The sequence below is a fragment of the Streptomyces sp. NPDC050121 genome (assembly GCF_044460385.1).
Classification (GTDB): domain Bacteria; phylum Actinomycetota; class Actinomycetes; order Streptomycetales; family Streptomycetaceae; genus Streptomyces; species Streptomyces soliscabiei.
Window position 1 is genome coordinate 57672 of record NZ_JBITJV010000016.1, and the last position, 56020, is coordinate 113691.

Genomic DNA, 56020 nt, shown 5'->3' on the forward strand with positions numbered 1-56020 from the left:
GGTGGTGCCTGTCTGCTCGTTTGCGCTGTTGTCTTTCTGGCGGGCGAAGTCATTCGCGATCAGCACGCGCTGCCATTCGCGTCCTTTGGCCTTGTGGACGGTGGAGATGGTGACCTGGGCCTGCGATTCGGGGACGAGTTGGGCGACGGCGGTGAGGATGGCGTCGGTGCCGTGGGCGTCGACGAGGTTGACCAGGGGCTGCAGGTCGCGTCCGGCGGGGTCGTTGGCGGCGTAGTCCTGCAGGTCGCCCCAGCAGGGGAAGAGCATCAGTTCGGGGTGGCGAGTGCGGCGGCCTTCTTTCAGGTCGCGGGCGGCCAGGGCCAGAGCGTGCAGGCTGTCTCCTCCACCGGTCAGAGCGACCTGCTGTCCGGCGGCCATGAGGGTCATGACCTGGGCCATGGCGCCGACGTTGGTGCGGCACAGTACGGCGTCCGGGTGGGTGACGAGGCCGAGTTCGGTGGGCACGGCGGGGGTTCCGGTGAGGCGGATGGGGGCGTCGGCCAGGTGCAGCCATCGGTTGGCTTCTGCCGCAAGGTCGGGGCCGAAGCGGAAGGACTGCGACAGGGCCAGCTGGGTGCCGTCAAAGCCGGTCATGATGTCTTTGGCGCCGCGCCAGTGGTAGATGGCCTGGGCGGAGTCGCCGACCATGACCAGCTGGGCGTGTTCGCGTTGGGCGAGGAAGATCTGTTCGACGACGGGGTTGGTGTCCTGAGCCTCGTCCAGGAGCAGGAAGTCGGCGTCGATGCGCGGCTGGGTGAGGGACCAGATCTTCAGGTAGTGGTCGTGGTCGAAGCGGACGGCGCCGTCGTCGGGGTGCTGCAGGTCCGCCCAGGCCTTGCGGGCGAAGGGCACGATGTGGGCGGCGAGTTGGGCGTGGAGGTCGGCGTCTTCCAGGCCGCGCAGGTAGGGCACGTGGTGGCGGGTGACCGCCTCGTCGGCGGTGTGGCAGAAGCGGGCCACGGTGCGCAGGGTGGCGTTGGAGAGAGCTCGTTGCGTCACCTCGCGGTCGCCGACGCGGACGGCTTTGGTGATGCCGAGGGCTTGTCCGGTCTGCCAGGCGGGGCGGCGTGGGGCGTTCAGGCGGCGGGTGTAGCGGTGGCCGACGGCGGCGTAGGCCAGGGCGTGGGCGGTCTTGCACTGGACGCTGCTGGGGAAGCGGGCGGTGGCGTCTTGGGCGATGGCGCGGTTGTAGGCGAGGTAGCGGCCGCGACGTGGGGTGCCGCGGGCGAGGAGCGCGAGCGTGGTGGTCTTCCCCGTGCCGGCGCCGGCTTGCAGAGCAAGGTGATTGCCGGCGTGGAAAGCGTCGGCTGCCGCACTTTGTTCGTCCGTCGGGTTCATGGTGTGGGCCTCTCGGGGAGCCGGGTGAGTGCGTGCCCGACAGCGGACAGCAGGTAGGCGGGGGTGGTGTGGGCCAGCAGTTGGCGCACCGCCCGGTCGACACGGTCGGTTTCCTGGTCGGCATGCTCGGCCAGGGCCCGGTGCAGGGCCAGTTCCAGGAAGCGCTCGGGGGTCTGCTGGGCGCGGCGGGCATCGGCTGCGAGGGCGGCGTGCGCCGAGGGCGGGAAGGCGACGTTGAACAGCACCTTGTGGTCGACGTCCGGGTAGTGCGTGGTGATCACGTCGATGGCAGCCGTGTGCCGAGCCGGTGGCGCAGTCGGCGGAGGGCGCGACGGGGGGTCTTGGCGGGCACGAGGGCGATGAGGCGGGTGGCGTCGTGGTTGGCGGCGAGCGGGAGGACGCGGGCGGCATGGTGCAGGGCTGCCGGGGAGAGGGGTTGGGTGAGGGTGATTTCCAGGGCGTGGTGCGGCATGGTCATCCCTACCGGCGTCGGCTGGCCGTGGGGTGCGGCAGGCGGGTGTGGACGTGGGTTGCGTGCCGGAGCGGGTCGAAGATCTGCCAGGTGGTCACGGCGAGGTCGGCGGCTGCGGTGAGGACGGCGTGGGCGGGGCAGCGCTGGATGCGCCAGCGGCGCTGTTCGGTGTGAGGCAGGAAGCTGAGGTCGTAGACGGCCATCAGGGTGTCGGTGAGGCGGATTGGGCGGCGGACTGTTCCGGTGGGCAGCAGTCTCCAGGTTCCGGCCGGACTGTCGGGGTGCAGGACGGGGTGGGGGCATCGCTGGCGGTGGCGGATCTGGGCGACGCAGCGGATGCATTCGAGGGGGCCTTCGGCGAGGTAGCGGCCCAGCAGCATGTTCACGACCGGGCGGGCCGGGTGGCCGGTGGCGGCGGGCTGCGTGCCGGGGGCGGGGGTGAGGCGGCCGGTGTCGATCAGGCGGCGGGTGCAGACGGCGAGTTGGCGGCGCAGCGCGTTGATGTGGGGGCTGGTCTGGCAGCTGGGGGTGAGGGCTGGGCAGAGCGCGGCGTGAGGGATTCGGCACCAGTCGCTGCCGTCGTCGTGGGGGTAGGCGATGCCGCTGCTCAGGTGCCAGCGGCAGGTCACTGGGACGCTCTGGACAGTGAGTTCGGTGGGGTGGAGGGCGATGGGTGGCTGGTTGGGGCGCGGGTAGAGGTCGAGGCGGTGGCCGCATCTGCGGCAGATGCGGCTTGGGCCGTGGCGCAGCAGGCGGGTGGGGCTGTGTGCGGCCACTTGGAGGCGACGGCGTGGGTGCAGGGGTCGTGGGCTGCCGTCCCAGTGACGGCCGGCGGGCGTGTGCTTGGGGTACATGGCGGCGACCGTGCCAGGTGGCACTGATGCTCGGGCCACGTGTCGGCTGTCTGTCCCCCCACTGGCCTCATGACGCCGAACACGTGAGCTGGCTAGTGGCCATGTGTTCTATAGCGGCTCACCGTTCGGGTGATTTTGCGGTGCCGTAATCGGTGGGAACAGCCGCAGCCTCAGGCGTCCTGCGCACCTGGCGGGGTGTGGTTGCCGCAGAGGGCGCCGAGCAGTTCCCCGATGGGGACGTCGAAGGCGTGCGCCAGGGCGTGCCAGGTCGTGACATTGCCGGCGCCGCGGCCGTGTTCGAGGTCGATGACGGTACGCCGGGCCAGGCCGCTGCGTTCGGCCAGTTCGTCGAAGGTCCAGCCGCGGTCGTTCCTCAAACGCGCCAGCGTTACTCGCAGGGCGATGAGGTCGGGATCGGGCTGCAAGATCGGCACCCCACCATCCGACGGTCCGACTCCCCGCCCTGTCAGTGCGAATTTCTGCACTTTCCGTTTGTGCGAGAGGGTGCCGTTTACGGTTCGAGGATCCGCACGACCGTGCCTCCGTCCCAGGTGCCTGCGAAGGAGTGCACCGGTCATGGCCGCACTCAACGACAGGAGGGCAACCAGCCGATGAGGCTTGCCGGTGGACACGTCGCGCTGCGGCGTATCTGGACGGTGGAACTGCGTTCACGGGCGGGCGGACCGAGCCTTGCCTGCACTCGCTGCACCGCGCACACTCCTCCCCTCCAGGCCGCGTCCGCGCGCTCTGCCGCCCTGGCACATCTGGCCTGCCATGCCAGCACCGACGTGCTGCCAGGGCATCTGCGGATCTGCCAGTGCCGGGAGGGAGGGTGCACGTGGCATCCGCGTCACCGCGGCTGCGCCGGCCCCGTCCTGCTCGCTCTCACCCGCGATCACAGCGGTCGCACCTGGCGGCTGGCCGATGCCTGCGCCGCCTGCGCAGCAGCGACCAGCCACACCGCCATCGTGCCGGACACGGTCCTTGGACCTCGCCGGCCAGCGCCTTCCGGCTGCTCGTCGGCCCCCGCACCTATCAGGCAGCAGCCGTCGGCATCCGATGATCGGCTGCGCGTACGGGAGATGCTCACCTACCTGGCCGCCGCACTCCCCCGGTTCACCTCTCCCGGCGCCCGGCTGCTCGCCCTGCAATGCGCGTTGCGCGCTGACGCCAGTGGGCGCCTGCGGGTGCCTCGCGGTCTGCTGCGGGGCATGCGGATGTACGGGCGCACGGAGCTGTGGCAGGAGTTGGCCCGAGCCCGCTGGCTCCACCTGCCCGACCTCAAGTCGGCGCCGGTGGAGGTGCAACTGCGTGATGTCACACTGGACCACGCACCCGGCCGCCGTACACGCTGCCACGCCGCCCACTGGGCCCTGCACCCTGCGCCATCGGCTTTGCTGGCCACCGCGCCGCCGGCGGTGCGACTGACCGCACTCGTGCTGGCCGCTCACACCTCCGCTCATGAGCAACACGGCGTCGACATGGACATCCTGGCCCGCCTGTGTGGACACTCCCCCCAGCAGACCGCGGACCTGCTCGACCAACTCGTGAGCGCCCGTGCCCTAAACGCCTGGCACCACAACCGGGAATCAGACGAAGTCTTCTGGAAACTGCCCCAACAGCAGGCACAGACCCGCCTGGTGGTCAGTCCGGGACGGCGCCAGGCGCCGCAGCCCTGGAACCCCGCTTGAACCAAAGACATCACTCAAAGCGACAGCAGACTCCGCTCGCCCGTACCATCGCTGCACCGGGCCTCTCGCAGCATTGCCTCTGGCGTCCTTTCAACACCAGTTCCAGGGGCATGTGACTTGGCTCTCTATGCTCGTTCAGATCCTGCACTTGCCTACAAAGTCAGAAGATAGGAATAGGCGCCCATGTCCGAGACCTCCACTGTCACCACTGAGCTGACATCGCAGTACGCCGCGCAGCTGACCAACGACATCGAGCGCAACAGCAAAGAGCAGGAACGCATCGGCGCGGAACTCGCCGAATTGCAGCAGCAGTTGACCTCCCTGCAGCATGACCACACGGTGCTGGTGAACATGCAGCAGGCTCTCGGTATTCAGCCAGCACCGGCTGAGCCCGCGGCCACGCCCGACAGCTCCGCAGTACCCGCCCCCAGGAAGAAGGCCACTGCCCGACGCGCCACAAAGAAGCAGCCAGGCGCCGAGAGCGCCACCACGCGGGGCCGCGCCACGGCCAAGAAGACCACGGGCACGCCCGCAAAGAAGGCGACGGACAAGCCGGTCGCCGAGAAGGCTGGTAAGGCGCACCAGCCCACACTGGTGGAACTCGTCCGCCGCCACCTCACCGGCCTCACCGAACCGCGATCCGCAGCGGAGATCGCCACGTCGCTCGGCCAGGCCCACCCCGAGCGTGGCATCAAGGCCACCGTCGTGCGCACCACCCTCGAAGGCCTCGTAGCCAAGAACCACGCCCAGCGCACCAAGCAGGGCGCCTCCGTCTTCTACACCGCCCGCGAGACGGCCGAGCAGACCTCCACGACACCGCAGGACAAGGCCCCGTCCGAGAAAGCCGAATAATGCCCGATGAGAAGCTCCACACCGCTGCAGTTGACTTGGCGTTCTCATCGCTGTGCGAATCGTGATGCCCTTAGGAACACCTGGGCTTGGACCACGGACGTCCAAGCCCAGGGGAAGTCTGTCGGGGCACATGTGACGCTGCTGGCGTCATACCGGGGCTGTGGCGGAAATTCCCTTCAGTCCGGCACTCGGCGAAGATGTGCTGCCCTGCGCACCATGCGCGCTGCAGACGCCTGCCGCGACTGGACGTTCCTCGATGCCACGCAGACGTAGAGCCGTTGTATCGCTACCGTGGGGTGATGTCTTCGTCTCCGCCCAGTGTGCCGGACGACACCATGAGGGAAGAATTGCGCGACCTGATCAGATCGGTGGCATTCCTGAACAGGACGCACCACTGGCTGGTGACGCGCGCATCGGTTTGGTTGGCGGCTCTCTGCGCCCTTTACGTCCTGGGCGGCCTGCTATTGGGCTGACCAGCAGCGTATGAGGTCCTGGTGGGCGTGGCAGCACCGGCCAACTGCCCTCGGCCCTGGTTGGGGTACGCGCTGTCACTGACAGGCTGGTTGCTGGTTCCCGGGCTGACGGGGGCGGCGGCGGGCTACATCATTATGCGGCAGATAGAGCGACGCCGTTCGACTGCCCTTGGGGAGCTGCTGCGCCAGATGCGGGCGCAGTCCGGGGGGCCGGGGCCCCCGTCCGGGGACGGTACGTGAGGTCCCTGGACGAATTGCATGCAGAGGGCGGAGCTGCGCGGGAGTTCGTGAACGACTTCATCAACAACCCTCATCGCGGCAACATCCGGCTGGCAAAGGACCACTGGACTCGCACCGTGCGGCATGTTGCCGATCACGCACAAGAGCTCGAGGCCCTCAAACCCGCAGAAGCAGAACGGCGTGCCGAGGATATCGCCCGTATGCTCGCTCATGGGCTGGCACTCGTACACAGGTGCTGGGCCTGTGGTGCGCGTCCCTCAACATCTTGGTGGCGACGGCGGCATGACTGACAAGGCACCCACGGAGCAAGTCATCCGGCAGATGCTTGCCAGCGTGTTCGAGGACGCTGCGTCCGAATCCTTGCAGGCGGCAGAGCAAGACATCACCCGGGTGGGACTTCACCGTGCCCCGGCCGCCGAAGATGTTGAGGCCTTCGTCCGGCAACACGCACCCCTGCTGGGTTCGCCGCGTCGCCGCCAGCGGCTCACCGGCGCCCTGGCCGCACGGCTGCGAAAGGTCCACAGCCTGGTGCAGGAAGAGGCAGCAGCCGCCGTCGATCGCATCCAGGCGTCCCGGTCACGTGCTGCGGAGGCGTCGCGAGCCAGGAGAACCCGCGAGTCCGAGCGGCGTATCGCAGAGCCTCTTCACCGTGACGGCGGCATCACAGCGTCGTACCGCATGCGCCTGGAGCTCTTGATGAAGGCCATCGATGATCCCGAGCTCGCGGCGACCCTCGACACCTACGACGTGCACGTGTCTGCCTCTCGGCTCCGGCAGTATCTCTTCAGTGACGCTCTCTACCTGCAGCTGCTGCTGGCCTATCGAACCGGAACGCTGAGTCGGGAGGAGCTTTTCGGGAAAGCTCGGCTGCTCCTACGAAACGGCATCTTCCGTGAGTACTGGGACGCCAGTCGGCACCAGCGCGCCAGCTTGTCCGATTGCTCCGAGGAGGCCGGCATCGGCAGGATGATGGACGATCTTGCGCAGGACATGGCCGAGACGGATCCCGAGCTGTGGTGAGCAGTCGACTCTCCTCCTGAGGAGCACAGCTGAACGGAGCCTGGCCGACTCGGTCTTGGTCAGCGGGGGCGCCAGGTGCGGATTTCGAGGTGCAGAATCTGGGCGTCCGGCTGGATGCGTCCGCTCTCCACGAGCCATTGGTGCACGGCCGCGGTCACGTCGCCGCCGGCGGCGTCGACGCGGCGGGCGAAGTCGGCTGCGTCGAAGCCGCCGGTCTGGGCGGAGCCGTAGGAGCGTTCCTCGGTGTGGTCGGCGCGCTGGATGACGTCGCGGCGGATGCCGGGTGAGTCGGTACGGCTGCCCGAGGGGTGGACGTAGCCGGTTTTGGCCAGGCGCACGGTGAAGGCCAGGCGCAGGCCCAGGTGGCCGGCCTCGGCGATCAGGGGGCGTAGGCGGGCGGAGCCGGAGGCGATGGCCTGGGCGCCGACCCGGCCGGTGCCGGATCCGGTGGGGGTAATCAGGACAGCCTTGGTGCGCACCCGGGCGCGGGTGCCGGAGGCAGTGGTGCGCCGTCGGGTGTGGCGGGCGGCGATGGAGGCGAGTTCGGGCAGGTCGGTGATGCCGCCGGTCTCGACAGCGGCCAGGACCTGCTGGAGGGCAGGGACGAAGGCTGCTCCCTTGTTCTTGGTGTAGAACTGCGAGACCAGCGAAGGGTCACGGCCGAGGATGCGGGCGATGTCGCGTTTGGTGTAGCCGGCCTGTTGGAGCCGGTCGGCGAGGCGGGCGGCTTCGTTCAGTTCGCGGCGGGGTGGAGGCTGGCGGCGGGAGCGGCGCGGCATCAGGCCTCCCGCTCAGCGGTGAGGGCGGCGCGTCCGGCATCCCTCAGGGTGAGGAGTTCCTCTTCGGTCGTGGGGGCGGTGAGCGGGCCGGTGAGGTGGCCTTTGAGGAGGTAGTCGCCGGGCTGGTGGTGGTGGGGCCAGTTCTGGGGCTGGGTGAGGTAGAGGGCGTCGGTGCGGAAGGCGATCACGGTGCCGGGCGGGGTGTGCAGGGCTCCGGCGTGAGTGTCGTCGTCTCGGTGGCGTTGGGTGAGCAGGGCGGCGCGCGCTGCAGACCAGATCGCGGCGGCCCATTCGGGGTGGGCGTTGGGGTCGCGGGCGAAGCCGGTGGGCTTCTGCCAGGTGATCTGTGTGTCGTCGAAGCCGATGATTTCGGCGTCCGGCGGGACGTCGCGCTCCAGGTTGCGGGGGGTGGTGCCGGTGACCAGGCGGGGGCGCTGGGCGAAGGAGCCGATGCCGTAGAGCAGGATGGAGCGCACCGCGCGGGAGGCGAGGTGGGCGGCGCGGGCCTGTTGGGCGTTGCCGTGGAAGTGGGATTGGGCGGAGAGGTTGGTCCAGGTTTCTTTGAGTTTCTTGGCCCAGTCGTCCAGTGGTTTGCCGTCGTCCCATAGGAGGCCGTCGAGGATTTCGACCTTCCACGGCTGGATGGGGTTGGTCAGGGCGGTGTGGACTTCGGGGCCGCCGGCCCAGGTGGTGAAGGTGGTGCCGGGGGTGGCCGGGTAGTGCCAGGCGCGGTCACCGGGGGCGGGGGCGGGCAGGAGGCCGACGTGGTTCCAGGTGTCGGGGACGCTCACGCGGATGTGCCAGTGCCCGCATCCGTACAGGGCGCGCATCTGTTCCTTCTGGGACCAGGCGGCGAAGGCGCGGGCGGTGATGCGGCGGGGGGTGCCGACGGGGGATTTCCAGGTGTGCTTGGCGTAGGCGAAGGTGCGGTCGAATTCGACGAGTTGGGGCAGCTGCTGGGGCACGCGGGGCGGGGTGATGAGTTCGTTGCGGCCCTGTCCTGCGGTGGCGTGCAGCAGGCCGCGCAGTTCCTCCGACAGCACGGGGAAGCCCTCGGCGTGCTGGCCGCGGGTGGGAATGGTGCGGGTCCACAGGTCGCGGCCGGTCTGGGACGGGGAGCCCATGAGGACGGCGTCGTCCCAGTGGCGGCGCAGGGCTTGCCACAGCAGCACGAACGCGTCGCGGACGGTGGCCGGGTCGTCGCCGTCGAGGTCGAACCACTCCCCCACCGAGCGGATCTCTACATGGTGGTCGCTGTTGGTGCGCTGGTAGCGGCCGACGGGGTTGCGGGCGTGGACGAAGTGCCCGGCCATGCGGTCGCGGCCGCGGCCGGTGTCCGTGCGCCAGCCCGGGATGGGAGCGTTCAGCCAGGCGGCGACGGCGTCGCGCAGGTAGGGGTAGCGGTCGGTGTCGCGGTGCCAGGGGTCGCCTGCGGTGACGTAGATCCGCTCCACGCCCTCGGGGATGGTTTGGAAGACGGCGGTGAGGATGTCCGCGGCCGAGGCGGCGCCGAGGTCGAGGTGGTGGGTCTGGTGACGGTGGACCAGGATGCCGGTGCTGGTGTCGAGGAAGACGGTGGAGCGGGCCTGCTGGGTGAAGTTCGGCCGGGTGGAGACCAGGCCGGGGGTGTGGGTGAACCAGGCATCACCTGCGGCGCCTTCGGCGATGGCGGGCAGGTTGTGTGGCGCCTGGGGTTCCGCTGGCGGAGCCGGGGCCGGGGCTGGTGAGACGGCGGGGCGGAGGGATTCGGTGCTCTTCGCGGGCGCCGCGGTTTCCGGCTGCGGGACCGGCGTGGGGTCGGTCGCATCGGTGGCCTGCTTTGTGATCTCCTCGGGAGCCGGGCGTCGCGGCGCGGTGTCACTGTGCGCGGCCAGGCGGTCGGGGGCCAGCGCGGGGGCCAGGGTGACGACGTCGGCGACGCTCAGCCCGGATGCCGGGGCGATCCGCTCCGCCTTCGCCTTCTCGTAGGCAGCCAACTGGACGACCCGCCTGTCCCGGTCGCTCTCCAGCCTCGTCAGTTCCGCCCGGGCCTTTTTGATCGCATCCCGCACGGTCCGCAGCTCGGCGAGCGCGGCGCTGTAGCTCTGGGCGTCCATCGGGGGCTTCCTTGTCCGGCCGGCTTCAGTCGGCGGTGTGCGTGGTGACGTAGGCGATGGCCCCGCCTGATTGAGAGGCGAGCCGGGTACCCAGGAGAAGTCCGGCGAGCCGACGGTCGCCGTCCAGGCCAGAGGTGATCACTGTATGCGGGGCGACAAGGTCGGTGACGTATCCGGCCAGGCGCGCATCGGGGAAGGCGTGGCGGCCCTCGGTATTCCTCTCCCACCGTTCGAGCCCGGTCAGCACGGCTACCACGTAGCCCGACAAGGTGACCGGGAGCACTCCCCCGGCTGCGACGCTCGCCGCGTCACACCGCCACCAGCCCCGCAGCGCCTTGGTGAGGGCATCGGGAGTGAGGCTGGCTGCGAAGCCGATCCAGTCACGGTCGGGATCGTCGCAGGGCTGGGCAGTGTCCACGCGCAGGACGGCGATCTCCCCGGTGTCCAGTTGCCGCAGCGGAGCGGTGCGGCGAGCGCTGAGGGCCTGGATCGCGCTGAGGGGAATCATGACTCGCACTCCGCGGCGGGAGAGCCCGGGGAGCAGCCCGGCCCGCACGAGACGTCTGAAGGTGGTGATGGCGCAGCCGAGTTCTTCGGCTGCCTGCCCGGTCGTCAGCAGCAACCTCCCCGACCTCCAACCCTCATCTGATATCTGATTCGGCATGTAACCTACTCGGCGAGTGAAAGGGTGTCAAACCACTGACGGAGGCACCGCAGGACACGCACCCGACCGCCGGCCCGGCCTGGTCGCTCCAGCAGCGCTCGTCATAGCCCGCAGGCCCTGCAGGCCGGCGGCCGCACCGTGGCGGCGGCGTCGCCCTGCCTGCTCCGAGGGCGCGATCCCCGCCTCTCCAGAGCAGTCAGCCGGCGTCCGTCACCCCGGCAGCAGAGGCCGTTACTGCGGCGGCGGGCAGAGACGTCAGGGCGTGGGGCCGCCGGAGCGGGCGGCCTCTGCGTGCGGGCCGGCCTTGCTGCGGCCGGCCCGCACGGCGCATCGAACAGATCTCCACCCCCCGGCCCTGGGCGGGCGGTGGGACGGTGCCAACGGGGCGGGCGCGCGCCCGCGGGCGCGCCGGTGCATTCCCTATCTGATTTTTCACGCGCCGGCAGACGGTGTATCAGAAACCTTGCAGGCAGAAGCGATCAATTTCGATCGCATATGGCTGTCTTTTGGTTTCGGGCAGGCCTATTCGAGCAGATCCTTGCTCTTCAGGGTTGTTTCGCACATCGATACGGCTGGATGTTCCGTTACGGCCTCACTCTATTGGCCGTGCGATCCATGAGCACGCTAAGGTCGCGGCGAGATGGGGGCCCTGGCCCAAAGGATGGCACCAACAGACCAGGACCCCTCCGCATTTTGACCAGCCGTCAATTCTGCAAAGGGAGAACGATGACTGACCCCAATGTCGTCCAGGGCACCGTGGTGTCCGGGACGCGTCTGGACGGTAGCAATGCCGACCGGCATTACGCACGCTTGCGTGCCCTGGCTGTCACGGTTGGCTTGGGCCCCGTCGTGGTGCTGGCTCTGTCCTTTGTGCTGCCGTCCGCTGGGCAATGGCCCGCTGCCGCATGCGTGGCGTTCGCCGCGGTTGCGGCGGGGGCGGCGCGCACCTCGCGGGTCGAATTCCTCTGGGCGCGACGGGACTGATCGCCCCGTCCGAGTGGCCGGCTCGCGAAAGCCGCCGCCGGCCACCCGAAGCCCGGTGTTCAGGGGCGTCGGCGGGTGCGGCCCGCCCGCGCGGGATACAGGAGAGGGATTTCGAAGGTGCCTACTGATCCGTCGCAGCCGGAGCGGTGTCCGGTTTGTGAGGGCCCGATGGTGCAGAACACCGGGGCCGGGCGGCGCCGCCGCTATTGCAGCACCGCCTGCCGTCGGCGAGCCCAGCGCAACCGGCAGGCGCGTAAGGCCCCGGTCGTCGCCTTGCAGGGGCCTGTCGGTTCAGCGGTGGCGGCCGAGGTCCGCAGGCTGGCACAGCAGTTGCTGGACAGCGAGATGCGCCAGGAGGAGCTCGGCACGCTTTTGGAGAGAGCCGAAGCAATCCGCCGGGAGCTGGATATCTATACCGCGGCTGCGGTGCAGGACGCCCGCCACCGGGGTGAGAAATGGGAGTCGGTAGCCAAGGCCGCGCACGTAGCTCCGGAGACAGCGCGGGCGCGGTGGGGAGCCGAGCGGGTGGCCCGGATGATGGATCTCCACGCGAACGAAAAACGCGCCGCGCCTGCCCGCTGGCGTGGTGTGCAGACTGCCCGGCCCGCCGAGGGGCCCGAGGACACGGCCGGCGAGGCTGGCGGCGAAGGGGTCTCCCCTGCGAGCCAGCTGGCGTCGGCCCTGACGCAACTGCAGGTGGCCAGCGGTCTGGCCATCCGGGAAGTGGCCGACTTCACGATGCTCTCGCCGTCGTTCATCTCCCGCGTGCTGTCAGGAGACCGGCTGCCCACCTGGGACCTGACGTGCTCACTGGCGACCCTCTTCGACGCTGACCCGGCCGAACTGCGCGTGCTGTTCGAAGCGGCCCACGGCATGACGGCGCACGGGCGCCAGCCCGTTGCTGCCGCCATCGCCCAGTTGCACGCCGCGGTACGCGGGCTCTACCTGGCGGCCAAGTCCCCACCTGCGGAACGCATTGAGCGCCTCAGTGCGAAAAAGGTGAGTGCGCTGCAGGCTCGCCGCGTCCTGGCGGGCATCGACGTGCCGGAATGGGAGGTGCTGTCCTCCCTCGTGTGCGCGCTGGGGGGCCGCCCGCTCGATTTCAAGCCGTTGTGGGAAGCAGTGCACTACACGTTTCTGATGTGCGACGACCCCCGACTGCCGGAAGGCAGAGCGCACATCATCGTGCCGGAAGAGGAGCCGTGAACGGGCCCCGCCCTGTCGACCGCTGCCCGGAGACGGCAGCGGTCAGCGCAGGGCCGCACGCCCGCCTTCACCCGTCACAGGACCGGGCCCGGCGCACCGCGCTGACGGCCTATACAGCCTTCCGTGAACGTCACTACGAGCCGTACCTGCAGTACGCGGCGCTGCGCATAGGCCGCAACGCCGCGGCCGAGACGGCCGTCGTCGCGGCATTCACCGAGCTGGCGGTGTCCTGGACGGCGATCCTGGGCGGCGCCGGCCCTGCCGCCGTGGCCTGGCGCATTCTGCACGACCACGTCGACCGCGCCCTGGGGCGCGGCCCAACCGCCGTCCCGGCCGGCCAGGTTGTCCAGACCCTGCAGCATGATGCGCACTTTCTGCACGAGCAGATGCAGCTGAGCCCCGAGCGCATCGCCGAGGTGCTGGGGGTACGCCCGGGCGACCTTCCCACTCTGCCGCCACGCTCCCCGCAGGAGTGAGTTTCCGGCCGTTGCCGAGCGTGCCCCCGCGATCTATCCCTACACTCCGTCGTTAAGGGAGCACGCCCGGAGGGCGTGTGGGGGCAGGAGGGGAATACGCGTGAGCTTGCCGTACGGGGTGGATGTCACGATTCCGAGCGTGGCCCGCATGTACGACAGCCTCCTGGGAGGGCAGGACAACTACCCTGCGGACCGCGCGGCCTGCGAAGAGCTGCTCCAGCACGTGCCCAGCATGCGGGAACTGGCCCTGAACAACCGGGAGTTCCTGCGCCGCGTGGTGCAGGTCCTCGCGGCGGAGTACGGCATCCGGCAGTTCATCGACCACGGGTCGGGGCTGCCCACGCAGGACAACGTCCACGAGATCGCCCAGCGCGTGGACCCTGCCAGCCGGGTGGTCTACATCGACAGCGATCCCATCGTCCGCACGATCGGCGGCGTGCTGCTGGCCAGCAACGAGAACACCGCGGTGCTCCAGGCGGACATGCGGGAGACCGAGGAGATCTTCTCCAGCGCACCGGTGCGCCGGCTCATCGACCCCACCCAGCCGGTGGCGGCGCTGTTCGTGTCGGTGCTGCACTGCATCCCGGACCGCGACGGGCCGGCGGAGCTCATCGCCCGGGTCGCCGACCGGCTGCCGGCCGGCAGCATGATGGTGGTCTGCCAGCTGGTCAGCGAATCGGCCCAGGTCCGTGACTTTGTCAGCCGTTTCATGGACGAGCAGACCCAGGGCCACTGGGGCCGGGTGCGGGAGAAGAAGGACGTGGCCGACTTCTGCGCGCCTCTGGATCTGGTCAAACCGGGTCTGGTGGAGGTCTCCACATGGCGCTCCCGGCCGGACGACGTGCCCGCCCAGCTGAGCTGGGAGTGGGAGGAGTACGGCGGGGTGGGCTTCGTCAGGCGCTGAGCCCGGCGGACTCGGGGCCGGTCCGCTGCGCGTGGGGTGTCAGCGCCAGAAAGCCAGTGCCTGCTCCAGCAGCGCCGGTGTCTGCTCGGCTGGGTTGGCCACGCCGCACAGGTTGTTCAGGATGGCCTGGTAGCGCTCGGACTCCGAGGGCTTCTCCCGGTAGACGGCTGTTTCGTACTGCTCGAGGTAGACCAGGTCGGGCAGGTATTCCGGGGTGAAGAACCGCAGGTGCACGACTGGGTGCCCGATGGCCCCGGCGGCGCCCACGCTCAGGGGTGCGATCTGGAGATGGAGCTGGTAGGGCAGTTCCTCCACAAGTGCGAGCAGATGCTTGATCTGCCGGTACATCACCCCTGGTGTGCCGACCGGGCGGCGGAACACCTCAGAGTCCATCACGGCCAGCAGGACCGGCGGTGACTCGGCGCGGCGCAGCATTTCGATGCGCTGGAGCCGCAGGGCCGCACGTTCGGCGATTTCCCTGGCCGGCTTTGTGGGATGGGCGGCCCGGATCACCGTCTCGGCGTACTCCTCGGTCTGCAGCCAGCCGGGCACCAGTTGGGGTTCGTAGGAGATGATGCGGCGGGCGGCCGGTTCCATGGCCAGCAACGGGCGCAGGTCCGGGGGTGCCGCATTGGCATAGGGCTGCCACACCTCCGGTTTGGCCGCTTCCTGGACCAGGTCGGCGATTCTGGCGTGCTCGAGCGGATCGCTCACCCGGTAGGTGTCCAGGAGCCGTTCGACCTCAGCGAGTTTGAAGGCGGTCCGGCCGTTTTCCATGCGGCTGATCGTCGCTGCGGAGGTGTGGATGCACCGGGCGGCCTGTCGGGGCGCGATCCCGGCGTGGTCTCGGCAGCGGCGCAGGTGCCCGGCGAGGGCCTTGCGATGTGCTGCCGGCCCCCACTCCGGGCGGTGCGGGAATCCGAGGATCGACGGCGCCTGTCGGTCGGCTGCCATACGGGCACTCCTACGGGACTGTTGAGGGGCCTGAGTATGGCAGCCGGAGTCCGACTCTGTCAGTGAGTGGCCATATCTCTACTGTCGGTCACGAGAGGGTGAAGTCGAACTCGCCGTCCTTGACTCCACCGAGGAAGGCTTCGATCTCCTCGCGCGTATAGACGAGGGCAGGACCGTCGGGGAACCGGGAATTGCGCATCGCCACCTGGCCGCCGGAAAGACGGGCTACTTCCACGCAGTTGCCGTTCCCTCCGCTGCGACGGCTCTTACGCCAGCGCGCCCCTTCGATCGCACCTGCACTGACGCCGTTTTCCGCTCGCTGCATATCTCACCATGCCCGTCCGAGTCGTACCCGACGCCAGCCGGCGCACTTCCGTCGCGGCCGACAGCCGGGCCGACTGTCTGTACGAATATCCGGGCTGTGCAATTGCAGAGCCGCGCTTGCAGGAACGAGGAGCGGGCCGGAATAGTGACGGGTACGACGGCACGTCGTGCCATCAAGCACGGCTCCAGTTCCGGGGGACGGACGATGACTCCACCACACGAGGGCACATTCCAGCCACAGTCCACATCTGCCTCACGCAACAGCCGAAGACGGCAACTGCTGTTCCTCGGCGAACCGCTGGCCTCCACGCCCAACCTCGCCGTCCGTTCGGGCCTGGGCAGCACGCCCTTCACCGCCCGCCGCATTCCCGTCGCCTCCCACCACTGCTGCTACATTGCGCGGCAGTTCACCCGGCAGACCGTGCGCCGCTGGAACCTGCACAGCATCTGCGATGACGCAGTCCAGATCGCCTCCGAACTCGTCGCCAACGCCGTCCGCCACGGCCAGCCCGATGCAGCCACGGCCGATGGTGAACAAGCGGGGGTATGGCTCGCTTTCACTCTGCGTCCGCGCACCCTGCTGTGCGTCGTACGTGACCCCAGCCAACTCAGCCCCAGGCTCACCGCTCCTCAGCCCCTGGCCGAACGCCACCGCGGACTGCCCATCGTGAACGCCCTCGCCAACACCTGGGGCTGGACCACAGCCCCACAGGCCCAGGGAAAATCCGTCTGGGCGCGCGTGGCGCTGCCTGCGGCATAACGGACTTCCTGGTCCCCCGGAAGCAGGACTACCAGCACCACCCGATGGCCCGGCGGGTGCACAGCGCCATCGTCGCCAAGCGGGGCGACCTGATGGGGTGGTACGGCGGCCCGGTACTGGCGCCGTGGCCGACCCGGGAGATCGTGGGTGATCTCGCCGATGGTCTCCACGGCCGGGTAACCGTGATCTGTGTCCTGCCATGGGGCGACGATCCCCTCGCTGACGCATGGCTGTGCGCTCGCCGCGCTGTGAACGTGATCGACGGTTCCGTCCATGCGAAAGCGGACGAAGCGCTGCTGGACCCGGTGGTCGAGGCGGCCATGGGCGAGGTGGCTGGGCGTGTGAATCACGCCAACGGCCTCGCCAGCGCCTACGACAAGGCGTTCGCCGTGCACGCACTGCTGAAACTCCACGCCGCCGGCTACCAGTGGGACGTCGATCAGTTGTGCGGGTGGGCGCTGGGCCACGGCTTCACCGGCGCGGAGGAACAGCGCCTACGGTCGTACGCCATGAAGGTGCTGCAGGGCTGTCGACGGTCAGCCGATTCGGCTCTGGCGCCGATCTTGTGACGCAGGCGGTGTCAGCGGTGGTTGTGATCATGGGTTGCGTGCTCTTCGCGGAGTTTCGAGGTGTTGTTCCCTCATCTGGCCGGTGTCGTGGTGGAGTTGGTCGAGCGGGCTGCGGCCGGGGTGTGGTCACCATGCATGCGCGGGCCCGCTCGGCGGGTGCGGACTGCCCTCACTGCGGTAGTGCGTCGGGCCGGGTGCACGGCCGGTACATGCGACGGCTCGTGGATGCCGCGGTCGGTGGCGCCAGTGTGGTGATCGAGCTGCTGGTGCGTCGGTTCAAGTGCCCGAACCCCGCGTGCGGGGCGGTGACGTTCGCCGAGCAGATCGCGGGGCTGACGAGCCCGCATACCCGCTACACGCCACTCGTGCGTGAGCAGTTGACCTCGATCGCTCTCGCGCTGGCCGGCCGTGCGGGAGCCCGTCTGGCCGGGGTGCTGGGCCTGCGCGTCGCCAAGGACACCCTGTTACGTCTGGTCCGCGCCGCGCCGGAAGAACCCGTCGGGGAGATCCGCGTGCTCGGTGTCGACGATTTCGCGCTACGGAAGGGCGACTCGTACGCGACGATCCTGGTGGACTTGGAGAGGCGGCGCCCGGTGGACGTGCTGCCCGGCCGGGATGCCGAACCGCTGGCCGCATGGCTGAAGGACCATCCGGAAGTGGAGATCATTTGCCGGGACCGAGCCGGGGCCTATGCCGAGGGCGCACGTAGCGGTGCCCCGCAAGCCCAGCAAGTCGCCGACGCCTGGCACCTATGGCACAACCTCGGCGAAGCCGTCGAAAAGACCGTCTCCGCCCACCACGCCTGCGTCCGGACCGCGTTCGAGAACACCGTACCGGCCGCCCCACCAACGAGCGACGACATCTGGCAGACGCCACCGCCGCCGGCATCGCCTGCTGGGATGCTCGACGTCTGCGGACGAGAGCGCCGCCTGGTGACCCGGACCAGGGAACGCTACACAGCGGTGCACCAACTCCTGGGCGCCGGAAGCACTCTGGAGAACATCTGCCGGACACTGCAGCTGGACCGGTCCACCGTGCGCCGCTTCGCCCGCGCCACCAGCATCGACGAACTGCTGGCCAAAGCGACGAACCGGTCCACCATCCTGGACAAATACACGCCCTACCTCCACCAGCGGTGGAACGAGGGCTGTCACAACAGTGCCCAGCTCCACCAGGAGATTGCCGCCCTGGGCTTCGCCGGAAGCATCCAGACCGTCCAGCGCTACCTGCGCCCGTTCAAGGCCGCCACCGCTGCGCCACCCGCGCGCCGACTGGCTCCACGGCCCCGCCGCATCGTCCGCTGGATCATGACCGACCCCGGAAACCTGACCGCCGATGATGCCGCCGACCTCAAGGAAATCAGGGCCAGCTGCCCCGAACTCGACGCCGCCACCCACCACGTCCGCGACTTCGCCACCATGATGCGCGAACTGCAGGGCGACCAACTGCCCGCCTGGATGGAGCGCGTCCTCGCCGACGACCTGCCCGCCCTGCACTCCCTGATCAACGGACTGAGCCGCGACATCGACGCCGTCACCGCCGGGCTCTCCACCCCCTGGAGCTCCGGCCAGGTCGAAGGACAGGTCACAAGGACGAAGCTACTCAAGAGGCAAGGATTTGGACGAGCCAACCTCGACTTCCTCCGTAAGCGCGTACTCCTCACGCCCTGACCCGCCTGCGGTCAGAAGCTGTGTCAGAACCGGTGATCTGTGACGTTCCGTGACTGGTGGACCGGTGGGTGGAGCCGGGCGCCAGGGGTCGCAATAGGGGCCGGAATTGGCCATGTTGGCTCGGGCGCTGGTGATGTTGGGGGTGCGAGGTGGACTCTGGGCGCAACGCCGGGCCGGGGTTCCGCAGCCGACGCAGGACGCCGACGCTTCGGCCCGCGCCGGGTGGTGCGCCATGGCCCGAATGGTGGAGATGGTCGGGAAGGTCACGCGGAGCCGTTACGACGAGCTGGTGGCCGAGTCTCTGGACATGGTGGAGGAGGACACCCGCTGCCAGTTCGGGCTCGGGGACGCGGCTTTGGAGCTGGAGCCGCTTCGTGGGCACGGTGGTCATCTGCCGCTCGACGAGGGTGACCAGGGTGTGGAGGAGTCACTGCGGCTGTTCGCCGAGGAGATCGGGCTGTCCTTCTATACGGTCCGCACGCACCGGTGGGTGGCCGCGCAGTGGCCCTTCGAGCACCGGCAGACGGGGGTCTCCTGGGAGGTACACCGGATCCTGGCCTCCGTACCGGACCGGTTCGAGCTGATCCGGAACCCGCCGCTGAGTGAGCGCACCGGCCGGCGCCGGTGGAGTGCGGAGGTGGCCAAGAAGTTAGTGGGCTGGAAGACCGAGGAAGTCCTGGTCCCGGTCACCGCCCAGGAAAAGGTCGAGGCGATCCGTGAACTGGCGCGCGATGACGAGGCGGTGGCGGCGCAGGTGGCCACCGACTTCCTGCGCCGGCCGGAGGTGGCGTTCAAGGCCATGCGCGATGCCGAGGCCCGGGAGAACGTGAACGAGGCCCAGTTCGAGCAGGCCGGCCTGGACGACGAGTTCGACGAGGAGTACGAGGAAGCCTTCGCCGAAGAGGGCGAGCGGTTCGACGACCCGGCCCGCATCGTCCACAGCTGGCGGAGGTCGATGGAGTTCAGCGACCTGATCGCTGTCTGCCAGGGGTTCATCGCCGGGGCCGCGCGGCTGGTCCCGAAGCTGCGCGGGCACGAGTTCACCGACGCCCAGACGAAGGTGTTGGAAAACCACTTGGAGAAGATCCGCGCGACGGCCGACTGGATCGAGACCGCGGCCGCGACCGGTCAGGTCGACCTTGACGAACAGCTCGCCCAGTTGCTGCGGGGCCAGTAGCCATGGGGGCGGGTCTGCCCGCCCACGTCCACGGCCAGGCGGTACGCAAGGCTCTGCAGGAGGCGCGGCCTGCTGGGCTGACGCTTCCGCAGTTGTGCCGGGCGACCAAGCGTACGCCGTCGCAGGTCTGGGCGGGCTTGAGGTTCCTGCGGAAGGTCGCGGTCAAGGAAGGACTTCCGCCGGTGACCTACAGCAGACGGGACGGCTTTCAGATGTCGGAGGAGAGCGAGGTCTGGATCTCCTACGAGCGGGCGATCTTCCAGGCGGAACTGCACCGGGTCACCAACTTCATCACCGGGATCATTGCCCCGCACGCCAAGAAGTCCCCGGACGACGAATGGATCCGCCTGGTTCTGGACCAGCTCGGCGGAGTCAAGGCCACCCTCGAAGTCCTCACCCGCATGGAACGCTGATGACCTGCACGGACGAGACCCGGCCGCCGGCCGTGCGCAGGCGGCGGTACCCCAGTGACACCACGGACGCCGAATGGGCCATCCTCGAACCGCTGCTGCCTGTCCCTGCCTGCGAGTTGCCCACGGGCGGGCGCCCGGAGAAGCATCCGCGCCGCAACGTGGTCGATGCCATCCGGTACGTCAACGACAATGGGTGCAAGTGGAGGGCCGTTCCCGTCGATTTCGGGATCCCTTGGCGCACGGTCTACGGCTTTTTTCAAAGGTGGCGGGCGAGCGGGGACCTGGCCCGCATCCATGCCGAGTTGCACCAGATGGTCCGTGTCCACGACGGCCTCAATCCCCGCTCTGTCGCGGTGATCCTGGACTCCCAGTCCGTCAAGGGCGCGGAGACGGTGGGCCAGGACACCCGTGGCTTCGACGGCGGGAAGCTGATCAACGGCCGGAAGCGGCACCTGGCCGTCGATATGCGTGGGATGGCTCTGGCTGTCATGGTCACCAAGGCCTCGCCGCACGACAGTATCCCCGCCCGCGACCAGCTTTTTCGCCTGCGCCTGACCCATCCCGAACTCGCCGTCGCCTGGGCGGACTCTGCCTACGGAGGAACCCTCGTCGACTGGTCCCACTCCTTCCTCGGTATCACCCTCAAGACGGTGCCCCGCCGCAAGGACCAGGACGGCTTCGCCGTCCTCGCCAAGCGGTGGAGAGTAGAGCGGGCGATCTCGTGGATCATGAGAGCCAGGAGGAACGTGCGCGACTACGAGAGGCTCGTCTCCCACAGTGAAGCCCACATCACCTGGACCTTCATCACCCTCATGATCCGCCGTCTCTGCCGCCCTCCCCGCCCACCGCGCACCACGCCGCACCCCGTCGAACCGGTGAAGGCAGCCGGCAAGCCCAAACCCATACGCATCCGGCGGATGCAGCCACAGACGATCCGGCTGGCGCCCACTGCCTTGTCCTAGTGTGCGAATGTGAGCGGCAATGCCAGAAGGCTGATCTCAGTGCTGTAGTGAGCTGGCCGGTGAGTAGTTCGAGCTGGACACCGGTGTCCTGGCGTCGGCGTACACATGAACGTCCCCACGCGCGTGCGAAGGATGCCTGGGGCCACGGGCCGGCGGTCACGTGGTCACGGCTGCCGAGGGTGCGCGGCTCAGGGGATCGGGAGTGGCGATGGCGGTTTGGTGACGGCGAAGGCGAATGTCGTCTTGATCGAAGACAGTGACGGGAGGGTCCGCAGCTCTCGCCGTACGAGGTCTTCGTACGCGGCGAAGGAGTCGATGACGATCTTGACGAGGTAATCGTCATCGCCGGCGAGCAGGTACGCCTCGACCACCTCGGGAATCGAGCGGATCTTCTCCTCGACGGCGTCGACGACCTCCGAGGTGTGTGCGAGGAGCGTCATCCGTACGAAGGCGGTGATGGACAGCCCGAGCGCGTCCTGAGAGAGCATCGCCGCATAGCCATTGATCACGCCGCTCTCCTGCAAGAGCCGCACGCGCCGCAGGCACGGTGACGGGGAGAGGCCCACGCGATCCGCAAGCTCCTGATTGGTGAGTCTGCCGTCTCGCTGGAGTTCGAGGAGGATGTGCCGGTCGATGTCATCCAAGGTCACCATGTGGCAGATTCTGCCATAGGAGACCGATATCGCGGCAGGATTCGCAATCGCCTGCTACGGAAACCTTCCTAAGATTGCTCACCGTAGAGCAGGGATGGAAGGAGATGGCTATGGCCAATCAGATGCGTACAAGGTTGATGGGTGTGGCCGCTCTCGTTGCCGCGGTTGTCTTGTGGTCCTCGTTCGCCCTGACGGTCAGGGGGATCGGCTCGTCGAGCCTCACCTCGATCGACGTGGCGTTCCTCCGCTTCGCGACACCCGTCGTCATCCTGGCGCCGTGGCTTCCGCGCACCGTTCGCGCGCTGCGTGGCGAACGGATCGGTGTCCTGCTCATGCTCGGTATCGGTGGTCTGCCGCACTTTCTTCTCTCCGCACTCGGCGGACGCCTGACCTCCGCCGCGCTCATCGGTCTCCTCATCCCCGGCACGGTCCCGCTGTTCGTCGCGGTGATCCTGTATCTCCGGTGGCGGGAACGGATCTCTCCCCGAGGTCTGATCGCCCTGGCCGCAATCACCACGGGTATCGCAGCGACTGCAATGCAGACGACGTCCACCGCGACGACCGCGGGAATCGGCATTCTCCTCACCGCCGGATGCGCCTGGGCCGTCTACACGATCGGCCTGCGCCAGACGAGGCTCGGTCTGACCGGCGTCGTGCTCGCCGTCTGTACACCCGCCACCATCACAGCCGCCCTGCTCGCCGCCTCCGCCGCTATGCCCTCACACCTGATCACCGGCACCGCCGGCATTTCCGACGTTCTGCTCTTCACCAGCCTCCAGGGCATCGGGACAGGACTGCTCTCGACCCTGTGCTACGCCTACGCGGTGCGCGCACTCGGCAGCACCCTCACCGCAACAGCCGGCGCGACCAGCCCCGTCCTGACAGCTCTCCTCGCCATCCCCCTCTTCGACGAGCCCATCACCCCAGGCGTGAGCGCCGCCCTCGCGCTCATCGTCACCGGCGTGACCGTATTCAACATCGCGCCGCGCCATCGTGAAAACGGCCCCAAGCGTCCACTGCTTGCGGGGAAGTCACTTGACCGAACCCGCAGCACGACGAATGGGACGCCGCCGACCAACGCGGTATCAACGAGCGAAGTGACCTGACAGCCTGGGACACTGGTCCGCGCACGACTGGGGAGCCAAGGCCGTACTCCAACACCTGGAGCATCCGGAGAGGGCAGCCGGGCCAGCATGGCCAATTCCAGCCCCTATTGCGACCCCTGGCGCCCGGCTCCACCCACCGGTCCACCAGTCACGGAACGTCACAGATCACCGGTTCTGACACAGCTTCTCACAAGGCCAGCGACAGAGCCGAATTACCCGACCCCCGACCGTCGACACACGTTGATCCTTTGAGAACAAAGAGTGCCCAGCAGCCCCGATCTCTTTCAGCTTTTGGCCCAGCTCGGTACCTCAGCTGTCGATTCGACCCAAGCCAGCAGGTGCCCGATGATCACAGCAACCTCGCCCTGTGACTCCGGGTGAATGTCTGCCTGCCAAACTGCTTCGGTCAAGTCATCAATCCCCATGAGACGGCCCCAGCCCTCGGCATACACGGCGGCGTTGCCCCACCGGCTGCCCGTTTCGGCGGTCACCCTCACGTCAGCAGTCGGCTTACGGCCCGGACGGTCAGGGGGCCCATCGGCGGGCCTCAGCCACAGCACCATTTTGGTTCCACGCGCTCGACACCCGGCCTCGTTCTCTGCGAACCACAGCTCAAGCCACCGTGGCAGCCCGCCCATGTCGCCCCCTCATTACGGCGTCCGGCACAAGCCCATCCTGGCACCAGTCCGGACTTGAGCATCCACCGGCATCACAAGATCAGCGACAGAGCCGAATTGGCTGACGCCGATCATGCAGAGCGTGGGGAATTGTTTGACCGTCGACACTATGAAGTGCTCGGCGCCAAGATCCGCGACGAAGGCGCGCACCGGCGCCTCCACAGCGTGGAGTTTCTCCAGACGCGCATCGTGGCGCCAGCGCGGGTTGGGGAAGAAGGGAAGCTCGGGCAGCTCTTGGGAGACGTCCACCGGCGTGGTGTGCAGACGCTGCGTGCTGCCGAGTTCTTCCAGCCTTTGCTGGATGGCACGCGTGACACGGTCCCAGCGTACGAAGCGAAGCGACGGCGAGGTGTCGAGGCCGTGGAGCGCGATGCGTTGGATTACTTCGGCGACCGCCTCGCTGAAACGGCCGTCGTAGGCTGGAAGGTCGGGGCTGGTTGCTGCGATCACCCACGCGTTACGGGCCTCGTCGGGAACGTAGGTGAGTTCCGACAGGCGGGCAGCTCGTCCGGCACGGCACAAGTCGACGATGAACAGGGTGGGCTCGGGCTGTTGGTGAGCTGTGCTGACCCAGTGGCTCACGTTGGTGGCATTGCCGACCTGCCCGCACGCCGGGACCATGTGGATGTGCTCGATGTTGGCAGCTGCCCGCGAGCGGTTCAGATCCTCTGCCACGCTGCCGTGCGAGATGACGTGCACGATCCGCGTGGAGGCGGACATGATGGCATCGTCGCTCTGGATAAGCACCTCTTTGCGGTCGGGGTCGCCAATCCCCAGTACGTCGTACCCGATGCTCTTGTACGCCAGACTGAGGCGGGACATCAGCTCGGGGACAAACGCGAGCTCCCCCCAGACTGTGTGCCCTGGTTCCGGCTCACCCTGCGTCGCCATTGCGGAGGCGAATCGCGCAACGCCCATGAGCAGAACCTGCTCCGCGCTCATCGCTCTTCTCCCCCTCGTGGCAGCTCGGCTGTCCAGTGAAGCATGAACAGGATGACGACTATGGCGGGTTGGGATGCCGAAGACGAGCTAAGCGCGGAGCTGCGTTCGTGCCCAGCGGGCAGGCCTTCGAGGCTGAAGCGGTTCAACGTGCCCTTGTGTCGGGCGTCAGGGCCTCTTGGCCGGCCCGTCGTGCCTGCACGCTGACCGGCTCGCGGGACCCTGCGCAGCTTTTCAAACCAAGGCTTCTTCAGCCATGTACGTGGTGCGTCAGACCGGGGCCGCGCGGTCCAGAGGCCCTGGCCCGCCGTCCTTGTGGTTGGCTTTCGGGGCGGGCCTCGTGACCGGCGGTGCTCGGAGCAGGGCGGGGCGGACGGCCGGGCTGGTGTCCGGGTGCGCACAAGGGGCGGGGCTCGTTCGTTCGGAAGGGCGCTCCCGTCGCGGGCATCAGGACGACGAGGGCGGCGGCGTGGGGCACGAGGTCGGTCGTGTTGAAGACACTGCGCATGGTCAGATGGCGGGAGCCGGGCGGGGCTCAGTAGTAGAACTCAAGGTAGTCGATGCGATCAAGGCTCACCTTTTCCTGCAGGTGAGCAGGCCGGCCGCGGTGGAAGTAGCAGGCACCGAGAGCGTCGCTGAGTATGTCGCGCAGTCCCGCTTCCGGAGTGCCGTTGTGATGGGCGGTGAACAGGCGTTCCGGGTACGGGGTGTTCAGCGTCAGGGTCAGAAAACGTAGGCGGGGATCGTCACTTGTTCCGACGGCTGCGGTGAAGCCCAGCCATGCGCGAAAGTTGAGCATCATCTGGCCGTCGTTGGCGAGGATGGTGTCGTGTGCCCGACGGCGCACACGGGGCTGCCAGAGCCTGATGACTTCGCGTTCCACGGCCTGGTGGAGCGGATGGTCCTGCGATATCCGCGCGGCGGTGCGTAAGGCATCGAGGTCTGCGGGAGTCGTCTGGAGCCGGTGTGCCAGGGCGGCCGTGTCGTGGCGGTTCTGCTTGAGGAGGTAGGTCAGCCGGGCTGGAATCGAGTGGGGCGGGGTGCGGGTCCAGTGCCGGGAGTCGGCCCGGTCGAGGGCTTCTCGGATGGTGTTCGCGCTCAGGTTCAAAGGCGGAGCGGCTTTCTTGGGTGGCTTGTTTGTGTGGTGCCGGCAGTGGGTGTTGCAACGATCGCCGCATGGAATTCGAGGGTCCACTCGCGCGGTTACCGCGGTCTGCGGTGATGGTACGGGGCGAGACGGTGGCGTCGTATCTGTGGCGGCTGGCGGAACGCAACGGCATGCGCTTTGAGGATTTGGCCCAGCACATCGGCGCTCCAAGGACGATCAAGGCGGCGGACCCCCAGACGGAGGAAGTGCGTCTGGGGCCGGTGGCACGCCAGCGCCTGGCCGAGGTCAGCGGGAAGTCATTGGCGCAGCTGGCCCACGCTCTGGTGTCGCTGGATCACAGCCGGATTTCCGCGCGGGCACGCCGGCAGGTGCAGATCGAGCCTTGGCCTGAGAATGAACTTCCGATGCAGACTTGCGAGTTGTGTGCGGTGGGACGTAGTGAGCGGCGGGTATGGCGCGTTCCCGCAGAGCAGTGGGCGGTCTGTGTCCGTCACGGGCGGTGGATGGCCACGGCGCAGGGAGACGTCCAGATTGGTTTGGAGCGGTTGCCGGAGGTGGTGGATGCGCATGTGCGGCGGCTGCGGCTGGAGCGACGCACGGGGCCGTATGCGCGTGCGCTGATGGCGGATGCACAGCAGGTGGCGGTGTATTGGTGGCAGTGCCGTCAGATGGCCTGGCGGGGGGTGTGGCGGGCGCGGCAGGAGGCGTTGGGGGTGGATCGGTCGGCGCTGTGGGCGGTGCCGCTGGTGGTGTATCCCGAGGCGGTCGTTGTGGCGGAGGCGATGGCGGTGCGTGAGCGGCAGCGCGCGGTGGGGCGCAGTTTCGCCGGTGGTCCGGCGGGCTGGTCGACGGGGCGGTGGACGGCGTGGGTGGGTGAGCGGCTCGGCATGGTCGGGGAGATGGCCGACGGTGGGCATCGCGGACTGGAGGCGTGGCTGGTGTCGCACCGCAATACGGTGCCGGTGGTGGCCCGGCTGGCGCAGCAGGAAGAACGGGCAGCGCCGCGCAGTGTGCCGTTGTCGCCGCTGGAGCCGCATGAAGCGATTCCTGTGCACGGGCCGCTGGCGGAAGCTTCGTGCCTGCCGTGGCGGCTGGGCTCACCGATGACCAGCACGTCCTGGGGCTGACCGGGCAAGACGTGAAGGGGCGGGGCCGTAACCGTGGTTGGCCGCCCCGCGTTGGCCGTGCATGGACGACGATCTCCTCGGCGCGGACTGCGCCATGCCGGAGCTGACCGAGCCGCGTCTGGCCTTGTTCACGCTGTCGGAGGCGCACGAGTTGCTGGATGTGCTGCACCACTTCGGCGCGGCAGATCACGACTGGGGTGCGCAGGCTCGGCACTTCGCTGCAGAGTTGGCATCCCGCGTGCCGTCACGGGATGTCTGAAGGCATCCGTTGCGCTCTTGTGGTCCGTCTCGCTGTTCCTCTTCTTGACGGGGGTTCTGTGCGGGTTTGGTTTTGTGTTGCGGGAACTGCTTGTTCCAGGGGGCGGCTAAGAGTTGTCCCGTAACTGCTGGTCACAGTGAGCCGGTGGGGCCGACCGACGTCAGCCGAAGAGGAGGTCGACGTCCTTCTCGAGGCAGAACTGCAGGACGATTACGAACTGGCGGGCGTCGTCGAGGTGCCGTTGGAGGAGCGGTTCGATGCTTCCCTCTTGAGGTTGGTCGGCGATCTCCAGCAGGCGGGGCAGGATCGCCGCGCACTGGCCCGGCGTGAGGTCCGGGCCGTCGTCGTCGGGATGATTGAGGAGTGGTGCCAGGGTGGTGGAGACGTCTTTCCAGGAGCGCTGTCCACCGAAGCCGTCCATCTCGTTTAGTTCGAACCCCTCGGCCTGCGCCAGCCACCGCCGGAACACTCCAAAGCCGGTGTAGGACCAGGACACGTCCGGGCTGCTGGTGTCGTCGTCTCCTGGGAACAGAACGAGCCCCACGTGTCCTCCTCGTTGACCGAGCCCACAGGATCGGCCTGAGGGAAGGGTGACGGCAACTGAAATGATCTCGCTGTGGCTGGTGTGATCACGGCGTCGGAGCCGTCCTGGATAGCCCCGTTCACCGGGCTGAGCCCGCGACAGTTCGGGAAGCTGATCACCGCGCTGCGGCGCGAGGGTGCGGACCCGGTGCGCAAGGGCCGGCCGTGGAGCCTGCCGCTGGAGGACCGTGTGCTGCTGGTCGCCGCCTACTGGCGGACCAACCTGACGCTGCGCCAACTGGCCCCGCTGTTCGGGGTGTCGAAGTCGGCAGCCGACCGCATCATCGACCACCTCGGACCTGCGCTCGCCCTCCAGCAACGCAGGCGGTTCCGCAAGGACGCCGTGCTGATCGTGGACGGCACCCTGGTCCCCACCCGCGATCACCAGGTCGCCGAGCAGTCGAAGAACTACCGCTACTCGACCAACCACCAGGTCGTCATCGACGCCGACACCCGGCTCGTCGTCGCCGTCGGCCGCCCGTTGCCCGGCAACCGCAACGACTGCAAGGCGTGGGAACTGTCCGGCGCGAAGGACGCCGTCGGCAAAACAACGGTCATCGCGGACGGCGGCTACCGCGGCACCGGCCTGGTCATCCCGCACCGCCGCGAACCCGGCCAGGCCGAACTCCCTGACTGGAAAGAGGAACACAACACCTCCCACCGCAAAGTCCGCGCCCGCGTCGAGCACGCTTTCGCCCGCATGAAGACCTGGAAGATCCTCCGCGACTGCCGCCTCAAGGGCGACGGCGTCCACCACGCCATGCTCGGCATCGCCCGCCTGCACAACCTCACCCTGGCCGGGTGACGGAGAAACGGCAGCTCATCCAGCACGTCAAAGATCATTTACGGGACAGCGCTTAGTTCGGCCGAGGTGTCGTTGGCCTGCCGGGGATCGCCGTGGCGGGGTCAGGCGGTGGGGTTTTTGATGTAGCGGGCCGGGTTGAGGCCCTGGGTTTGCTGATGCTGATACCAGGCCATGGTCTGGACGCCTTCTTCCTTGGCAAAGCCAGGGTTGACGCCCAGGCGGATGAAGCCGGACACGCCTTGCTGGTCCGGTCCGGTGGGGACGACGTTGAGGGCGTTGGGCTCGTGAGCTGGGTAGAGGGCGCAGTCGGAGAGGACTGCGAGCGGGTAGCGGCCTGTTTCCTCGCCCATCTTGCGCATTTTGCGGTGCAGGGTGACGCGCGCGCGGGAGACGACGGCGGCACGGATATCGGGGCGCCAGGTGGGCTTATTCAGGGCGGACCAGCGCGTGTAGGGGGCGGTGATGTCTCGTGGCCCTTCGCGGAGTTTGCCCAGTCCTCCCTTGGCGGTGGCTTTGATGGCCGCGAGGAGGCCGAGGAGGGCGGGGTCGGCCGTGGCGAGCTTCTTCATCGCGGCGAGGTAGTCGGCCTGGGGGATTTTCTGGTGCACGCCGAGCTCGGCCATGGTGGCGAGGTAGGCGTCGCGGATTCGGTCGTACCAGGAAGTGAGGTAGGGGCCGTGGTCGTCGCGGAGGTAGGCCTCCATCGGGCGGACCTCGATCTCGAGTTCCCGGGCGTAGTCCAGGGTGGGCGTGGTGTACCACGCTGGTCCGGTCGGGGCCTGTCCCGTGGCGGTGAAGGGTGAGGGCAGGCGGGGGTCCAGGGTGGCGTGGGAGAGATCGCAGAACCACGCGCCGGGGATTTTCTTGTCGAAAGTGGGCGCGAGGACGTGGCGGGGCGGGGCGTTCAGGCCGACCGGCAGGCCGGAGGCGGCTGCGGCGAAGGAGAGGTTGGTGTCGAGCCCGACGACGTGGGGGAATTCGGTCGTCTCCTGGTCGCTGGGCGGGCGGGTCCAGTCCCAGGCTTCCTCGTCCATGGCTTGCTCGGGAAGGCGGCCCCGGGCGAGCGGGTGGGCGTCAGGGGCCTCGGGCGGGGCAGGTTCCAGAGCCGTGTGCAGGCCGCGGGGGTTGGGCGCTGAGGACCAGCGCCCGTTGTCGGGGTCGCGGTGTGCTCTGGTTGGCGGCCGCAGGGCGGTCATGAGTTCCTCGCCGCACACGGCGGTGGAGCCACGGGGTGTCAGCAGACGGTCGGAGTAAAGGCCCAGAATGCGGGCGAGGTCGGTCGGCGACAGTGGTGGAAGGTTCCAGCCGTCCTGAGACAGTGCTCCCCAGGCGGTGATGGCCAGTTGCACGGAAGCACGTTTGTTGTTCGTGATGGGGCGAAAGACGCGGGGCCAGGGGCCGAAGCCTCGGCGGGTGAGGCTGAAGCCTGCCTGTTGGAGGTGGGTGATGACGGGGTGGGAGTCGGGCAGGCGCAGGCGGGCGCGGTCGTCGAGTGCGGCGGGGAGGTTGAGGGCTGCACTGGCCGCGGGTGTCAGCACGATGAGGGGGTCGCAGTCGCTGTCGAGGCCTTGCGGGGACAGCTTGTCCCGGCGCAGACCGCTGCGGAGTGTCCACTGCAGCAGGGAAGCAAGGTCGTCGGCATCCAGCGGTAGTTGGGAGCCGTTGGTGAAGTGGGCAGTCAGGGCGGAGGCGTGGTCGATCACGGCCAGCGGACCGGTGGGCTGGACGGTCTGCACGGGTGCGGCCTGGCTGCGGGGTGTGGATGTCACGGGCGTGGTGGTGGGAAAGAGCGATGGCTGCTCTGCCTTCTTGCCGGCTCTCAAGGAAGTGGTGGGAGTGGGCACTTGCCGGGGCGGCGGGCCCTGGTGTTCTGGCTGCTGCAGGGTCTTGAGTCCCTGCAGGAGGCGGGCGTAGGCGGCGCGGCGAGCGGCGAGCGGCTCCTGGGCTCCGGTTTCCCAGGCTTCGATGTCCTCGGTGAGACAGCCGAGGACATCAGCTAGCTGCGCTGTGGACAGTCCGGCGGCCGTGCGCAGCCGTGCCCGTTCGAGGGGCGGGGGCAGGGGTATGCGCTTAGCCGAGAGGTCGGCGAGGAGGGCATCCACACGCGCAAAGAGTTCGGCTTCGTCACCGTGGTCTGCGGGCACCTGCCGAATCTGTCAGGCTCCCCGGCCATGCCCGTCGGATTCGCGTCATAGCGGGTCGGCCGTGCTGGGGCGGCTCGATACCGAGAGCATGCCGGACAAACGGTCTCATCCAGTGCCAAGAGATGCCATCTGTAGGGATCATTGAGTGGTAGATGCTCTGCCTGCTGCCGGATCGCCATGCCCGTTGAACCTGCATGAGGCGGTTGCGGCCGGCGGCCCTGCAGCCTGAATGGCGGATTAAGGATCATGCGGCGGCCGCCCTGCAGTAGAGTCAACTGCCTTGCTGCTGTGGGCGGTTACGTATTCCGGCCGGGGTGGCCCAGTCAGATACGAGGCCCGGAAAGAAAGCGGATGACGGTGGCTGTCGCGTTGGAGGTCGTCCACCGGATCGAGGACGACAGCAGGAGCATCACGGTTCCTGCGACCCGGGCGGGCGTGGTGCCGCTGACCCGCCGGGGCGAGGTGTGGAAGCCGGTTCGGCATCCGTCGCAGCGCAGTATCGCCACTTGGTGGTGGGCGGCGACGACGGGCAAGCACGTGGGCTGCCGGTCGATGAACGTGCTGGCGGTGGCCATGCTGCTGGACTTCGATCCGTCGGTCACGGAGTTCACCGCGTGGCCGGCGAGGATCAAGTGGCGTGCGCGGGGCCGGGAACGCAGTGTGGTTCCGGACTTCTTCGTCCGTACCGCTCAGGGTGCGACGCTGGTCGTGGCCTGTCCTCCGGCGAGCGGACCGAGCCCGCGGTGGCAGCGCCAGCAGCAGGTGCTGCGCCAGGCCTGCCAGGAGGCGGGGTGGGAGCTGGGTATGCCGCGGATTCCGGAGCCGATGGCGTTGGCGAATCTGCGGTGGGTTTCCCGCTACCGGCATCCGCGCTTCGGCGACCGGGACGTCGAGCAGGCGTTGACGGCCGCGTTCCGTACGCCGCGGACGCTGGAAGAAGGGGTGCGGGCGACGGGATTGCCGCGGCTGTCGACGCTGCCGCGCCTGTATCACCTGCTGTGGCGGCGGGAACTGGCCATGGAGTGGAACCGGGCTATGGGGCCGGACAGTGTGATCAGTGCGTCGGGCCGGATGCCGTCGGCGATGCACCGCCCGGTGCACAGGGAAGCGGCGTGAGCGAGGTAGTCAGCGCGCGGCCGCGGGTGTCGGGGCTGGCGCCGCGCGGCATTGTGGCGCCCGGGGACCGGGTGCGGTGGATGGGCGAGCAGTACACCGTGTCGGCCCTGTCAGGCACGACGGTGCATCTGGCCCCCGTCCCGGGCAGCGCCGGCTCTTCGATTGCGGCGGCGATTCAGTTTCTGGCCGTGGCCGAGGACTTCGCCGTGCTCGACGAGAGGGGCCTGGCGCTGGCGGCCGGTCCGTTCCCGAACTGGTCCATGCTGGAGGGTGTCAGTGCCGCCTGCGCCCGGGATGCGCGGATCTGGGGGCGGCACGTCATCGAGGTCGAGACGGGCCTGTTGCCCGGTGCGCCCGAGGGCGGCAGACCGCGCGAGGGCTACGATCCGGACCGGTTCACGCTGGTGGAGCGCTACCAGCGCAAAGCGGCCGAACTGAGTGCCGTGCTGGACTGGCCGGTGTCGTGGCAGACGGTCCAGCGCAAGCGCTTGGCCTTCAAACGGGAAGGCATCTGGGGGCTGGTCGACAAGCGGTGCACCCGCAAGAGCACGCTGCACGGGCGCACCGATCCACGGGTCGTGGACCTGCTGCTGGCCCTGCACGAACGCCAGGCCAAGGAGCAGGCCGCCACCGACGCGCGCACCCTGTTCACGAACCTGCGGCGCGTCGCGCGGACACGCCTGGGTGCTGGAGTGAAAGTACCGACCGACCCGACCCTGTATGCGCTGCTGAAGCGGCTGGGCCTCGACGCGCTGCAGCTGCGCGATCCCACCCGGCGCCGCAAGGACCAGTTCAACCGTCCCGCGCCGCCGTTCGGAGTGACCACCGCCACCGCCCCGGGCGAGCTGGTGCAGATCGACTCCACGGCGCTGGACGTGAAGGTGCTGGGCGATGACGGGCGGCCCACGCAGGTGGAACTGACGGCGGCCATCGACGTTTTCACGCGCAGCATCATCGCCGCCGTGCTGCGGCCCAAGACCCCGGGCCGGCGCAAGACCCGGCAGCAGACGAGGGCACTGCTGAGCACCGGCACCAGTAAGGGCAGGGCCACCAAGGCGGTGGACGCCTCCCTGCTGCTGGCGCTGTGCATGGTGCCCGCCCCGATGCGGCCCGGCTTCGATGCGAAGGCCTCCGCTGCCCGTTCGGATCTGCCATACGAGGAACTGCTGGAGGTCGATGCACGGATGGAGCACGCCGCGGCCCGCCCGGTGATCATGCCGGAGACCATCGTGATCGACCACGGCACGGTCTTCACCGGGCAGACCTTCTTCGACGCCTGTTCCTACCTCGGCATCTCCGTGCGCCCGGCCCGCAAGCGCACCCCGACGGACAAGGCGATCGTCGAGCGGACCTTCGCGTCGATCAAGTCGCTGTTCAGCCAGCGTGTCAACTCCTACACCGGGCGCGACTTCAGCCGCCGCGGCAAGGAGCTCCATCCCGACCGGCTGTGGACCCTGCAGCAACTCGACGATCTGCTGCAGGAATGGATCGCGGTCGGCTGGCAGGCACGGCCTCACGAGGAGCTGCGCAGCCCCTACGAGCCGAACCTGCCGCCGCTGACACCCAACCAGATGTATGCCGCGGGCGTGCAGACGGCCGGCTACGTGCCGATCCCGCTGGGCTTCGAGGACTATCTGCAGCTGCTGCCCACCGCCTGGGTCGGTGTACGTGATGAGGGAATCCGCTTCAAGAACCGCACCTACGACAACTACAAGGGGGATCTCGAGGAGGTTCGCAACAAGCCGTCGGGGCTGAAAGGCAAGAAGCGGGACGGGTGGGAACTGCGCTACAACCCCTACACCCCGGAGCAGGTCTGGCTGCGGGATCACCGCAGCGGTAAGTGGATCACTGCGGTCTTCAAGCACCAGCACCTGATCGGCGCGCCGTGGACGCAGCACCTGTGGGAGAGCGCCAGTGCCGAGCACGTGGCGCGCGGCGGCCGCCATACCGACGACGAGAACATCGCCCAGGTGCTGGCCGAGCTGCTGGAGCGGGCCGGCCGCGGCCCTGACGAACCCGGTGCGGTGAACGTGCCCGACGGCTACGGGCCCCTGCCCGGACTGGAAACGGGGTGGGTGCCCCAGGCGGAAAGCGACTTCGATCCCTTCGCCGGTGCGGCCGCGCTCGACCTGGACGCGCTCGGGCCGCTCACCGTGCTCGAGCTCGACCAGACAAGCCTGTACGCCCCCGATGCCCCCTCCCTCCCGGAAGGCGCCGACCCTGCACCCGCCGCAGGTGGTGCCAGCCCGGGCGGCGGGGACACCGAAGAGGTGCCGCTCTGGGCGGGCCTGGACGGCCTGGAGGACGGCTTGGATGACGCTGCGCGCATGCTGCTGGATCTGCCTTCCGAAACCGACCCCCCGCAGGAGGACATGTGATGATGCAGCCGCCGGACATTACGGACGATGACATCCGCCTGCTGGTCGACTCCCCCGCTCCCACACCGGTGTTCACCACGCCCCGGCCGCTGTGGCTCAACACCCTGACGAACTGGCGCACCTTCGCCGCGCTGGACCGCACCCGGCCGGACCTGGCGGACAGTCCGCCGGCCGGCACGATCGTCGCCGACAACGACTTGCGGCTGCGGTATCACGCCCTGATGCCGACCGTCGTCACCCCTGCCATCGGCCGGGCTCTCGTTGTCGTCCACGATCACCTGCTGTCCAACCGTGAACGCACGCACGGCAAGACCGGCGTCATCATCGAGGGCCCGCGGGGCACCGGCAAGACCGAGATCCTGCAGTACATCGGCCGTCACTACGAGAACAAGATCGCCCGCCTGTACGAGCCGGACGAGAACCGCATCCCGGTGATCGCACTGCGGGTGCCTCCCCTAGCCCGGGGCGGCCGGCGGAACTGGCCGGCGGCCTTCGCCTCCTTCCTCGGTCTCAAACACGACGGCGGCACCGACCCCACCCGCTCCATCTGTCATGTGATGCGTAACAGCTCCACCCTGCTCGTCCTCGTCGACGGCATAGAGCAGCTACGGGCCGGCGCAGATGCCGAGGAGTCGTTCGCCTACCTGGAAGAAATCAGTGAAAGCACCGGCGCCACCTTCGTCTTCGCTGGGCGCGCGGCCCGTTCCATCGTCGATCCCCTCACCCGTGACCGGGAAGCCGTCCTGGCTGACAACGAGGAGATCTGGGGCGATTACGCGGGCCTGCGCACCAGCCGGATCGGCTACGACGAGGAGGGCCACAAGCTGTTCACGAAGATCGTCCGCAAGTTCGACGAGAATCTGTGCCTGCGCGAGCATCGGCCGGACGACCTGACCAGCCTGCACGAATACCTGCACCGTCGCAGCAAGGGCTATCTGCGGGCCCTGTCCCAGCTCGTGAGCCAGGGCGCCCAGAAAGCGATCTGGACCAAGAAGGAGCGCATCACCGAGGACCTGCTGGAGTCTTTGACCATCGGCCGCAGCCGCACCATCTGACCGTGTTCATCACCGCCCGGCTGGCACGTGATCCCGGGGCGGGGACTGGTCACCGTTCACCGGGCAGAGGGGGAAGAACAGCCGTGGAGTATGACGACGTCGGGGAGGACGAGGACGCCGGCGAGACGAAGGTGACCGTCCGAGTGCCGCTGGGCACCCGCCTGGCCCTGACGAGTGGCCTGGAACGGCACCAGGCCTGGACGCAGGAGATGAAGGCACACCATCGGCTCTGCAGTTGAAAGGGCTGACACCCGCGCAGCGGGACACCCTGCGGGCCGAACAGCGCCAAGAGCTGGACGTCTTGCGCAGCCGCGGCAGCCTCCTGGACAAGAGGGACCGTCTGATTGCCTTCGGGCTACGCCAGGAACTGCAAGCCAGAGGCTGGCACCACTCCTGGTGGACCGGCGTGGAGTGGGAGGAGATACCCATGGGGCTCGTCCCTGCCGCCCCCGTCAGCACAAACCCCGAAACCCTCTCCTTGTCCCTGCCCGCCATGCTCGTGGAGCAGGTGCGTTCGGGATGCTGGTTCTCCTCGAGGGAGTCCATCCGCCAGCTGCGGCAATGGCGTGCCGACGACACCGCCGCCGTCCTGCAGTCGCGCGAGGGGCCTCCACAGGAGGTGTACAGACGCCTGGCCGACGGTGTCACCACGACAGGAGAGGTCTACCGTTCGGGCATCCGTCGCGGGCTGCAGGCGGCACTGCATCTTCCAACGCCGCCTGCGGTCACGGCTCTTGCCACGTTGACGGACTCGTAAGCAGTTCGGCCGGGGGTCGCTTCGGTGCAGTAGGAAGACCTTCGCGAGTGCGAGCAGACTCGGTCCGCACAGGATCCTTGTCCGTTGCGGATGCCGGCGTCGTCACCCAATCGTCGGCCACACTGAGAGAGCTCACTGTGACAGCACGGTGCCGGTGGAGCCTGTTCTCTGGTTGCCAGCGTGCTACGAGATGTGGAGGTCCTGCTCCCAGCCGGCAATGGTGCAGTCGCCTTCAGATACATCGGCAGGTTCGGCCGCGGGGTCCCAGACGGCCAAGACAGTGAAGGTGCCGCTGACCACGGCGTCGCCTTGCAGTTCGTCCATCCCGTCTCCGTCGGAACTGCGACGGACCAAGGACGCCGAGAGGCTGCCCTCGAAGGTGCCGTTGAAGTTGAACTCGATCTCGCCATCCAAGCGGCTGAAGTCGAGGGAGTCGACGTCAAGCGTGATGAAGTCGTAGGTGGGCGGCCCCGCGGTGATCGGGTCGCTCGATTCGGCGCCCTCGAATCCGGCGGTCACCCGGTCGTGGATCTCGTCGATGAGCTGCACAACCGGGGCTTGGAGCACCTCGGCCAGTTCTGTCCCGCAGACCTCTTCCAGCAGCGTTACCGCGGAGCGCCCCCGGCGGTCCAGGGTTACGTCAATGCGCTGGTACCTTCCCGTGTCCTCGTTGAGCGTCACTTCCACTTCGCGGAAGGATTGGTAGTCGATGAGTCGCGGATCCATCACTGCCAGGATCTGAACGACGGCGGGAGCGTGGTCCAGGAACTCCTGGCGTAGGCCCGCGTCGCCGAGATCTGCCGTGACGGCTTCGAGTAGATGTGCGGCTACTTTGCCGGACCGACCCAGTCTCTGCACGTGAGCGATGACCTTGGCACGGTGCTTCTTTGCGGTCTTCAGACGGGTGACCACGATGGGGGCGTCGTAGGTGTCGTTGCTCTTGTTCTCCGCTCCGTTGCACGGAGCGCAGATGGGCGCGAGGTTCTGGGGGTCGTGGATATCAAAATCGTGTGGCAGGCCATGTGCGCGCTTGAGTTCACGCAGTCGGGGTTCGCTGACGTCTTGGGGGATGATGTGGTCGATCTGGACGAAGCCGAACTCCACCGGCTTGGAACACCAGTAGCACTTCGAGCCCCAGACCTCCCACAGGGCCAGGCGCAGCTCCCTGTTAGAGCGTCCCTTTCTGTAACGGACCTTACGGACTGCTATGCGAACCATGGTGCCCCCGTGTCACTTGCTACGCGTACGCACCGTTCTATCTCAGGTGCTGGGGATGCGCCGAAGAGTTCGCCAGAACCGGGTGAGCCGTCCGCGTCGGCTGTGTCACCCGTCGTGGCCCAGGGCTTCCTGTCGTCTCTCTTGATCTTCGGGGCTTGTTCAGTCAGGTCTGGACGAGTACACGTGCCCGAGCGCGGTGCCGCGGGAGCCCTCGAAGGGCCGGACAACCCAGGCCAGAATCCCAGGACTTCAAGCCAGGGAACTCGTCAACGCTCTGTGGCCTTGGGCGGGTCCCAGGCCATCCGGAGGATGCCGAGTGCGGCGCGCTCTTCGTCGGTGAGTTCGTTGGGGGTGCGGCGGATGTGGTCGATCCAGGAGCCGAGTCGGAAGGTTCCTATCCAGTCGGTTTCGGTGTGCTGGCGGGGGACGTCGAGGTGGCCTTCGCGGGCGAGGTAGCAGGAGGCGGCGACCAGGCCGCGGCGGAACTCGCGGCCTCGTTCGGTGCGGAATGCTTCGGGGTGGATGCTGTCGACGTGCGGGGTGATGCCGATGTCGATCAGGAGTTGGGCTTGTTCGATGTGGAGCGTGTCGAAGTTGTTGCGCTGGCGGCTGAGCCACTGCCCCAGCTTGAATCCGTCCGGGGTGGTGAACGAGCCGGGGAGGTCCGGGCTGCCGCCTGCGTCCTTGTGTGTTTTGGCGTGGGCGTAGGCGCGTCGCCAGGTGAGCGGCCAGCTTGGGTTCCACCAGGGGTCGAGGGCGGTGAACTGTGCGGCCTGGTCCTTGGGGAGCGTGTCGGCGTTGTCCTTCCTGCGGCATTCGGCGAGCCAAGCCCCAATGGGGTGGCCGCCTTGTGTGGCGTCGGTGGGTGCGGCCAGGTGCCCGTAGGCGGTGGCGTAGGCGCGGGCGTGGTCGAGGATGCGGCTGAAGGTGTGGGCGGGGGTGCTCCACAGCATGCCGAGAGCATCCAGGGCGTCGGCATGCTTGCTGGGCAGGCGGCCGGCCAGGTGCCGCAGCCGCTGATTGCTGATCCACTCCCCCAGGGCGAAGCCCATGTCGTCGTGAAAGGCGTGGGGGACGTCGAGGTGCTGGTGCTCGTGGTGGTAGCGAGTGGCTGAGGCCAGGCCGTCACGCCAGGAGCCGGTGGCGGGCAACGTGATTTCAAGGCCGAGGGCGAGGGCGACCTGCAGGGCGCGTTCGGCGCGGTTGTAGTGGATGGTGCGGCGCGGACCGCCACCGGCCAGGCGGTGACTGCGGCGGGGGACGGCGAGGTGGTCGAGGAAGTGGTCGTCGTGAGCCCTGAGGGCCTGGAGGATGGTGTAGATGCCTTCGAACTGCGAGTCGTGCAGGGCCTGTTCGGTGGCCTGTCCGTCGGGTAGGTAGACGGGCAGCACGAGGGTGGCCTTCTTGCCGCGGCCGGGTACCAGGCGCAGGGCGCGGCCGATGGCCTGGATGGCGTCGACGACGCTGTTGCGGGGTGCGGCGAAGACCACGGAGTCGATGGCGGGGATGTCGATGCCTTCAGCCAGGACCCGGACGTTGCTGAGCACGGTGCATCCGTCGGCGTTCTGGAAGGCGGACAGCAGGCTGCGGCGCTCGTCGGCACGTTGCGTCCCGTCGACCCAAAACGCCTGTAGGTCCGGCCGCTTGAGCTGGACGGCGGTGTGGGGCAGGTCTTTGGAGAACGCTTCGGCTGCCTCGATGCGGTTGTGGAAGACGAGAACGCGCTGCAGGTCGTGGTCGGTAATGGCATGCAGGACGGCCACCTGCAGAGCGGCTGCCCGCAGGCCGCCGTGCTGCGGATCAAGGTGGGGCTTGCGGGTAAGGATGGCATGCAGGTGCTTGTCACCGACCACGGGCATCACTACCTGGTAGTCGGCCAGGAGCCCGCGTTCGATCGCCTCGGCCATGCCGAGGCGGTAGACGACGGGCCCGAAGATGTCGCGGCGGTCCATGGTGGCGGTGGGGGCGCCGTCCCACCCTCCGGCGGTGAAGATGCGGGGCGTGGCGGTCATGTAGAGACGCAGCCGGGCAGGGATGGCACGGTCGTCGTGGATGGCTCCCCAGCCTTCCTGGGTGCTCATGCACGTACGGTGGGCCTCGTCCACGACGATGAGGTCCCAGGCTGGCAACTGGCCGCCGTGGTGGGCTTGCTGCAGTCCCGGCAGGGACGCGTAGGTCACGAAGACCGTGGTGGGGCCGTCCTGTTCGGCGATGACGCCGGCCAGGTCCGCGGGCCGCTTGACCATGCGGGCCGTGCGCCGGGGCAGGCCGCTGCGGGTCTGGCTCAATGAGGACAGACCCACCAGGAGGCCGGCACGTCCGCCTTCGCGCCAGCGCCCAATGGTCTGGGTCAGCAGTTCCAGGGTGGGCACGGCCACCAAGACCCTGCCGGTGGGGGCCGTATGGCGGGCGGTCGCCACGGCGGTGAGGGTCTTGCCGGTGCCGCATGCGGACACGGCGGTCACGCGGCGTTCTCCCCGCTCGAAGGCACCGGTGATAGCTGCCAGGGCTTCTTGCTGATGCGGGCGCAGTGCGAGCGACACGGCCGGGGGCTTCTCCTAGCAGAGGCGGATCCGGAACACGGCAACCGTAGTGGATCATTGGGGAGCGCTCCCCAATTCCAGCCAGAATGGATGGAGTTGGGGACCCGTGCAGAAAATCAGGCGGAGGAAAGAGAGGGCAGCACATTGACTGGGCGTTCGCTGGAGTCTTTGCCGGGCGCAGGCGGCGAGAGCCCGTTGCAGCCGCTGCCGCGGCGGCTGCGGTTCATCGCGGAGGAATCCACGAACTCGTTCGTGCACCGGCTGGCGGAGACCAACGGGCTCGATCCGCGAGAACTGCTGTCGATGCTCGGTGCGGGTGATGCGCTCGTTCCCGAGCCGGAGTTCAGCGAAGTGCACCTGAACGTGGCCGCGCGCGGCAGGCTGGCCGCCTTGGCGGGTTGCCCCACCGAGGTCCTGGCACACGTGCTGCCCACGCTGCGCGCGCATCCGCTGCCCGATCCGGACGGTGCGCCGCCCCGCTGGGACGTGCCCAACCCCTGGGAGCCCGTCGATGACTGCTTGGTACGCGTGTGTGATCTGTGCGCGCTGGCCAAGCGGGCACGCCGGGATGCGTATGCGGTCTCGGCGGCCGGCTGGAGGGTGTGCGCCCGGCACCGGCGGTGGACGGACAATCTGCGGGAGGACGGGGTGACCTGCATCCCGCTCACTGCTGTTCCGGAGGTTCTGGCAGCTCATGGGGAGCGCGTGCGGCTCGAGCGGCGGCTGGGGGCCGGCGGGCGCATCGCGTTCGCGGACGCTTTCCACATCGCCGTCTTCTGGTGGAATCAGGGCGCCCAGGTTCCTCGCGCGTGGGCGGAGCGCCACCAGCGGCTCGGCCTCCAGGAGGGCAGCGACCGGCGGGTGGCGGCATTGGTGGCCTACCCGGAGGTCGTCCAGCTGGCCGGTGTTCTCGCTGCACGGGAGCGCCGACGGCTGCGGGGCAGCTGGTCGCGCGCGCAGGACACTGACTGGCTGCGGGGGGGTGCAGGCTCTGTTCGCTTCGTGGGAGCTGCGCGGCAGTGTCCCGATGGAGCCGGTGCTGCAGTGGACGGCCCTGCACTCGGGACGGGCACGTCTGTCCGGTCCGAAGCCGGTGCGGGGCCGCTATCGCCGCCTTGGCATCTCGGGCCCCCACCCGCAGGCGGCCGGTGCCGTCGCGCTGGAGGCTCTCACCTGCTTGCCCTGGCGGTTGGGCGAGATCCCGGAGACGCCAGGGCATCTGTGGAGTGTGACCAGCCGCGCGTGAGGAGCGCACGTCCGCGTGCGGGGGGGCTGCTCCGTGCTCAGATGCGGAAGCCGATGTGGGAGACGTGGTGGTAGGCGCCATGGTCGGAGCCGAGGCTGTCCGCGATGGCGCCCCACGCGTCGTCCAGGGCTTTCTGGTCGCACGAGTTCCAGGCCTCCACGACCCGCCGCCAGTCGGTGCGGACCGTGATCCTGCGAATGTTCAGCTCGCGACGCCGGTGGGGAGCGACATGCTGCTGGTCGACCGGATGCACCTCGATACGGGTGCCGCGGCCGTCGTTCCACAGGCGCTGCTTGTAGTAGCCGACGAGATTGTGGCGGCGGCAGGCCCAGAAGGCCCGGTCGATCTTTTCCAGGTTGGCCGGCAGAGGGCGCTGGCGTGCTGTCCTCCACCGGGCGATGGTCCGCTCGGTCACGGTGACCTGGGCCAGCCGTAACCAGGCAAGTCCCTGCTCGTCCCTCGCCAGGTAGCGCAGACGGACGGCCAGGCCTCTGGGATCGCTGATGGGTGCCAGACTCCCGTTGGCTGCCCGTTCGTCGAGGTGACGCGCCAGCGCGGCCCCGCCGGATATGCCGGTAGCGCCGTAGCGCCCGAACCCCTCCCCCGGCTGCGCGGGCGGCGGAGGGAGGATCCCGCTCGTCGGGAGCGTCACAGGTTCCACGATCGGTCTTCCGCCTTGTCTGCTGTTGTCGTAGTGAAGTGATGGTCTGCCTGGCGTGGTGGAGCTGGGAAGTGCCTGGTCCTCTGGGGTGAAGGCGGCTTGCTGATCCATCGGCGGCCGGGGCCGGTCCGGGGGCGTCGTCGCCGTCTGGGCGCGTCGGGTCCCCACTCGCAGGTGCCTCCTGCTGCCGCGCTGGAGGCCGTCACCTGTCTGCCTTGGCGGCTGGGTGAGACCGAGGAGGCGCTGGCACATCTGTGGAGTGTGGGCAGTCGCGTGTGAAGGGGCCATGGCCGCGTGCGGTGGGTTCGAGCTGGGGCACGCTCAGATACCGAAGCCGATGTAGGAGACCTGACGGTACGCGCCGTGGTCGGAGCCGAGGCTGTCGGCGATGGAGTTCCAGGCATCGTCCAGGGCCTGCTGGTCGCCCGAGTTCCAGGCGTCCACGACCCGTCGCCAGTCGGTGCGGACATTGATCGTGCGTATGTTCAGCTCACGGCGGTGGTTGGGGGCGACATGCTGCTGATCGACCGGATGGATCTCAATCCGGGTGCCACGGCCGTCGTCCCACAGGCGCTGCTTGTAGTAGCCGACAAGGTTGTGGCGGCGGCAGGCCCAGAACGCCTGGTCGATCTTTTTCAGATTGGCCGGCAGGGGACGTTGCCGTGCCGTCCTCCACCGGGCGATGGTCCGCTCGGTCACGGTGACCTGAGCCAGCCGTAACCAGGCAAGTCCCTGCTCGTCCCTCGCCAGGTAGCGCAGACGGACGGCCAGGCCCCTCGGATCGCTGACCGGCGGCAGGCCGTTCATGCCCGCACGCTCGTCAAGCTGACGGGCCAGCGCGACTCCCCCGGATACGCCAGCGGCACCGTAGTGCCCGTATCCCGCCTCCGGCCGCGCTGGAGGCGGTGGGAGGGTTCCACTGATCGGAGGATTCGCAGGTGTCATGACCGGCTCGTGTTTCCTTTCTGCCGTTAAATCCGCAACGGACACAGACCGTGTCGCTGCTGCCTTGGGATCACCATAGAAGACAGAGACAGTGCGCGCAGACGGGATCCTGACAGCCAACTCCCCTGTGTTGGGCATGAGATGAGGTATCCGAAGGAGCAGTTCTGGAGACTGCAAGCGGGACTCGCCCACTGGAATCGGTGCTTCGGTACGCGGACGAGGATGACGTCTCGCCGGGTGGCCTGAGGAGTGGTTGGCCCGAGGGTGTGGATGGAAGCGGTGCGCGGCCGCCCGCAGCCTACCGACGCACGCTCACAGCCAGCGCGGGAAAAATGTCGCCGATCTCGTACGTGGCCGCGGTCCCGGACCGGACGGCCCCAGCCGCCGTATCCGCCCCCGCATCGGCGGCTGTCTGCGCGACCGCCGCCCACCGCGCGACCAGCCCGAACAGATCCGCAGGGTCCGCATCGTCCAGGGCAGTCTGGAAGCGGTCGCGTAGCTCAGGCGGCAGCTCGCGGCGGATCGAGCCAACCGTACGGGGCCGGTCGGTCGGCCCCGTGGCGTGGCCGGGGAGTTCAGCGGGCATTGCAACCTCCGGTCTCGGTGCCTCGTCCAGGCTACGCGGGCCTCCCTGCACGGCTTCAGGCCTCCAGACCGCGGGGGTCGTCGCGCAGCAGGTCGTCAAAGAGGGTGGCGGCGTTGCCGGGGCAACTTGAGCGGGGCTTCGGTGTTCGCCACGTCGACTGCCAGGGCGGCCGCGACGGCCGCGTCGTGGTTGCTGAGTGGGGCCACGACGCATGATGGGGCCGGCCCGAAGTCTTCGGCGGTGGTGGTGTCAGCGCTGCTCGGTGGACAGCAGGGCGATGAGGGTTCGAAGGTCGTCTGCAGCAAGGTTCTTGCGGAGGCTGCGGGCAATCTTCTCTGGGTCTGCCACGGGCACACTCAGTGTTCTGTCGCGAAGGCCTGCTTCCACCATGGCGGCGTGCAGGGAGGGGATGTCACCTGATTGCACGCGGTCGAGGAGGTCCGGTCGGTGTTCTTTGAGCTGGCGCAGGGCGCGTTGTCTGCTGTTGCCCGCAGGGCGGGGCAAACTGTGTACATTGTTAACGTTTTCCGGGTCGTCGTCCCGGGCGGAGGCGGGCGTCGCAGGGCGCCCCGGCCGCCGCTGCAGCTCGGCGTCGAGCAGGGCGAGGGTCGTGGTGTCGTCGGCGGCCAGGCGCCTGACGAGTTCCTCGGTGGCCCCCAGTCCTTTGAGGGGCGGTGTGCAGATGAACTGCAGGAAATCGTCGTAGCGCACTTCCTCTCCCCGCAGGGTCACAAAGTGACGCCACTTGCCGTCCTCCAGAACCTGCCGGAGCAGGCCCGGAACGCTGGCCAGTCCGTTCTTTCCCCGGTCGAGACTGGAGCTGAGGGCGTCGATGACGACTGACCGGGCTCTTAGATCGTCCATGGGAGCTGCGGGCTCGGCTGGGTTCATCGAGGTCCTCCGGCGTCCAGGGATGCGGCCCAGCCGGTGGCGAAGGCAATGCCGTCCTTGGTCTGGGCGATGGTGCCGAACTCCGCGCTCGCACCGGTCTCTCGGTTGACGCGGGCGCGCACCTTGGCGAAGTCATCGTCGTAGTAGCGGCGTGCGATGTATTTGCAGATGGAGTTCAGCTCGTCCTGATACTTCTTGCGGACCCGGAACGCAGCCGTCTGCATCTGCACCGCGGCCGGGGTCGGCTGTAGGGGTTCGTGTGGGACCTGGGCGGGCACGGGCGGCTGGATGCGGCTTCGCGAGATCAGCTTGCGGATGACGGCGACATCGGTCTGGGCCATGCCGTCCTCGTCGATGATGCGCTGCGCAAAGTGGTGGTCCTCCACGGTATGCAGCTCGGAACCCAGGAAGGTCCGTTCCAGCTCGACGTCTTCGACCGAGAAAGAGGAGAAGCCGAGTTGCTCGGTTGCTGCCGCGGCCTGCCCGTCGTCTGCGTCCTTGACGGTGTGAGCGGGTGACGTGTCTGGCCCGGTGCCGCCGGCGGCCTGGGAGGGCAGGCTCAGTCCGCCCGCTTCATAGTCGGCAACCTGCTGTTCGAGTTCAGTGATCTCGTGGACGATGTCCTTGTCGATGCCCTGGGCGAGTTCACGCAGCGCGTCGAGAGAGGGCATGAAGACCACGGCGGGTCCCGAGTCGGCCCGGTCGGGAATCCGCACGACACGTGCGGTGCCCTGGGCGAAGAACAGTTCCGTCTGGGTCCTGGTCAGCCAGACAAGAACCCGCAGGCGGGGGATGTCCACGCCTTCGGAGACCATCCGGATCGCAATGATGTAGGGATCGTCGCTGTCGGTGAAGTCTTCGAGGACCTTGCGCGCGTCAGGGTTCTCACTGATGACGACGGCCGGATCATGACCGGTGGTCTGCTTGATCAGGCGTTCGTAGGCACGGACGTGCTCCTTGTCGTTGGCGAGGATCAGGCAGCCCGCGTTGGGGACCGTGCGGCGGATGGCCATCAGTTCCTTGTGGACGGCCGGCAGCAGATCGGAGAACCATCCGCTTTCCGGGTCCATGACGACGCCCATGAACTTCGAGTGGTCGCTGCGGGAGACGGCCTCGGAGATGCTGGCGCTCATCGGCACCGTCTCCCCGAACGGGAGTTCGTTGACCTTGGCGTCGTAGAAACGGAAGTCCAGTCCGCGGATGACCTGATCACGCACGCCGCGGCCGGTGCCGTAGTCGTAGTCGCGCACGATCCGGCGCACCCCGTCGGGGCCTTGGTGGTAGCGCGCGAACGGGATGCGGTCCATGTCCGAGCGGGTCGGGGTGCCGGTCAGCAGCAGTCGGTAGCGGGCCAGTTCGAACGCGGTCTGCACCGCGATCCCCCAGGCCTTGTTCTCCCCGGTGTGGTGCGCTTCATCGAGGATGACCAGGGTCCGGCGGATCTGCATGGCTTTGCTGAAAGGCGACAGCCGTCTCCTTCTTGCTGGCCAGCAGTCCGAAGGTCACCGATCCGCCGATGAATTCACGGGACTGGCTCAGCGGTTTGCTTCCCTGCATGTCCGGGTTGAGGGCGATTCCGAACTGGGCTGCCTTGTCGGCCCACTGCCGGGTCAGCGCCTCGGTCGGCGACACCACGATCACGAAGTTGATCTGGCCCTGCTGGATCAGGTACTTCGCCACCGCGAGGGCGTACTCGGTCTTGCCGCCACCGGGACACACGGCAGCCAGATAGGTCTCCGGCAGACGGCTCGTGAAGTCCTCGTACGCCGCCTGCTGCCACTCTCGCGGGCTGCGGACCCAGATCTGCGACATGACCGTCCCCTCGTTCTGCGACCCTTCGGCACCGTGACGTCAGCCACCCGCTCCCCGCCCGTGCCGTATCCGCTCACAGGGCAGAACGATCTACCGGCGATTCTGTATCGGGCCGCCACGACTTCCGACCGCCTGTTGTGCGCCTGCGTCCTTCTCGGCTGGGTGCTGGTGCGGGATGGGGCTCTGGATCCGCCTCGCACTGGCTGACGCGGCCGCGCAGGACGGACGGCACGGCCGGCCTCGCCCAGCGGGTGCTGCGCGTGCACACCGAGCAGATCGTCACCCGGGCTGGCATGCCGTGGAGCCCGCATCTGTCCCCCTGTCCAGGCCTCCGCGGCAAACCGCACGGCAGCCCGGGCAGGGGTGGGCGGAGGCGGTGGGTGATGATGATCGGTATGAATGAGCAGTGGGCCGGTGTGGTGGGCGCGGTGGCCGGCGGGGTGTTGGCGGGAGTGCCGGCGCTGTTGAGCGCCTGGTGGAGTCGCCAGAACCAACGTGAGCAGACGCAAGCCCAGCACGTTCTTTTGGCGGGTCAGCTGCAGTCGGCTCATCTGCTGCAGGTGATGGAGCCGCGGCGGCGTGTGTACGGCGACTTTATCGCCGCGGTGCACCAGCTGCGCAGCAAGCTGTACGAGGCCTGGAACAGGGGGCACGGAGACAGCTACGGTCCGTTGCTCGTCGTCCTGGAGGATGAGGAGCTCAGCCGGCGGCTGGAGCATGTGCGCGCCCAGATCGCACTCGAAGGTCCCGAGCCGGTCGTCGCCGCGGCCGAAAGTGTCATGGAACTGGTCGGCACCTTGTATGCCCATGTCTTTTCCGTTGAGGAGAGTGGCATCATGGGCGAATTCGCCGCTGCTGGCGAAGAGGTGGCCGCTCCTGATGAGCTGGCTGAGCTGAAGCAACGGCTGGACGTCATGATCACAGCCGCCCGTCAGGCCCTGGCCGAGCACGGAGCCACCGCGCTGCTGCCATCCACCCGTCTCTGAAGCCGCCCTTTCTCGCGTGCAGTCACAGCCCCTCAGCAGCGTCAGGTTCACACGTGCCCTTGGAGATGGTGACGTTGGTGTCGGGACGGCCGGTAGACCCGGAAGAGGCACGCCAGTTGATGCTGCGTAACGGGTGCAGGCCGAAAACCGCGTTCACCAAGGCCAAGGAGCCCTGGCCGAGTACGTGTGAGCGCTGCGGTGCGGATATCGATCCGACGTACGACAGCATTGCCTCCAAGGCGCGAAGGCTCGGTGACGCGCCACGCGGCTGCAGGAACTGCGCGGACCGTGCGCTGGCCGAGAGATTCCGGCTGGATGAGGCGGAACTGGCGAAGACGATCGCCCTGGCCAACATCAAGCCGCTGGAGCCGTATACGAACAACAGCAGCCGGATGGAATGCATTTGCCTCAACGAGGGCTGTCCGCGCGAGGGCAGACCGATCAAGGTGCTGGTCAAGGCGGTCCGGCGGGGCGCCATGGCGTGCAAGTACTGCGCGCGGCGAGCCATCGACTCCGATGAGGCTGTTGCCGTCATGCGGGAGATGGGCCGTGTGGAGCCCGCCACCGCCTACGTCCGGGTGGATGAGCCGTGGCCGGGCACCTGCCTGCGCTGCCAGCAGCGGGTGCGGCCCCGCCTGCACGACGTGATGCGGGGCCAGGGTGCGTGCCTGCACTGCGCTCCGAACACTCCGCTGACCCCGCAGCAGGCGTGGGAGCGCGCGATCGCCTACCGGTTCCGTCCAAGCGATCCGCAGGCCTTCAAGAACACCAGCAGTCCGTGGCCGGGCACTTGCCTGAACTGCCGCGGCCCGGTGAACCCGGCCCTGGGCAACCTCTATCGCGGGCAGGGAGCCTGTAACTCCCGTACCTGCAAGGTCACTGGATTCAAGGACAGCGCGCCGGGGCTCGTGTATCTGCTGCAGCGGACGTGCGATCCGGCCATGGCGAAGGTCGGCATCTGCGAAGATGCCGCGCGCAATACACGGTTGCAGGTCCACGCGCGCAACGGCTGGGAGGTCGTCTACACCCGGTCGTTCAGGGTGGGGCTGCATGCGCGGCTGGTGGAGGATGCCGTCAAACGGCTGTGGTTTGACGAGCGCGGCTGGAAGAACGGTCGGGCCCGCGGGGAGCGGTGGAGTGACGGTTACACGGAGACGGTGCTCCTCGATGACGCCGAGCGCGACGAGCCGTGGATGGTCGTGACGAGTCTGGCGCTGTGGGCGGATGTCCTGAGCGCGGCCGAGCGTCTGGGCTTCGACCTGGACGAGCAGCGTTTGGAGGCATCCGTGAATTAACTGCCGCGGCGGCGCTGTGCATGCAGCCTGCGCGGCTTCCGACGCGCGGAGGCGTGTGGCGTTGCGCCAGGCTTGCTCGTCGACAGCCTGTGTGCGGTCACCGGGGCCCGGAGTCCTGGAGGGAGCCGCTCCTACCCGGGGGCGATTGAGACCGGTCGCAGATGACCGCGCCGGCAGCCGGCTTCGGCGATGGGTGTTCGCATGCGACCGACTCGGAGGCCACTATGCCTGGAACAAGCGACTTCCTGGGATGAATTTGATCATTTTTGGTGTTTAGTTGCGTAACTGCTGTCGCATGCGGACCATGAATGAGTTCCTGCGCAGGTGTACGGCGTCTTCCTCCAAGTCCCCGCAGCTCTCAGGGGCACCTCGCCACCCGGGCCCGCTGACGGCCGGGGTGGCGTGCCGGAGTGAGGTGCGGACAGAAAAGCGGGCTGACGATGGGGTTGCGTACGGAACAGCTGTGGGCGGTTGCGCAGCAGTGGGCGGGTAACACGGTCCGCCAGCTTCTCGTGCCGGCAGGGGATCTGCAGGTCAGCGATGGACCCGACGGCTCCTTCGTGCACAACTCGTTCGGCCGCTGGGACATCGCCCGGGAGGGGGCGGCGACGTTGAGCGCTGAGCTCCCCGATGGCGGTGGGGGAACGGTCAGTTGGAGAGGGCCGCAGGATCTTCTGGCTCCGCAGACGGTGCTCGCGTCGTACGCGGGTGCGATCGAGTTGCACGATGCGGTGCGGGAGGGCGGCTTGAGGCCGCCGCAGGGCGGGGCCCTGCATGCGGTGATCGGGTACTGGTACTCGACGCTTCCCGAGCCGGGTCTGGTGGTCATGCCGACCGGCACGGGCAAGACGGAGACGATGCTGGCCCTGCTGGTGGCCTGCCGGCCTGAGCGGCTGCTCGTGCTCGTGCCCAGTATCGCGCTGCGGGACCAGATCGCAGCGAAGTTCGAGTCGCTGGGCGTCCTGCAGCAGGACGTGGTTTCCCCCGGTGCGCTGCGGCCGTGTGTGGGCCGGGTGACCCGCCGGTTCACCGACGCGGCCGAGGCGAAGGCGTTCACGGCGGCCTGCAATGTCGTGGTGACGACGCCGCACGTGCTGCACCACTGCACGCCGGAAGCGCGGGAGGCGCTGCTGTCCGCGTTCAGCCACTTGATCGTCGATGAGGCCCACCATGCGCCGGCCTCGACCTGGTCGAGTGTGATCCGGCAGTTCGAGAACCGGAAGGTGCTGCTGTTCACCGCGACACCGTTCCGGGAGGACGGCAGGAAGATTCCCGGGAGGACGATCTTCCGCTACCCGCTGCGCCAGGCCCAGGAGGAGGGGTATTTCACCCCCATCGACTACCGCACGGTACTGAGCCTGGAGGGCAACGACCGCAAGGTCGCTGAGCTGGCGGTGCAGCGGCTGCGCGACGACCTGGCCGCCGGGTTCGATCATCTGCTGATGGCGCGGGTCAATACGGTCAGGCGGGCCCTGGAGGTCTGTGCGCTGTATCAGGAGGTGGCGCCCGATCTTGGTCCGGTGGCGCTGTATGACGGGTTGGCGTCGCCTGCGCGCACCGAAGCGCTGGCGGGGATGCGGGATCGCAGCTGCCGCATCGTGGTGTGCGTGAACATGCTCGGCGAGGGTTTCGACATGCCCGAGCTGAAGGTCGCGGCCGTGCACGACGTCAAGAAGAGCCTCAGCCCGATGATCCAGTTCATCGGGCGGTTCACCCGCGGTGCGTCGGCCGTGTCCGGCCGGATCGGTACCGCGTCCGTGTTCGTGGCCCGTGATCCTGAGGCGGCGTTGTCTCCGCTGCGGGACCTGCTGAAGGAGGACGCGGACTGGAATCTGGTGCTGCAGGACATCACCGAGCAGAGCACGGCCCGCGGCGAAGAGCTCAGCGAGTTCGACGCCTCCTTCTCGGACGTTCCGGATGGCATGGCGGTCAGTGTCCTGGAACCGAAGATGAGTGCTGTGCTGCACCGTGCTCCGTCGGGCGAATGGGATCCGCAGGCCGCCATCGGCCGCTACGGGGAGGAGCGGGTGCTCGGGCAGAGTGTCGCCACCGGCGCCGACGGCCGCATCGCCTGGTTCGTCGTGGAGCATCGCACCCTGGTGGACTGGGGTGCCCCGCAGTTTCTGGAGCAGGTCCTCTACGAACTGGTCGTCATGTACTTCGACGACGCGCGCAGGCTGCTGTACGTCTACGGCTCTCACAAGCGGGGCGACTACACGGAGCTGGCCAGGGCGGTCCTGGGCGGTGACAGCCGGCCCGTCAAGGGACTCGACACGTTCCGGGTGTTCGCCGGACTGGACCGTGTGGTGGCCACCAACGTCGGTCTGCTGGACTCCCATGACCATTTCAACCGCTTCTCGCTGCTGGTGGGCAGCGATGTCTACGAGGCCCTCGACGCGGCGGCCCGCAAGAACCGCAGTCAGACCCACATCGTCGCCTCGGGCCTCGACGACGGCACCAAGGTCACCATCTGTGCGGCTCTGTCGGGGCGCTTCTGGTCTCCGCGCACGGCCCCCAACCTGCTGGCGTGGATGATGTGGTGCGACGAACAGGGCGCCAAGATCCTCGACTCGAGCGTGGACCTCGAGCATGTGATGGCCGGCTTCATCATCCCCGTCGAACAGACCGAACGCCCTGCGTACCCTCTGCTCGGGCTGGAATGGCCCTGGCAGTGGCGCGCCGGTCTCTCGGAGGGTCCGCCCTTCACGTACAACGAGCGGTCCCACCCTGTTGCCGATGTCGGCTTCCGCGTGGACGACTTCGCCGCCGAGGGGCCGCTGCTGTTCTCTCTCCTCTCCCCGGACTGGGAGGTCCCCTACAGCGCCGAGTTCACCGACCAGGGGCTCACCTACTCCCCTCTCGGTGAGGACGCCGTCGTGCGCTACCAGCGCACCCTCATCCCGGCCTCCGAGTGGATCAACAAGCACAAGCCGTATCTGTTCTTCGCCGGCGACCGTGTGCTGGCTCCCGACGACCGTCTGCTCGCGCCGCGCACCGACCTGCCGCCCTTCGACCTGTCCCTGCTGACCCCGCTGGAGTGGAACGGGGTGGACATCCAGGTCGAGTCGATGGGACCGCAGCGGCTGGCGCACTCTGTGCAGCACTACATGTCTCTCCACCTGAGCGGGCAGCAGCACTTCGACGTCCTGCTCGACGACGACGGCGCCAATGAGGTGGCCGACCTCGTCGGGATCTGCGCAGACGAGACGGACATCACCATCACCCTCGTGCACTGCAAGTACTCCCACGAGCCAACACCCGGCCGCCGCGTCGCCGACCTGTACGAGGTGTGCGGCCAGGCCGTGCGTGGTGCGAAGTGGCGGGAGTACGGCGTCGAGGCATTGCTGCGGACCCTGTACCAGCGCGCCGTGAAGTGGGCCGCCCGCAATCCGGGACGAAGCCCGTACGTGATCGGCAGCATCGACGAGCTCTACCGCATCCGGGAGCGGGTGCCTCAGCTGCGCCCCCACATCAACACCGTCATCGCCCAGCCTGGCTTGTCGGCGGCCGCATGCAGCAGCGAGCAGCAGCTCCTGCTGGCCGGAGCCCACTCCTGGGTCAAGGCGGTGACCAAGGGCGCCTTCGTCGTCTACTGCAGCGCTTAGAGCGTCTGTGCGGGCGCCGGCAGCACTGGCTTGGCCAGGGCGAACACGCTCCTTGAGGCGATCGTCGCCCCTGGCTGCAGCTGAGGGACCATGCACGATCAGGCCGGTCCTGCCAGGGGCACGGCGGCGTCAGGCGCGGCGGCAGCGCTCTCGAAGCTCGGATAGGACGGCTTCTTCGCGCGCGTTGATGGCGCCGTCCACCGTGGCCACCCGGTCGGCTACGTCGAGGAGGTCACTCAGATCCCCTCGCTCGGCGTCGATGCGCCGCCACACCTCGGCGGGGTCGAAGTCGACGAGGCTGGCGAGCTGTTCGTCGACGACGTGATGCTGCTCCCGGGCCAGTCTCGTCAGGTGGCGCATCAGCAGCGTCTCATCGTCGGCGGTCTTGGGGTTGGCGCGGATGACGAGCCAGGCGACCCACAGCATCAGCTGCGGGTGCTGACTGCGCCTGCTCAGGTTCTCGGCGAGTTCGATGATCCGCGCTTCGTTGCGGAAGACGGCTTGCGCGTGGCGCCCCGCGATCAGTGTCGTATAGCGGTTCACGGCCACCGCAAGGGGAATGCCGACCCCGGGGATACCGATCTTGATGACGTTGCGCTGCAGAAGAGACTTCCCGACGAAGGGCAGGCCCTTCGCAGCGGTGAGCACCGTTTTGGAGTAGAAGCGCTTGATGACCCGCCGCGTCATGGCCGGGACCACCTTGAGCACGCCTTCCCTCACTACTGCCCCGCTCTTGATCGTGAAGGCCACACGGATGAGCTTCCACATGTCATCGGGGTCGGACAGGTCGAGCGGGGTTCGATAGAGGACGGCAATGTCGTAGGCCAGGCGGAGCTGGAGCCGGGTGACGAAGGCGAGATCGACCATCGTCGTGACGCCGGCAGCGGGGACGGTCAGCGCCGAGGCACCACCGCGGGGGCCGATGGTGGCGGCGATGGTCAGCGTGTAGGCGCTGGCGGAGAACCCGCCCTCGAGTGCGGCATACCGGGCCGCCATCTTGATCCGCTCGTCGACGATGGCGTCCGCGGGCAGGCCCTCATACCGCTTTTGGAAGTACTCCCAGTTGACGGTGTCTGTGTAGGAGGCGAGGGCGTGGGCGCTGAGCTTGGTGAACCAGTCGCCTGACCTGATGTCGTCCGGGCTGAGCCCTGTGACGAACTCCCGCAGCTCGGCTCGCTCATGGGCGACAGCCTCCCGGTCGGTGCTGGCGCCGACGGTGTCATACGGCACTTCGGTCATAGCCAGCACTCCCCGGCGGTTGAGCGTGCAGTGCGGACAGGAAATGCAGCCGGGCTGAACGAAGCCTTTCGCCGGCGCCTCCTGTTGAACCTGAGATGCGGGGGCATCAACTCGCCTGCGGGATGGCAGGCGTGATGGCACGATCATGCTCCACGCGGGCTGTTTCCAGCAGGCGCCGCCAGGACGTGACCGTGGGCCGTCGCCGCAGCAGAGCCCGGCGCTCTCGCTCGGTCATGCCTCCCCACACGCCGAATTCAATGCGCTGGTCCAGGGCGTAGGCGAGGCACTCGGTCCGCACGCGGCAGCCCCCGCACAGCGCTTTGGCGCGGTTTTGCGCGGCGCCCTCGACGAACAGGGCATCGGGCTCAGCCGTCCTGCACAGTCCTTGCGCACTCCAGCCCGTTTCCCCCATGCCGATGCCGCCTCTCCCCTGGCCTGACCTGTGAGTTGCCCAACGTACCGGGCAACAGGCATATGACACTACGCTGTTGAGACAGGCCCTATCCTGCATCCGCCCTGCGGCGTCACCCCTTGGGGTGACCATGCTTGCCTCCCGTACGCGAAGGCGGTAAGGGAGTTGGCACACCCGGCATCGGCATCGGGCGCCTTCTGCGGCGGCCGGGCCCGAATGCCCTGCGACGATCAGCGGGCCTCCTCCGGTGGCAGCCTGGTGAGAGCGCGTACGGCGCGGTGCTTGAGGGTTGTGATGGCGCCATCGCTTCTGCCGTCACGCGGGCGGTCTCGGCAAGCTGGAGCCCCTGGAGGAAGCGGAGCGTGACACACTCCTGTCTGCAGCGGGGCAAGCCGGCGCCCGGCATTGCAGATCCGCGTTCGGCCAGAACTCCAGGACACGGTCCTTCGGGGAGGACTCGGCCTCACCGGCCTCAAGCAGTTCGCCGGTGGTGACCTCCAGGCGGAAACGGCCCGACCAGGGCGTCATCAAGCTGACGTCGTGCCACCCGGATCTGTCGCCTGCCGGCCTGTTGTCATACGCCCTGTTCCGGGAGCTCTCTCACCCGTTGTGCAGGATTCTGGCCTGCGGGAACCGGACATGCGGAGCGGATACCGGCATCGCGGAATCCGGTCGAGGGCCCGCAGCCCATCCGTGGGCGATTCCTCGTCCTGCGGGCTAGCGAGATCTCCCCGTCCTCTGCAACGCACACAAGGCGAGGCGCGCCAGGGCGGCATGCTGGCGAGGGGCCGTGCCCAGCAACAGAAGGCCTGGGCCGGAGAGTTCACCGGCTGGCGTGTCAGTGGCCGCGGTTAACCTCGAAGGCTTACACGGAGGAGGTCGTGTTGACGTACGGTTCGCTGACGCCGGAGGTGCCGCTGGGCCCCTTCGAGGCATCTCCCATCAAGGTCTGGTCCGCGCCGGGCAAGGCCGCCAAGCTGCACGCCCGGGAGGACTGTTCCCGCATACGCACCGGCCGCGTCATGTCGAGCGAGATGCCGCTGCGGGCGGTGGTCGAGCGGATGTGTCCGCAGTGCGCCAGGTACGGGGCGTGGGCGCGGCCGGGGACCGGAGTCGGTCTGTTCCTGGGTGCGCTGACCGGTCTGGGGCTGCTGCACGAACTCGGCAGCTACGGCGAGGCGGACGAGGACACCTTCACCGACGACGAGGTGAAGCAGGCGGCCCTCCTGCTCCTTGAGGCCCCGCAGGATGAGGGGGCCGACCCTGACGCGGACGAGGAAGAGGAGGAGGGCTGGCGTGCGCGGCGGGAGGCTCAGCAGCTGCGCGACTCGGTCGTGGAGCAGTGGCGCAGCGCGGCGGCCAGTCTGCACCGCTCCCATCGCCTCCTTGCTCTGTTTCCCTGGCTGAAGCCCTGGGCCGATGCCCGTATGCGGCTCAAGGCCGATCATGTCGCTGCGCTCCAGCAGCAGGCTGGGCACCTGCTCTCCCGGGAAGCGCTCACAGCGGCGGCCGGCGTGGCGGCCATGGGCCCCCCGGACCTGCCGGCCGAGGATCCGGCGTTCGCCCTGCTGGGCACGCCCACGGCGGTGGCGCAGGAGTTGGCCTCGCTGTGGCGGCGGTGGAGCCGCCAGGCCGCCGACAGCTGGGAGCACCCTCGCGAACACGGCAACCTCGCCTACGGCCTCGTCCGCAGGGTCAGCGGCCGGCGCAAAGGGTGGGATGCGGCGCTGGAGCGCGCCGAGGAGCTGGTGACGGCCTGGACGCTGGCGCTGCAGGCGGGTGCGGCAGGTGAGCAGGACGAGCGGATGCTGCTGGTCCGACTCCCGGAGCAGGGGCTGGATGATCCGCTCAGCCGTGAGGAGGCTTTCCTTGGCCGTCTGAGCGAGTGGGAGCTGGGCGTGCTCGCCTGCTGGGCCACCGAAGCGGACTGGGAAGGGCTGACCGTGACCCTGCAGGTACCCGAGCCGGTCGCGGCCCGTCTGCTGTCCCAGCCTTCGGCTCTGTCGTGCCTGACGCCCGAGCAGACCCACGCCGTGCAGGACGCGGAACCCGAGGAGCCCGTCGAGACGGTGGGACCCGGAGTGTTCGACGACACGCCGGTCAGCGAGCGGCGTCCGGTCACCCCAGGTGATCTGCGGGCCCTGCGTACCATCTCGCGGCAGGTGGACCAGCTGTATCTGGTGCTGTCCTTCGAGGCCGGACCTGAAGTGTTGCCGCTGTCCGTGCTGGAGGCGCGGGTCGCTCACGGAGGCCAGTACGTCGTCGTGGCGGCTGCCGGTGATCTGCCCGACCAGCTGGTGACGGCCCGGCGTGAGGAGCTCACAGCCGCCACTGTGGCGGATGATGATCCGGTCTGGATGCCCCGCATCCACCAGCCCGCTCACCCGGACTTCGGCCGCCGCCTGGGCACGGCCGACGGTGAACGGCTGGTGGTGCGCCTGGCCCATGGGCGCTCGCACCCCGATGCAGCACTGCGCTGTCTGCTCCTTGCCCGCGCAGTGGTGGATCTGCGCGACCTCGCAGAGCGGTATGACGCGAGCGGCGAGCGCCGTGATCTTGTGCCCTTCCCTGTGTGGGACGGCCTGCTGGCCATGGAACAGCTGGATCTGCAGCCCTTTGCGCCCGTCCGGGAGGACGGTGCAGGGCGCGGGGGGTCAGGTCTGCCGCTGGGCGTGCTGGCCTCCGCGCAGCTGTACACGACGGATGCCGCAGGCCAGTTCGAGGGCCGGGCCCACTCCCCCGGCTGCCAGCACCAGGGCCGCGACCGTGGTCTCAGCCGGTACTACGACCTGGTGAGCGTCAAGCAGATGCTGGGCACCGAGCGGTTCGACCCGTGCAGCAAGTGCGGCGGCTACGCCACCCGCCGCCTGTCGACAACGCAGGTCTCCTACTACCGTGCCGCGCACCAGGTGCACGACCTCGCCCGACAGGTCCGGTGGGTCCTGGACCACCCCAACCTGGAAACGGACACCGCCTCGCTCCTGGCCGAACTCAAGG

General features: G+C 68.3%; 52 protein-coding genes and 3 pseudogenes (2 of these 55 only partly in view). 29 read left to right on the top strand and 26 right to left on the bottom strand.

Going from position 1 to position 56020, the window contains the following annotated elements; all coding sequences use genetic code 11:
• The 4 genes and pseudogenes from ACIBTS_RS24290 to ACIBTS_RS24305 form a co-directional block, all read right to left on the bottom strand.
• Positions 1 to 1338 carry the 5' portion of a UvrD-helicase domain-containing protein gene (locus ACIBTS_RS24290; RefSeq protein ID WP_399322066.1) on the bottom strand. 162 nt of this gene lie to the left of the window's left edge, so 1338 of the gene's 1500 nt are visible here — the first part of the coding sequence; the start codon lies at positions 1336 to 1338; its stop codon lies off the left edge, out of view.
• Positions 1335 to 1816, bottom strand: a pseudogene (locus ACIBTS_RS24295) (hypothetical protein). Before ACIBTS_RS24295 ends, ACIBTS_RS24290 begins: the two are co-directional and overlap by 4 nt.
• 2 nt (positions 1817 to 1818) lie before the next feature.
• Positions 1819 to 2664 carry a DUF6083 domain-containing protein gene (locus tag ACIBTS_RS24300; protein WP_399322068.1) on the bottom strand — a complete coding sequence of 282 codons (846 nt, stop codon included), beginning with the start codon at positions 2662 to 2664 and terminating at the stop codon, positions 1819 to 1821.
• A gap of 170 nt (positions 2665 to 2834) precedes the next feature.
• The gene (locus ACIBTS_RS24305) at positions 2835 to 3098 is read right to left on the bottom strand and encodes a helix-turn-helix transcriptional regulator (protein ID WP_399322070.1); all 264 of its coding nucleotides are present in this window, start codon (positions 3096 to 3098) and stop codon (positions 2835 to 2837) included.
• Positions 3099 to 3746: 648 nt separating this feature from the next.
• Between ACIBTS_RS24305 and ACIBTS_RS24310 the strand changes: the two genes are divergently transcribed.
• From ACIBTS_RS24310 to ACIBTS_RS24330, 5 genes are all read left to right on the top strand, one after another.
• Complete coding sequence (locus tag ACIBTS_RS24310; protein WP_399322072.1) at positions 3747 to 4355, top strand: hypothetical protein; 609 nt, start codon at positions 3747 to 3749, stop codon at positions 4353 to 4355.
• Between the two features lie 183 nt (positions 4356 to 4538).
• Positions 4539 to 5207: a hypothetical protein gene (locus ACIBTS_RS24315; protein ID WP_399322073.1), complete on the top strand. Its 669-nt coding sequence runs from the start codon at positions 4539 to 4541 to the stop codon at positions 5205 to 5207.
• Positions 5208 to 5701: 494 nt separating this feature from the next.
• On the top strand, positions 5702 to 5920 hold the full coding sequence (locus tag ACIBTS_RS24320) for a DUF6313 family protein (protein WP_399322075.1): 219 nt from the start codon (positions 5702 to 5704) through the stop codon (positions 5918 to 5920).
• On the top strand, positions 5917 to 6210 hold the full coding sequence (locus ACIBTS_RS24325; protein WP_399322077.1) for a DUF6313 family protein: 294 nt from the start codon (positions 5917 to 5919) through the stop codon (positions 6208 to 6210). Before ACIBTS_RS24320 ends, ACIBTS_RS24325 begins: the two co-directional genes overlap by 4 nt.
• On the top strand, positions 6203 to 6940 hold the full coding sequence (locus ACIBTS_RS24330; protein WP_399322079.1) for a DUF6082 family protein: 738 nt from the start codon (positions 6203 to 6205) through the stop codon (positions 6938 to 6940). The genes ACIBTS_RS24325 and ACIBTS_RS24330 overlap by 8 nt, the downstream gene beginning before the upstream one ends.
• Positions 6941 to 6999: 59 nt before the next feature.
• Here the strand turns inward: ACIBTS_RS24330 and ACIBTS_RS24335 are convergent, their stop codons facing one another.
• Genes ACIBTS_RS24335 through ACIBTS_RS24345 form a run of 3 tightly spaced genes read right to left on the bottom strand, consistent with a single transcriptional unit; the run spans position 7000 to position 10437 of the window.
• A complete protein-coding gene (locus tag ACIBTS_RS24335) occupies positions 7000 to 7719 on the bottom strand; it encodes a helix-turn-helix domain containing protein (protein WP_399322081.1) in 720 nt (239 codons plus the stop codon).
• Positions 7719 to 9815, bottom strand: coding sequence for a hypothetical protein (locus ACIBTS_RS24340; protein WP_399322083.1), 2097 nt, complete (start codon positions 9813 to 9815; stop codon positions 7719 to 7721). Before ACIBTS_RS24340 ends, ACIBTS_RS24335 begins: the two co-directional genes overlap by 1 nt.
• Before the next feature lie 25 nt (positions 9816 to 9840).
• The gene (locus ACIBTS_RS24345; RefSeq protein WP_399322085.1) at positions 9841 to 10437 is read right to left on the bottom strand and encodes a helix-turn-helix domain-containing protein; all 597 of its coding nucleotides are present in this window, start codon (positions 10435 to 10437) and stop codon (positions 9841 to 9843) included.
• Between the two features lie 768 nt (positions 10438 to 11205).
• Between ACIBTS_RS24345 and ACIBTS_RS24350 the strand changes: the two genes are divergently transcribed.
• The 4 genes from ACIBTS_RS24350 (at position 11206) to ACIBTS_RS24365 (ending at position 14049) form a co-directional block, all read left to right on the top strand.
• A complete protein-coding gene (locus ACIBTS_RS24350; RefSeq protein WP_399322087.1) occupies positions 11206 to 11463 on the top strand; it encodes a hypothetical protein in 258 nt (85 codons plus the stop codon).
• A gap of 168 nt (positions 11464 to 11631) precedes the next feature.
• A complete protein-coding gene (locus ACIBTS_RS24355) occupies positions 11632 to 12669 on the top strand; it encodes a helix-turn-helix domain-containing protein (RefSeq protein WP_399322088.1) in 1038 nt (345 codons plus the stop codon).
• On the top strand, positions 12666 to 13145 hold the full coding sequence (locus ACIBTS_RS24360; protein ID WP_399322089.1) for a hypothetical protein: 480 nt from the start codon (positions 12666 to 12668) through the stop codon (positions 13143 to 13145). Before ACIBTS_RS24355 ends, ACIBTS_RS24360 begins: the two co-directional genes overlap by 4 nt.
• Before the next feature lie 100 nt (positions 13146 to 13245).
• Complete coding sequence (locus tag ACIBTS_RS24365; protein ID WP_399322090.1) at positions 13246 to 14049, top strand: SAM-dependent methyltransferase; 804 nt, start codon at positions 13246 to 13248, stop codon at positions 14047 to 14049.
• Positions 14050 to 14088: 39 nt separating this feature from the next.
• Here ACIBTS_RS24365 and ACIBTS_RS24370 read toward each other — a convergent pair whose 3' ends face one another.
• Both ACIBTS_RS24370 and ACIBTS_RS24375 read right to left on the bottom strand, forming a co-directional pair.
• A complete protein-coding gene (locus tag ACIBTS_RS24370) occupies positions 14089 to 15003 on the bottom strand; it encodes a helix-turn-helix domain-containing protein (protein WP_399322091.1) in 915 nt (304 codons plus the stop codon).
• 88 nt (positions 15004 to 15091) lie between these two features.
• The gene (locus ACIBTS_RS24375; protein ID WP_399322092.1) at positions 15092 to 15328 is read right to left on the bottom strand and encodes a DUF397 domain-containing protein; all 237 of its coding nucleotides are present in this window, start codon (positions 15326 to 15328) and stop codon (positions 15092 to 15094) included.
• Positions 15329 to 15532: 204 nt separating this feature from the next.
• Between ACIBTS_RS24375 and ACIBTS_RS24380 the strand changes: the two genes are divergently transcribed.
• The 6 genes and pseudogenes from ACIBTS_RS24380 to ACIBTS_RS24405 all read left to right on the top strand — a co-directional run.
• Positions 15533 to 16087, top strand: a complete 555-nt coding sequence (locus tag ACIBTS_RS24380; RefSeq protein ID WP_399322093.1) for an ATP-binding protein — start codon at positions 15533 to 15535, stop codon at positions 16085 to 16087.
• A gap of 56 nt (positions 16088 to 16143) precedes the next feature.
• On the top strand, positions 16144 to 16656 hold the full coding sequence (locus ACIBTS_RS24385) for a hypothetical protein (RefSeq protein ID WP_399322095.1): 513 nt from the start codon (positions 16144 to 16146) through the stop codon (positions 16654 to 16656).
• Positions 16657 to 16685: 29 nt separating this feature from the next.
• On the top strand, positions 16686 to 18326 hold the full coding sequence (locus ACIBTS_RS24390) for an ISL3 family transposase (RefSeq protein WP_399322272.1): 1641 nt from the start codon (positions 16686 to 16688) through the stop codon (positions 18324 to 18326).
• Between the two features lie 232 nt (positions 18327 to 18558).
• On the top strand, positions 18559 to 19503 hold the full coding sequence (locus ACIBTS_RS24395) for a DUF6192 family protein (RefSeq protein WP_399322097.1): 945 nt from the start codon (positions 18559 to 18561) through the stop codon (positions 19501 to 19503).
• A gap of 182 nt (positions 19504 to 19685) precedes the next feature.
• Entirely contained in the window at positions 19686 to 19916 is a 231-nt protein-coding gene (locus ACIBTS_RS24400) for a hypothetical protein (protein WP_399322099.1), read from the top strand.
• Positions 19917 to 19948: 32 nt separating this feature from the next.
• Positions 19949 to 20862 (top strand): annotated as a pseudogene (locus tag ACIBTS_RS24405) (IS5 family transposase); the annotation flags it as partial.
• A 204-nt stretch (positions 20863 to 21066) separates the two neighbouring features.
• Here ACIBTS_RS24405 and ACIBTS_RS24410 read toward each other — a convergent pair.
• Positions 21067 to 21531, bottom strand: a complete 465-nt coding sequence (locus ACIBTS_RS24410; protein ID WP_399322100.1) for an Lrp/AsnC family transcriptional regulator — start codon at positions 21529 to 21531, stop codon at positions 21067 to 21069.
• Positions 21532 to 21641: 110 nt separating this feature from the next.
• On the opposite strand from ACIBTS_RS24410, the gene ACIBTS_RS24415 reads away from it, so the two are divergent.
• Positions 21642 to 22637, top strand: coding sequence for a DMT family transporter (locus tag ACIBTS_RS24415; RefSeq protein ID WP_399322102.1), 996 nt, complete (start codon positions 21642 to 21644; stop codon positions 22635 to 22637).
• Between the two features lie 284 nt (positions 22638 to 22921).
• On the opposite strand, the gene ACIBTS_RS24420 is transcribed toward ACIBTS_RS24415, so the two are convergent.
• The 3 genes from ACIBTS_RS24420 to tpg form a co-directional block, all read right to left on the bottom strand.
• Positions 22922 to 23128: a hypothetical protein gene (locus tag ACIBTS_RS24420; protein ID WP_399322103.1), complete on the bottom strand. Its 207-nt coding sequence runs from the start codon at positions 23126 to 23128 to the stop codon at positions 22922 to 22924.
• A gap of 159 nt (positions 23129 to 23287) precedes the next feature.
• Positions 23288 to 24256, bottom strand: coding sequence for a hypothetical protein (locus tag ACIBTS_RS24425; protein ID WP_399322105.1), 969 nt, complete (start codon positions 24254 to 24256; stop codon positions 23288 to 23290).
• Between the two features lie 532 nt (positions 24257 to 24788).
• Complete coding sequence (tpg, locus tag ACIBTS_RS24430; RefSeq protein ID WP_399322107.1) at positions 24789 to 25361, bottom strand: telomere-protecting terminal protein Tpg; 573 nt, start codon at positions 25359 to 25361, stop codon at positions 24789 to 24791.
• 68 nt (positions 25362 to 25429) lie between these two features.
• On the opposite strand from tpg, the gene ACIBTS_RS24435 reads away from it, so the two are divergent.
• Positions 25430 to 26488, top strand: coding sequence for a TniQ family protein (locus ACIBTS_RS24435; RefSeq protein WP_399322108.1), 1059 nt, complete (start codon positions 25430 to 25432; stop codon positions 26486 to 26488).
• Between the two features lie 61 nt (positions 26489 to 26549).
• Positions 26550 to 26747: a hypothetical protein gene (locus ACIBTS_RS24440; RefSeq protein ID WP_399322110.1), complete on the top strand. Its 198-nt coding sequence runs from the start codon at positions 26550 to 26552 to the stop codon at positions 26745 to 26747.
• Between the two features lie 160 nt (positions 26748 to 26907).
• Here the strand turns inward: ACIBTS_RS24440 and ACIBTS_RS24445 are convergent, their stop codons facing one another.
• Positions 26908 to 27291, bottom strand: a complete 384-nt coding sequence (locus ACIBTS_RS24445) for a hypothetical protein (RefSeq protein ID WP_399322112.1) — start codon at positions 27289 to 27291, stop codon at positions 26908 to 26910.
• Between the two features lie 72 nt (positions 27292 to 27363).
• Here ACIBTS_RS24445 and ACIBTS_RS24450 point away from each other — a divergent pair, with 72 nt between their 5' ends.
• A complete protein-coding gene (locus tag ACIBTS_RS24450; protein WP_311718157.1) occupies positions 27364 to 28134 on the top strand; it encodes a transposase in 771 nt (256 codons plus the stop codon).
• Between the two features lie 101 nt (positions 28135 to 28235).
• On the opposite strand, the gene tap is transcribed toward ACIBTS_RS24450, so the two are convergent.
• Entirely contained in the window at positions 28236 to 30278 is a 2043-nt protein-coding gene (gene tap / locus ACIBTS_RS24455) for a telomere-associated protein Tap (RefSeq protein WP_399322113.1), read from the bottom strand.
• Positions 30279 to 30629: 351 nt separating this feature from the next.
• Here tap and ACIBTS_RS24460 point away from each other — a divergent pair, with 351 nt between their 5' ends.
• From ACIBTS_RS24460 to ACIBTS_RS24480, 5 genes are all read left to right on the top strand, one after another.
• Complete coding sequence (locus tag ACIBTS_RS24460) at positions 30630 to 31394, top strand: TnsA-like heteromeric transposase endonuclease subunit (RefSeq protein ID WP_399322115.1); 765 nt, start codon at positions 30630 to 30632, stop codon at positions 31392 to 31394.
• Positions 31391 to 33772 carry a hypothetical protein gene (locus ACIBTS_RS24465; RefSeq protein WP_399322117.1) on the top strand — a complete coding sequence of 794 codons (2382 nt, stop codon included), beginning with the start codon at positions 31391 to 31393 and terminating at the stop codon, positions 33770 to 33772. Before ACIBTS_RS24460 ends, ACIBTS_RS24465 begins: the two co-directional genes overlap by 4 nt.
• The gene (locus ACIBTS_RS24470; RefSeq protein ID WP_399322119.1) at positions 33772 to 34827 is read left to right on the top strand and encodes an AAA family ATPase; all 1056 of its coding nucleotides are present in this window, start codon (positions 33772 to 33774) and stop codon (positions 34825 to 34827) included. The genes ACIBTS_RS24465 and ACIBTS_RS24470 overlap by 1 nt, the downstream gene beginning before the upstream one ends.
• 83 nt (positions 34828 to 34910) lie before the next feature.
• Positions 34911 to 35066: a hypothetical protein gene (locus ACIBTS_RS24475; protein WP_399322120.1), complete on the top strand. Its 156-nt coding sequence runs from the start codon at positions 34911 to 34913 to the stop codon at positions 35064 to 35066.
• Positions 35063 to 35584 carry a hypothetical protein gene (locus tag ACIBTS_RS24480; protein WP_399322122.1) on the top strand — a complete coding sequence of 174 codons (522 nt, stop codon included), beginning with the start codon at positions 35063 to 35065 and terminating at the stop codon, positions 35582 to 35584. Before ACIBTS_RS24475 ends, ACIBTS_RS24480 begins: the two co-directional genes overlap by 4 nt.
• A 183-nt stretch (positions 35585 to 35767) precedes the next feature.
• On the opposite strand, the gene ACIBTS_RS24485 is transcribed toward ACIBTS_RS24480, so the two are convergent.
• Together ACIBTS_RS24485 and ACIBTS_RS24490 are read right to left on the bottom strand one after the other, a co-directional pair.
• Positions 35768 to 36688 carry a hypothetical protein gene (locus ACIBTS_RS24485; RefSeq protein WP_399322123.1) on the bottom strand — a complete coding sequence of 307 codons (921 nt, stop codon included), beginning with the start codon at positions 36686 to 36688 and terminating at the stop codon, positions 35768 to 35770.
• A 380-nt stretch (positions 36689 to 37068) separates the two neighbouring features.
• Positions 37069 to 39345, bottom strand: coding sequence for a Helicase associated domain protein (locus ACIBTS_RS24490; protein WP_399322125.1), 2277 nt, complete (start codon positions 39343 to 39345; stop codon positions 37069 to 37071).
• A 90-nt stretch (positions 39346 to 39435) separates the two neighbouring features.
• Between ACIBTS_RS24490 and ACIBTS_RS24495 the strand changes: the two genes are divergently transcribed.
• A complete protein-coding gene (locus tag ACIBTS_RS24495; protein WP_399322127.1) occupies positions 39436 to 40665 on the top strand; it encodes a TniQ family protein in 1230 nt (409 codons plus the stop codon).
• On the opposite strand, the gene ACIBTS_RS24500 is transcribed toward ACIBTS_RS24495, so the two are convergent.
• From ACIBTS_RS24500 to ACIBTS_RS24525, 6 genes are all read right to left on the bottom strand, one after another.
• Positions 40629 to 41243, bottom strand: a complete 615-nt coding sequence (locus ACIBTS_RS24500; RefSeq protein WP_399322128.1) for a transcriptional regulator — start codon at positions 41241 to 41243, stop codon at positions 40629 to 40631. The two genes, ACIBTS_RS24495 and ACIBTS_RS24500, sit on opposite strands and share 37 nt — an antisense overlap.
• A gap of 330 nt (positions 41244 to 41573) precedes the next feature.
• Positions 41574 to 42059, bottom strand: a complete 486-nt coding sequence (locus ACIBTS_RS24505; RefSeq protein WP_399322130.1) for a transcriptional regulator — start codon at positions 42057 to 42059, stop codon at positions 41574 to 41576.
• Between the two features lie 436 nt (positions 42060 to 42495).
• Positions 42496 to 42783 carry a hypothetical protein gene (locus ACIBTS_RS24510; RefSeq protein WP_399322132.1) on the bottom strand — a complete coding sequence of 96 codons (288 nt, stop codon included), beginning with the start codon at positions 42781 to 42783 and terminating at the stop codon, positions 42496 to 42498.
• A gap of 249 nt (positions 42784 to 43032) precedes the next feature.
• On the bottom strand, positions 43033 to 43674 hold the full coding sequence (locus tag ACIBTS_RS24515) for a hypothetical protein (RefSeq protein WP_399322133.1): 642 nt from the start codon (positions 43672 to 43674) through the stop codon (positions 43033 to 43035).
• Complete coding sequence (locus ACIBTS_RS24520) at positions 43671 to 45122, bottom strand: DEAD/DEAH box helicase (RefSeq protein WP_399322134.1); 1452 nt, start codon at positions 45120 to 45122, stop codon at positions 43671 to 43673. The genes ACIBTS_RS24515 and ACIBTS_RS24520 overlap by 4 nt, the downstream gene beginning before the upstream one ends.
• Positions 45088 to 45486: a DEAD/DEAH box helicase family protein gene (locus ACIBTS_RS24525; protein ID WP_399322136.1), complete on the bottom strand. Its 399-nt coding sequence runs from the start codon at positions 45484 to 45486 to the stop codon at positions 45088 to 45090. Before ACIBTS_RS24525 ends, ACIBTS_RS24520 begins: the two co-directional genes overlap by 35 nt.
• Positions 45487 to 45881: 395 nt before the next feature.
• On the opposite strand from ACIBTS_RS24525, the gene ACIBTS_RS24530 reads away from it, so the two are divergent.
• From ACIBTS_RS24530 to ACIBTS_RS24540, 3 genes are all read left to right on the top strand, one after another.
• Positions 45882 to 46472, top strand: coding sequence for a hypothetical protein (locus ACIBTS_RS24530; RefSeq protein WP_399322137.1), 591 nt, complete (start codon positions 45882 to 45884; stop codon positions 46470 to 46472).
• Positions 46473 to 46525: 53 nt separating this feature from the next.
• Positions 46526 to 47767 (top strand): hypothetical protein, encoded by a 1242-nt coding sequence (locus ACIBTS_RS24535; RefSeq protein ID WP_399322139.1) that lies wholly within the window; start codon positions 46526 to 46528, stop codon positions 47765 to 47767.
• 440 nt (positions 47768 to 48207) lie between these two features.
• Positions 48208 to 51372 (top strand): DEAD/DEAH box helicase, encoded by a 3165-nt coding sequence (locus ACIBTS_RS24540; RefSeq protein ID WP_399322140.1) that lies wholly within the window; start codon positions 48208 to 48210, stop codon positions 51370 to 51372.
• Between the two features lie 129 nt (positions 51373 to 51501).
• Here ACIBTS_RS24540 and ACIBTS_RS24545 read toward each other — a convergent pair whose 3' ends face one another.
• From ACIBTS_RS24545 to ACIBTS_RS24555, 3 genes and pseudogenes are all read right to left on the bottom strand, one after another.
• Positions 51502 to 52752, bottom strand: coding sequence for a hypothetical protein (locus ACIBTS_RS24545; RefSeq protein ID WP_399322141.1), 1251 nt, complete (start codon positions 52750 to 52752; stop codon positions 51502 to 51504).
• Complete coding sequence (locus ACIBTS_RS24550; protein ID WP_399322142.1) at positions 52718 to 53023, bottom strand: WhiB family transcriptional regulator; 306 nt, start codon at positions 53021 to 53023, stop codon at positions 52718 to 52720. The genes ACIBTS_RS24545 and ACIBTS_RS24550 overlap by 35 nt, the downstream gene beginning before the upstream one ends.
• A gap of 230 nt (positions 53024 to 53253) precedes the next feature.
• A pseudogene (locus tag ACIBTS_RS24555) lies at positions 53254 to 53539 on the bottom strand (RNA polymerase sigma factor); the annotation flags it as partial.
• Between the two features lie 368 nt (positions 53540 to 53907).
• Here ACIBTS_RS24555 and ACIBTS_RS24560 point away from each other — a divergent pair.
• On the top strand, positions 53908 to 56020 hold the 5' portion of the coding sequence (locus ACIBTS_RS24560; protein WP_399322143.1) for a hypothetical protein. Its footprint extends 128 nt past the window's final position; the window shows 2113 of its 2241 coding nt (coding positions 1–2113); it begins with the start codon at positions 53908 to 53910; its stop codon lies off the right edge, out of view.

Coding starts and splice junctions, on each gene's coding strand:
- ACIBTS_RS24300 (WP_399322068.1), bottom strand. CDS start 2,664: ATGTACCCCAAGCACACGCCCGCCGGCCGTCACTGGGACGGCAGCCCA.
- ACIBTS_RS24310 (WP_399322072.1), top strand. CDS start 3,747: ATGCTCACCTACCTGGCCGCCGCACTCCCCCGGTTCACCTCTCCCGGC.
- ACIBTS_RS24315 (WP_399322073.1), top strand. CDS start 4,539: ATGTCCGAGACCTCCACTGTCACCACTGAGCTGACATCGCAGTACGCC.
- ACIBTS_RS24330 (WP_399322079.1), top strand. CDS start 6,203: ATGACTGACAAGGCACCCACGGAGCAAGTCATCCGGCAGATGCTTGCC.
- ACIBTS_RS24335 (WP_399322081.1), bottom strand. CDS start 7,719: ATGCCGCGCCGCTCCCGCCGCCAGCCTCCACCCCGCCGCGAACTGAAC.
- ACIBTS_RS24340 (WP_399322083.1), bottom strand. CDS start 9,815: ATGGACGCCCAGAGCTACAGCGCCGCGCTCGCCGAGCTGCGGACCGTG.
- ACIBTS_RS24350 (WP_399322087.1), top strand. CDS start 11,206: ATGACTGACCCCAATGTCGTCCAGGGCACCGTGGTGTCCGGGACGCGT.
- ACIBTS_RS24355 (WP_399322088.1), top strand. CDS start 11,632: ATGGTGCAGAACACCGGGGCCGGGCGGCGCCGCCGCTATTGCAGCACC.
- ACIBTS_RS24370 (WP_399322091.1), bottom strand. CDS start 15,003: ATGGCAGCCGACCGACAGGCGCCGTCGATCCTCGGATTCCCGCACCGC.
- ACIBTS_RS24375 (WP_399322092.1), bottom strand. CDS start 15,328: ATGCAGCGAGCGGAAAACGGCGTCAGTGCAGGTGCGATCGAAGGGGCG.
- ACIBTS_RS24380 (WP_399322093.1), top strand. CDS start 15,533: ATGACTCCACCACACGAGGGCACATTCCAGCCACAGTCCACATCTGCC.
- ACIBTS_RS24390 (WP_399322272.1), top strand. CDS start 16,686: ATGGGTTGCGTGCTCTTCGCGGAGTTTCGAGGTGTTGTTCCCTCATCT.
- ACIBTS_RS24395 (WP_399322097.1), top strand. CDS start 18,559: ATGGCCCGAATGGTGGAGATGGTCGGGAAGGTCACGCGGAGCCGTTAC.
- ACIBTS_RS24410 (WP_399322100.1), bottom strand. CDS start 21,531: ATGGTGACCTTGGATGACATCGACCGGCACATCCTCCTCGAACTCCAG.
- ACIBTS_RS24415 (WP_399322102.1), top strand. CDS start 21,642: ATGGCCAATCAGATGCGTACAAGGTTGATGGGTGTGGCCGCTCTCGTT.
- ACIBTS_RS24425 (WP_399322105.1), bottom strand. CDS start 24,256: ATGAGCGCGGAGCAGGTTCTGCTCATGGGCGTTGCGCGATTCGCCTCC.
- ACIBTS_RS24435 (WP_399322108.1), top strand. CDS start 25,430: ATGGAATTCGAGGGTCCACTCGCGCGGTTACCGCGGTCTGCGGTGATG.
- ACIBTS_RS24440 (WP_399322110.1), top strand. CDS start 26,550: ATGGACGACGATCTCCTCGGCGCGGACTGCGCCATGCCGGAGCTGACC.
- ACIBTS_RS24460 (WP_399322115.1), top strand. CDS start 30,630: ATGACGGTGGCTGTCGCGTTGGAGGTCGTCCACCGGATCGAGGACGAC.
- ACIBTS_RS24470 (WP_399322119.1), top strand. CDS start 33,772: ATGATGCAGCCGCCGGACATTACGGACGATGACATCCGCCTGCTGGTC.
- ACIBTS_RS24495 (WP_399322127.1), top strand. CDS start 39,436: ATGGAGTTGGGGACCCGTGCAGAAAATCAGGCGGAGGAAAGAGAGGGC.
- ACIBTS_RS24505 (WP_399322130.1), bottom strand. CDS start 42,059: ATGAACGGCCTGCCGCCGGTCAGCGATCCGAGGGGCCTGGCCGTCCGT.
- ACIBTS_RS24510 (WP_399322132.1), bottom strand. CDS start 42,783: ATGCCCGCTGAACTCCCCGGCCACGCCACGGGGCCGACCGACCGGCCC.
- ACIBTS_RS24515 (WP_399322133.1), bottom strand. CDS start 43,674: ATGAACCCAGCCGAGCCCGCAGCTCCCATGGACGATCTAAGAGCCCGG.
- ACIBTS_RS24520 (WP_399322134.1), bottom strand. CDS start 45,122: ATGCAGATCCGCCGGACCCTGGTCATCCTCGATGAAGCGCACCACACC.
- ACIBTS_RS24525 (WP_399322136.1), bottom strand. CDS start 45,486: ATGTCGCAGATCTGGGTCCGCAGCCCGCGAGAGTGGCAGCAGGCGGCG.
- ACIBTS_RS24530 (WP_399322137.1), top strand. CDS start 45,882: ATGAATGAGCAGTGGGCCGGTGTGGTGGGCGCGGTGGCCGGCGGGGTG.
- ACIBTS_RS24540 (WP_399322140.1), top strand. CDS start 48,208: ATGGGGTTGCGTACGGAACAGCTGTGGGCGGTTGCGCAGCAGTGGGCG.
- ACIBTS_RS24550 (WP_399322142.1), bottom strand. CDS start 53,023: ATGGGGGAAACGGGCTGGAGTGCGCAAGGACTGTGCAGGACGGCTGAG.